This window comes from Streptomyces piniterrae, from assembly GCF_005048155.1.
Taxonomy (GTDB): Bacteria; Actinomycetota; Actinomycetes; order Streptomycetales; family Streptomycetaceae; genus Streptomyces; species Streptomyces piniterrae.
In genome coordinates, this window is record NZ_SUMB01000016.1 from 115019 (window position 1) to 167484 (window position 52466).

41 protein-coding genes and 1 tRNA gene (1 of these 42 cut by a window edge) are annotated in these 52466 nt (G+C 71.8%); 19 read left to right on the plus strand and 23 right to left on the minus strand.

Annotation, left to right across the window (positions count from 1 at the left end):
• From FCH28_RS34570 to FCH28_RS34590, 5 genes are all read right to left on the minus strand, one after another.
• Positions 1-265 carry the 5' end (the start) of a SurA N-terminal domain-containing protein gene (locus FCH28_RS34570; protein WP_136744224.1) on the minus strand. Its footprint begins 380 nt before the window's first position, so the window shows 265 of its 645 coding nt (coding positions 1-265); its start codon is at positions 263-265; the stop codon falls past the left edge of the window.
• Between the two features lie 421 nt (positions 266-686).
• Positions 687-908, minus strand: a complete 222-nt coding sequence (locus tag FCH28_RS34575; protein WP_136744227.1) for a hypothetical protein — start codon at positions 906-908, stop codon at positions 687-689.
• Positions 909-1115: 207 nt separating this feature from the next.
• Positions 1116-2933, minus strand: a complete 1818-nt coding sequence (locus tag FCH28_RS34580) for a serine/threonine-protein kinase (protein WP_136744230.1) — start codon at positions 2931-2933, stop codon at positions 1116-1118.
• Positions 2930-3634 carry a hypothetical protein gene (locus FCH28_RS38410; RefSeq protein ID WP_169314327.1) on the minus strand — a complete coding sequence of 235 codons (705 nt, stop codon included), beginning with the start codon at positions 3632-3634 and terminating at the stop codon, positions 2930-2932. The genes FCH28_RS34580 and FCH28_RS38410 overlap by 4 nt, the downstream gene beginning before the upstream one ends.
• A 307-nt stretch (positions 3635-3941) precedes the next feature.
• Positions 3942-6020: an N-6 DNA methylase gene (locus tag FCH28_RS34590; RefSeq protein ID WP_136744321.1), complete on the minus strand. Its 2079-nt coding sequence runs from the start codon at positions 6018-6020 to the stop codon at positions 3942-3944.
• A 488-nt stretch (positions 6021-6508) separates the two neighbouring features.
• On the opposite strand from FCH28_RS34590, the gene FCH28_RS34595 reads away from it, so the two are divergent.
• Positions 6509-7285 carry a DUF4190 domain-containing protein gene (locus FCH28_RS34595; protein WP_136744236.1) on the plus strand — a complete coding sequence of 259 codons (777 nt, stop codon included), beginning with the start codon at positions 6509-6511 and terminating at the stop codon, positions 7283-7285.
• 207 nt (positions 7286-7492) lie between these two features.
• Here the strand turns inward: FCH28_RS34595 and FCH28_RS34605 are convergent, their stop codons facing one another.
• Positions 7493-8260: an HNH endonuclease family protein gene (locus tag FCH28_RS34605; protein ID WP_246103461.1), complete on the minus strand. Its 768-nt coding sequence runs from the start codon at positions 8258-8260 to the stop codon at positions 7493-7495.
• A gap of 109 nt (positions 8261-8369) precedes the next feature.
• Between FCH28_RS34605 and FCH28_RS34610 the strand changes: the two genes are divergently transcribed.
• Complete coding sequence (locus FCH28_RS34610) at positions 8370-9836, plus strand: DUF2079 domain-containing protein (protein ID WP_136744241.1); 1467 nt, start codon at positions 8370-8372, stop codon at positions 9834-9836.
• Between the two features lie 25 nt (positions 9837-9861).
• Here the strand turns inward: FCH28_RS34610 and mfd are convergent, their stop codons facing one another.
• Entirely contained in the window at positions 9862-13413 is a 3552-nt protein-coding gene (gene mfd, locus FCH28_RS34615; protein ID WP_136744243.1) for a transcription-repair coupling factor, read from the minus strand.
• A gap of 400 nt (positions 13414-13813) precedes the next feature.
• Between mfd and FCH28_RS34620 the strand changes: the two genes are divergently transcribed.
• Positions 13814-15406, plus strand: a complete 1593-nt coding sequence (locus FCH28_RS34620; RefSeq protein WP_425472061.1) for an MFS transporter — start codon at positions 13814-13816, stop codon at positions 15404-15406.
• 188 nt (positions 15407-15594) lie between these two features.
• Here the strand turns inward: FCH28_RS34620 and FCH28_RS34625 are convergent, their stop codons facing one another.
• From FCH28_RS34625 to FCH28_RS34635, 3 genes are all read right to left on the minus strand, one after another.
• Positions 15595-16692 carry a cellulose-binding protein gene (locus FCH28_RS34625; RefSeq protein ID WP_246103462.1) on the minus strand — a complete coding sequence of 366 codons (1098 nt, stop codon included), beginning with the start codon at positions 16690-16692 and terminating at the stop codon, positions 15595-15597.
• Positions 16693-17279: 587 nt separating this feature from the next.
• Positions 17280-20330: an SUKH-4 family immunity protein gene (locus FCH28_RS34630; RefSeq protein WP_136744327.1), complete on the minus strand. Its 3051-nt coding sequence runs from the start codon at positions 20328-20330 to the stop codon at positions 17280-17282.
• 5 nt (positions 20331-20335) lie between these two features.
• Positions 20336-21313: an SMI1/KNR4 family protein gene (locus FCH28_RS34635; protein WP_136744244.1), complete on the minus strand. Its 978-nt coding sequence runs from the start codon at positions 21311-21313 to the stop codon at positions 20336-20338.
• Positions 21314-21632: 319 nt separating this feature from the next.
• On the opposite strand from FCH28_RS34635, the gene FCH28_RS34640 reads away from it, so the two are divergent.
• Positions 21633-22148, plus strand: coding sequence for a YwqJ-related putative deaminase (locus FCH28_RS34640; RefSeq protein ID WP_136744246.1), 516 nt, complete (start codon positions 21633-21635; stop codon positions 22146-22148).
• A gap of 8 nt (positions 22149-22156) precedes the next feature.
• Positions 22157-22690 carry an SUKH-3 domain-containing protein gene (locus tag FCH28_RS34645; RefSeq protein WP_136744248.1) on the plus strand — a complete coding sequence of 178 codons (534 nt, stop codon included), beginning with the start codon at positions 22157-22159 and terminating at the stop codon, positions 22688-22690.
• 65 nt (positions 22691-22755) lie between these two features.
• Here the strand turns inward: FCH28_RS34645 and FCH28_RS34650 are convergent, their stop codons facing one another.
• On the minus strand, positions 22756-24198 hold the full coding sequence (locus tag FCH28_RS34650; RefSeq protein WP_136744250.1) for a sensor histidine kinase: 1443 nt from the start codon (positions 24196-24198) through the stop codon (positions 22756-22758).
• 154 nt (positions 24199-24352) lie between these two features.
• Here FCH28_RS34650 and FCH28_RS34655 point away from each other — a divergent pair, with 154 nt between their 5' ends.
• From FCH28_RS34655 to FCH28_RS34685, 7 genes are all read left to right on the plus strand, one after another.
• On the plus strand, positions 24353-25210 hold the full coding sequence (locus FCH28_RS34655; protein WP_136744252.1) for a hypothetical protein: 858 nt from the start codon (positions 24353-24355) through the stop codon (positions 25208-25210).
• Positions 25211-25239: 29 nt separating this feature from the next.
• Positions 25240-25311, plus strand: a tRNA-Gln gene (locus FCH28_RS34660).
• A gap of 132 nt (positions 25312-25443) precedes the next feature.
• Positions 25444-26901 carry a bifunctional UDP-N-acetylglucosamine diphosphorylase/glucosamine-1-phosphate N-acetyltransferase GlmU gene (glmU, locus tag FCH28_RS34665; protein WP_136744254.1) on the plus strand — a complete coding sequence of 486 codons (1458 nt, stop codon included), beginning with the start codon at positions 25444-25446 and terminating at the stop codon, positions 26899-26901.
• A 72-nt stretch (positions 26902-26973) separates the two neighbouring features.
• Positions 26974-27948 carry a ribose-phosphate diphosphokinase gene (locus FCH28_RS34670; protein ID WP_136744256.1) on the plus strand — a complete coding sequence of 325 codons (975 nt, stop codon included), beginning with the start codon at positions 26974-26976 and terminating at the stop codon, positions 27946-27948.
• 202 nt (positions 27949-28150) lie between these two features.
• The gene (locus tag FCH28_RS34675) at positions 28151-28747 is read left to right on the plus strand and encodes a 50S ribosomal protein L25/general stress protein Ctc (protein ID WP_136744257.1); all 597 of its coding nucleotides are present in this window, start codon (positions 28151-28153) and stop codon (positions 28745-28747) included.
• Between the two features lie 111 nt (positions 28748-28858).
• Entirely contained in the window at positions 28859-29449 is a 591-nt protein-coding gene (pth, locus tag FCH28_RS34680; RefSeq protein WP_136744259.1) for an aminoacyl-tRNA hydrolase, read from the plus strand.
• Between the two features lie 78 nt (positions 29450-29527).
• Positions 29528-30055 carry a hypothetical protein gene (locus tag FCH28_RS34685; RefSeq protein ID WP_136744261.1) on the plus strand — a complete coding sequence of 176 codons (528 nt, stop codon included), beginning with the start codon at positions 29528-29530 and terminating at the stop codon, positions 30053-30055.
• Positions 30056-30161: 106 nt separating this feature from the next.
• Here the strand turns inward: FCH28_RS34685 and ppc are convergent, their stop codons facing one another.
• A complete protein-coding gene (ppc, locus tag FCH28_RS34690; protein WP_425472062.1) occupies positions 30162-32924 on the minus strand; it encodes a phosphoenolpyruvate carboxylase in 2763 nt (920 codons plus the stop codon).
• Positions 32925-33245: 321 nt separating this feature from the next.
• Between ppc and FCH28_RS34695 the strand changes: the two genes are divergently transcribed.
• On the plus strand, positions 33246-34280 hold the full coding sequence (locus FCH28_RS34695) for an acyl-CoA desaturase (protein ID WP_187363997.1): 1035 nt from the start codon (positions 33246-33248) through the stop codon (positions 34278-34280).
• A gap of 7 nt (positions 34281-34287) precedes the next feature.
• Positions 34288-34980, plus strand: coding sequence for a TetR/AcrR family transcriptional regulator (locus FCH28_RS34700; RefSeq protein ID WP_246103463.1), 693 nt, complete (start codon positions 34288-34290; stop codon positions 34978-34980).
• Between the two features lie 13 nt (positions 34981-34993).
• On the opposite strand, the gene FCH28_RS34705 is transcribed toward FCH28_RS34700, so the two are convergent.
• Both FCH28_RS34705 and FCH28_RS34710 read right to left on the minus strand, forming a co-directional pair.
• On the minus strand, positions 34994-35356 hold the full coding sequence (locus FCH28_RS34705) for a VOC family protein (RefSeq protein WP_136744265.1): 363 nt from the start codon (positions 35354-35356) through the stop codon (positions 34994-34996).
• 59 nt (positions 35357-35415) lie between these two features.
• Positions 35416-36240, minus strand: coding sequence for a trans-aconitate 2-methyltransferase (locus FCH28_RS34710; RefSeq protein WP_136744267.1), 825 nt, complete (start codon positions 36238-36240; stop codon positions 35416-35418).
• A gap of 197 nt (positions 36241-36437) precedes the next feature.
• On the opposite strand from FCH28_RS34710, the gene FCH28_RS34715 reads away from it, so the two are divergent.
• The 3 genes from FCH28_RS34715 (at position 36438) to FCH28_RS34725 (ending at position 40003) form a co-directional block, all read left to right on the plus strand.
• A complete protein-coding gene (locus tag FCH28_RS34715) occupies positions 36438-36935 on the plus strand; it encodes a MarR family winged helix-turn-helix transcriptional regulator (RefSeq protein WP_136744269.1) in 498 nt (165 codons plus the stop codon).
• Between the two features lie 123 nt (positions 36936-37058).
• Positions 37059-37898 (plus strand): SDR family NAD(P)-dependent oxidoreductase, encoded by an 840-nt coding sequence (locus tag FCH28_RS34720; protein WP_246103464.1) that lies wholly within the window; start codon positions 37059-37061, stop codon positions 37896-37898.
• A gap of 53 nt (positions 37899-37951) precedes the next feature.
• Positions 37952-40003, plus strand: coding sequence for a beta-galactosidase (locus FCH28_RS34725; protein ID WP_136744270.1), 2052 nt, complete (start codon positions 37952-37954; stop codon positions 40001-40003).
• Between the two features lie 144 nt (positions 40004-40147).
• Here the strand turns inward: FCH28_RS34725 and FCH28_RS34730 are convergent, their stop codons facing one another.
• From FCH28_RS34730 to galT, 4 genes are all read right to left on the minus strand, one after another.
• Complete coding sequence (locus tag FCH28_RS34730) at positions 40148-40918, minus strand: response regulator transcription factor (RefSeq protein WP_136744272.1); 771 nt, start codon at positions 40916-40918, stop codon at positions 40148-40150.
• A gap of 269 nt (positions 40919-41187) precedes the next feature.
• On the minus strand, positions 41188-42357 hold the full coding sequence (gene galK / locus FCH28_RS34735; RefSeq protein ID WP_136744274.1) for a galactokinase: 1170 nt from the start codon (positions 42355-42357) through the stop codon (positions 41188-41190).
• Positions 42354-43322: a UDP-glucose 4-epimerase GalE gene (gene galE, locus FCH28_RS34740; RefSeq protein ID WP_136744334.1), complete on the minus strand. Its 969-nt coding sequence runs from the start codon at positions 43320-43322 to the stop codon at positions 42354-42356. The genes galK and galE overlap by 4 nt, the downstream gene beginning before the upstream one ends.
• Positions 43323-43330: 8 nt before the next feature.
• A complete protein-coding gene (galT, locus tag FCH28_RS34745; RefSeq protein WP_136744276.1) occupies positions 43331-44410 on the minus strand; it encodes a galactose-1-phosphate uridylyltransferase in 1080 nt (359 codons plus the stop codon).
• A gap of 225 nt (positions 44411-44635) precedes the next feature.
• Between galT and FCH28_RS34750 the strand changes: the two genes are divergently transcribed.
• Both FCH28_RS34750 and FCH28_RS34755 read left to right on the plus strand, forming a co-directional pair.
• Positions 44636-46306 carry a sodium:solute symporter family protein gene (locus FCH28_RS34750; RefSeq protein ID WP_136744278.1) on the plus strand — a complete coding sequence of 557 codons (1671 nt, stop codon included), beginning with the start codon at positions 44636-44638 and terminating at the stop codon, positions 46304-46306.
• A 19-nt stretch (positions 46307-46325) separates the two neighbouring features.
• The gene (locus tag FCH28_RS34755; protein ID WP_136744280.1) at positions 46326-46628 is read left to right on the plus strand and encodes a hypothetical protein; all 303 of its coding nucleotides are present in this window, start codon (positions 46326-46328) and stop codon (positions 46626-46628) included.
• A 4-nt stretch (positions 46629-46632) separates the two neighbouring features.
• Here the strand turns inward: FCH28_RS34755 and FCH28_RS34760 are convergent, their stop codons facing one another.
• The 5 genes from FCH28_RS34760 to FCH28_RS34780 form a co-directional block, all read right to left on the minus strand.
• Positions 46633-47358 (minus strand): response regulator transcription factor, encoded by a 726-nt coding sequence (locus FCH28_RS34760; RefSeq protein WP_136744282.1) that lies wholly within the window; start codon positions 47356-47358, stop codon positions 46633-46635.
• Between the two features lie 203 nt (positions 47359-47561).
• Complete coding sequence (locus FCH28_RS34765) at positions 47562-49358, minus strand: ABC-F family ATP-binding cassette domain-containing protein (RefSeq protein WP_136744284.1); 1797 nt, start codon at positions 49356-49358, stop codon at positions 47562-47564.
• A gap of 112 nt (positions 49359-49470) precedes the next feature.
• Positions 49471-50400 carry a 4-(cytidine 5'-diphospho)-2-C-methyl-D-erythritol kinase gene (locus FCH28_RS34770; protein WP_136744286.1) on the minus strand — a complete coding sequence of 310 codons (930 nt, stop codon included), beginning with the start codon at positions 50398-50400 and terminating at the stop codon, positions 49471-49473.
• Positions 50397-51320, minus strand: coding sequence for a 16S rRNA (adenine(1518)-N(6)/adenine(1519)-N(6))-dimethyltransferase RsmA (rsmA, locus tag FCH28_RS34775; protein WP_136744288.1), 924 nt, complete (start codon positions 51318-51320; stop codon positions 50397-50399). Before rsmA ends, FCH28_RS34770 begins: the two co-directional genes overlap by 4 nt.
• A partial coding sequence (locus FCH28_RS34780; protein ID WP_136744290.1) for a resuscitation-promoting factor occupies positions 51317-52466 on the minus strand: 1150 nt, incomplete at its 5' end. The genes FCH28_RS34780 and rsmA, both read right to left, overlap by 4 nt.

The window sequence follows — 52466 nt, forward strand, 5'->3', positions numbered from 1 at the left end:
GCACCTCGTCGAAGATCATCGCGTTGAGGGTGGCCAGGCTCAGCCGGCCGGTGTTCATGATCAGTTGGCCGCCCTGCGGGGACTTGGCCTGGGCGTCGCGCACCTGCTTCACCCTCGCCTGCAACTGCGAGACGGTGATCCGCTTCCCTTCCACGACGGCCGCGGCGCCCGGGTGCGCGTCGCTGCCACAGGCGGCCAGCAGCGGCGTCGCGGCCAGCAGGGCGGCGGTGACGGATACGGAGAGCGCTGTCCTACGGCGGAACACTTGGCCTCCCGGCGGATCGGCGGAGCGTGCGACGGAGTCTCGACCTTGAGTGATCGATGCTATGGAGTCGGCGTGGCCCAGGCCACACCTTCGGCCAACGATCTACGCCGCGGAGGGTTTCTGGGCACTTGTCCCGTTGATCACTCCGCCACCGGGTGCGAATGAGGCACGGCATGCCGATTGCCCCCCACCCTGGTAAGAGTTGAGGGAGGCGGTCACGGGCTCAGGACCGCGCGGAGCGATGCGCCCCGGCATGAAGTCACCGCGTGGCACATACAGTCCCGCACGAACGGCCCATGGCGCGCGAACTCCGCCACGGCGACCGGCCGTTGCCTGAGGTCCGGAAACTGGGTCCCGGCGCCGAGCCTGCGACTCGGACGCCGGGACCCACTCGGTTTTCCACGGCCTACCAACCGCGATATCAGCAGGTCGAGCCCAAGTGGGTGACCTGAGCACCCGGAGAGCCCTCGCCGTTGAGCAAGTTGCCCAGCAGACCATTGAGGACTCCGACGTTGCCAAGGACGTCGACGTTCAGGTCGTGCGTCTTACACCCATGGCCACCTGCGGAGGCAGTGGGGGCTCCGAGGAAGCTGACGCTGCCGAGGATGGCGGCCACGACGGCAGCCTTGTGAAGCTTGCGCATTGCTCCTCCATTATGCAGACGGTTGCGATCTGTAACAGATCAACTTCGTACAGTGATTTGGAGGCTAATATGAAAAATCCAGCACCGCTCATCGGGGCTGGCATACGGGTCCTCGGGAGTCGGCCAATCTCCCCTTGATCATTGATCATTCGAGATGATCATGAGCGTTCCGGCGACCGCCCGAGGCGGTCGCCGACCCCTCTCCCCTTACCCCCGCACCTGCCCCAACCAGTACAACGTCCGCCGGACTTCCGCCGGAAACGCATGGTGCGGGCCCTGTAGGCGTTCCGCGTCGTAGAGGAGGCGGGACAGGGTTTCCTGGGCGGCGCCGTATTCGCCCTGGGCTATGAGCAGTTGACCTATGGAGCGGCGGATCTCCAGGGGGCGTACGGGGTCGTCATGATCGCGCTCGAAGTACGGCAGCAGGGCGCGGAACTCCTCCAGGGCCTGTGTGACCTCGCCGAGTTGTTCCAGGCACTGCGCGGCTTCGTAGTGGAACTGGAGTGACTGGCGAGTGGCGCCGGGGCCGGACTCCTTGCCGAACTCCTCGGCCAGACGCCGGAGTTCGGGCAGCGCCCGGCGGTACTGGCCGTCGTCCATGAGCGTGGCGGCGTACTGCTTGCGCAGCGAGCGGACCACGGGGGACTCCGCGCCGTGCCGTTCGGCGGCGGCCGGGAGGATGCCGCCGAGGATGTCCACGGCGCGGGTGATCCGTCCCTGGTCGAGGAGGTGCTTGACCTCGTCGACGGCGCCGGCGACGTCCGGGCCGGTGCCCGGCTGCGGCGCGGGCGTGGCAGACGGTGCGGGGCGTGCAGGCCGCGGGCGGGGGGTGGGGCCGCCCGGCGCGGGGGCGGAGATGCGGGGGTCGGGGGCCGAGCCTGAGGTCCTTGGGTCGGCGGACGGGTACCCGGAGCCGGGGCCGGATATCGCCGGTTCCGGGGTCGCCGAGGCGGCCATCGCCGGTTCCGGGGCGCTGGAGCCGGCGGCCGCGCGTTGGGCGGGTACGGAGCCGAGTACCGCCGGTTCGGCCGGTGCCGGGGCCGGCATCGGGGTCAGGGCCGGGGTCGGTGGTGGGTTCGGTGTCGCGGAGCGCACCGGCCAGGGGGCGTGCGGCCGGCGGAACGGGCGGGTGGGGTCCATCGGGGCGAGCGGGGGATGCGGGGGCTGTGCGGCGTGCGGGCCGGCGTCGGAGGCGGGGAGCAGCGGGGTCAGCGCCTGGTAGACCTGCTGCGCGTCGGCGGGGCGGGCCTGCGGGTCCTTGCGCAGCAGGCGCAGGACCAGCGCTTCGAGGGCCTCGGGGACGTCGGGTCGCAGCCGGCGCACCGGGACGGGCTCTTCGTGCAGATGGCGGTGGAGCACACCGAGCGCGGTGGAGGCGGCGAACGGGACGGTGCCGCTGAGGAGTTCGTGCAGCAGCACCCCGAGGGCGTAGAGGTCGGTGTGCGGGCCGACCGCGCCGCCCATGGCCTGTTCGGGGGCCATGTAGGCGGGGCTGCCGATGGGTGAGCCGGTGTGGGTGAGGCGGGTGGTGTCGGTGTCGAGGGCGGAGGCGATACCGAGGTCGAGGACGACCAGGGAACCGTCCGGCCGGATCATGACATTGCGGGGTTTGAGGTCGCGGTGGACGATCGGGACCGCGTGCACGGCCGCCAGCACGGCGCAGAGCTGGGCGGCGACCGAGACCGCCCACGGCCAGGGGTACGGCTCGTGCTCGGCGAGGTGGTCGGAGAGGTCGGCGCCCTCGACGTACTGCATGACCAGGTAGAGGTCTTCGTCGTCGCTGCCGGCGTCGTGGACGGTGACGAGGCCCGGGTGGTCGACCTGCGCCGTGACCCGGCATTCACGGACGAAGCGGCGGCGCATCTCCTCGCCGTCCGGTGTGCCCGCCACCCGGTCGGGGCGCAGCAGTTTGACGCCGACCCGGCGGTCCAGGCGGCGGTCGTAGCCGATCCAGACCTGGCCCATGCCGCCCTGGCCGAGCAGCGCGGAGAGTTCGTAGCGCTCTGCGATGACCCGCCCGTTCATCGGCCCTCCTCCTTGCGGAGGTAGTCGCTGAGCTCATCGAGCTCGGCCCGCACCCGGTCGATGCGCTGCGGCCGCTCCTGGGACGCGTGGGAGGGGTGGGGGCCGGAGTGGGGGGCGGGGCCGGCGTACGGCTGGGTCTCCTGCGCGTGTACGGGGGGCGGGGTGGGGGCGGGCCCCGGTGGCGGGCCGTACGGAGAGGGAGAGGGGGCGGTGGGATAGGCCGCCGGGGGGTAGCCGTATCCGCTGCCGTTTGCGTACCCGTTCCCGGTGCCGGGGCCGTTCGCAGGGCCGGGCCCGTACCCGCCTCCGTAGCCCGCCCCGCTTCCGTATCCGGCCTGCTGGAAGGCGCCGTACCGCGTGCCGTACCCGGGCATCCGCGGCCCCCGGGTGTCGGCGACCAGGTAGTAGGCGACGGCGCCCACCATCTGCAGCAGCAGCGCCCCCACCGCGGCGTCCGTGCGCCAGTCCGTCTCGGGGAAGACGCCGACCACCACGATGATGCCGACGAGCAGGGCCAGGTCGGCGCCGAACAGCCACCAGCCGAGCTGTCTGCGCTGCACGAGCGCGGCCCGCAGCAGCGCGATCCAGGCCAGGAGGCCGGCGCTGAGCACGGTGGCGGCCACGAAGAACACCCTCAGCGCCACGACCGTGCCCCGCGCCGGGGGTTGGTACGGCGGGTGGGCCGGGGCCGGGGCGTGCATGTACTGCTCCTGATCGATCGGCGGTGGCGGATGCGGCGGCATCGCCTCGCACACGCGGGGTGTTGGGCGCGCCTCGGCTCCGCGGGCACGGATACGTGATACGCGATGCGCGCACCGAACTGCGAGCGTATATATGACGGCGGCAGCGTGTGCGGGGTTGTAGGGAATGAGGCGGAGGGATCCGCCGTTCCGTGGGGCGGAGTCGCCCCGGCGCGGGGCCCGTTCGCCCCGCTCGCCCCCTTCGCCCCGTTCTCGCCCGCCGGCCGGACCCGCCGGCCATCGGAGCCCCGCCGTGGGACTCCGCCCGTCAGTCCGGCGCCACCGACCCGTCGGTCAGCCCGTCGTGCAGCCCCTGGACGAGCTGTTCGCCGAGCCGGGACGCCAGGCGCAGGGCCTCTTCGAAGTCGGCCAGGTCGCGGAAGCGCTGTCCGTAGCGCCGTTGTTCGGCGAGCGGCAGCCGGGGCAGCTGGAGGCGGCGGACGTCGAGCCGGGTGGCGGATGAGGCGTAGCTGCTGGCCTGGCGGTTGTTGGCGGTGCCGCGCAGGAATCCGGCGAGGAACCAGGGGTCGAGGGCGGCCGGATCGGGCCGCAGGACGGTGAGGTTGCGGCCGAGGGCGGCGCCCGCGGTGGCGTCGTCGATGACCCGGGCGATCGCGCCGCCGCCGAGGACCGGGACGACGACATCGCCGGTCAGGAGGAGGACGGGTTCCTCGGGGGGCCCGGAGGAGGGCGCTTCCGGGAGGGTGCCGGAGGGCGCGGTGGCGCCGATGACGTCGTGGTCGGTGAGGACGGGGGGCGCGCCGCTGGGGGACGGTGCGGTGCCGGCGCCGCCGGTGCGCAGGATCAGGGCGCCGGAGCGGGCGAGTTCGCCGAGGGTGGTGAGCGGCCAGCGGGCGGGGGCGGTGTCGGTGCCCGCGGGGCGCGGGGTGAGCTGTGTCGTACGGGCGAGGGTGTCGGTCAACCGGTCGCGTACGCGGGCGAGTTCGGCGGGGCCGCCGGCCGCGGAGGGCGGCGGCAGGTGCCGGGCGGGGGCGAGGTCGACATCGTCGTCGAGGAGGTCGATGGCGGCCAGCGAGCGTCGTACGCCGGGTTCCTCCTCGATGCCGCCGTCGCGGTCGAACGCCCGCCAGGCGTCCACGGCGGTGGCGCGGACGGTCTGCCAGTCGAGTTTGTCGCGGCCGCCGGCGGCGAGGGCCGCGGTGTCCACGACGAGGAGGTGCGGGGTGGGCGGGGTGCTGCCGCCGGGCTTGCGCAGCACCCAGAGGTGCAGCGGCACGCCGTTGGGCGGAGCGGCGCCCGCGGGCAGCGCGATGACGGCGCGCAGTGCGCCGCGGCGCAGCAGGTCGGCGCGGATCCGGCGGCCGGAGCGGCGGGAGGCGACGGCGGGCGGCATGAGGAGGACGGCGGTGCCGCCGGGGCGCAGCCGGGCCAGCGCGTGCTGGACCCAGGCGAGTTCGGATTCCGTACGGGCCGGGAAGCCGTACTCCCAGCGGGGGTCGTAGGCCAGTTCGTCGTGGCCCCAGTTGCGTTCGTTGAACGGCGGGTGGACGAGAACGGCGTCGGCGGCGAGGTCGGGGAAGGCGTCGGCGCGCAGGGTGTCGGCGGCGCGCACCCGGACCTGGGCGTCGGGGGCACTGAGGGCGAGGCGGAGCGCGGTGAGCGCGGCCAGGTCGGGGTCGGACTCCTGGCCGTGCAGCGCGAGGGGGGCGGCGCCGGCCTCGGCAGCGTCCGTCGCCCGCTCCTGGGCGGCGGTCAGCAGGCCGCCGACGCCGCAGGCCGGGTCGAGGACGATGTCCAACCGGCCTTCCGGCGCGGCCAGTTCGGCCATCAGCGCGGCCGGGCCCGGCGGGGTCAGGGTGTACTGCCGGGGGTTGGCGTCCAGGTGGCGGCCCAGCAGGAAGGCGTACGCCTGGGAGGCGCCGTCCGCGGCGGCGAGATCGGCGGCGGCGCGGACGAGCGCGGCGGACGGGGCGAGCGCTTCGCGGGTCAGACCGCGCACGGGGTGGTCGGCGCCGAGCCGGGCGGCGAGGACGGCCTCGAGCATGGCGGGCAGTACGCCGGTCAGCTCGGTGTCGTCGGCGGCGCCGCGCAGCTGCTTCCAGGCGGCCGGCCGGTCATGGGCGAGCAGCAGGACGGCGCCGGCCTGACGGAGCGCGACGGCGGCGCCGGCCGGGTGTCCGACGAGCTGCTGCCAGACCCGCTCGCGCAGCGGGACCTCGGCGAGTTTGCCCTGGTCGCGCAGCCATTGCTCGATCTCGCCGAGGGCGAAGGCGGGGCTGGTCTCGGTGCCGCCGACCGGCTTGGGGAAGTCGGCGTGCCGGCGCCGCCAGTTGCTGACCGCGGCCCGGCCGACGCCGGCGAGCCGGGCGATGCCGGCGGCGGTCACCTCGGTGGCGCGCTCGGCCGTGCCACTTGCGGCGTTGCCCGCGCCGACGACACCGACCGCGACTTCCGCGTGGGCGATGCCTGCGACGTCTGCGACGTCTGCGACGTCTGCGCGATGGGCGCCGCCCGCGTAACTCGCCGCCGGACCGCCGTCTGCCGCGATGTCGACCGTCGCGCTGTGCGGTGATGCGTTGTCCGGCACGTGGCTGGCTCCTTGTCCTCCCGATAACCCCGACCTGTGTGTCAACGAGCATACCCATTCGACGCGAACCAACCCCTTCACAGCGTGAACTTATTTCTTCTTCGATGACTCGTGTTGACTCGGTTCACAGGACCTGTTGTTATTGACCCATCGCTTCACGGCACGACGACGCGGCGGCGCTTCACACGGCGCTGCTCGGCGGCAGGACTTCACGGCGGCATGGCACGGCGCCGCTGCACAGCACCACTTCGGCAGGAATGATCAAGAGCCCGGAAGGGGCCCCTCGTATGTCTCAGCAGATGCAGTACCAGCCCACGCCGCAGGGGCCCGCCGGTGCACACAGCCACCAGGCGGCCCGTAACGGCCTCGGCGTCGCCGCCCTTGTCCTCGGCATCATCGGCGCGCTCAGCGGCATCCCGATGATCCTGTTCTGGCTGGCCGGACCGCTCGGCCTGCTGGCCCTGATCTTCGGCATCGTGGGAATGGGCCGCGTCAAGAAGGGTCAGGCCACCAACAAGGGCGTGGCGCTCACCGGCACGATCCTGGGCGCCCTCTCGCTCATCCTCGCGGTCGTCGGGGTCATCGTCACCGTGATGGCGGTCAACAAGGCCGTCGACGAGGTGAACGAGGAGTTCGACAAGCAGTCGGGCAGCAGCAGCAACATCAAGGACCTCGGCCCGGGTGAATCGGCGAAGTACAACAACGGTCTCCAGGTGACCGTCTCGAAGCCGACCCCGTTCACCGTCGACCCGAACACCCTGATCAGCGGCCACACCGAGGGCAACAAGTCGTACAAGGTCACCGTCACGCTCAAGAACACCGGCGACAAGGCGGCCACCAACCCGCTCATGTCGACCGACGCCGAGGCCGACGGCAAGAAGACCGAGGAGGTCGCCGACGACAAGCACGGCATCCTCCACCACGACTGGGAGAAGACGCTCGACCCCAACGAGTCCGACAGCGTGGAGATGGTCTTCGACGCTCCGCCGACCGCCAAGGAACTCTCCATCAAGATCACGCCGGACATCCTGCTCGACCCCGCGAACTGGAAGCTGACCCTCTGATCCGCTCCAGCTCCGTACGACACGCCGTCGGCCCGGAACCGCTCCCTCGCGGTTCCGGGCCGACGGCGTGCCGGCGCAACGGCCCCCCCCCGGCCCCCCCGCCCCCCCCCCCCCCCCCGCGGCCGCCCCCCCCCGCCCCCCGGGGGGGCCGGGCCCGACGGCGTGCCTGCGAAGCGGCCGCCCGGTTGTCCCCGGAGCGGCCGCCCGCTATTTCGCCGAGAACCGCGCCGGCGCCTCCGTAGGGCTGCCGCCGCTCGGCAGCCGCTGGGCCGGGCACGAGTTCAGCACCCGCACCATCGCGTCTCTCTCGCCCCGCGTCACCCACAGCCCGTACTTCTTCTTCACCGCCACCTGGCGCGCGACATAGGCGCAGCGGTAAGCCTTGTACGCGGGCAGCCAGGTCGCCGCGTCCCCGTCGCTCTTCCGCCGGTTCGCCGACGCGTCCACCGCGATCAGATTCAGCGGATCGTTGGCCAGCGCCACCCGCTTGCGGCCCGGCCAGGTCGCGGCGCCCTTCTGCCAGGCATCGGACAGCGCCACCACATGGTCGATGTCGACCTTGCTGCGGCCGCGCACATAGCGCACCGCCCTGCCCGTGTACGGATCCTTCGACAGCGTCCCGGACAACACCACGCAGTCCCCGCCGCGGAACGCCGTGCCCCGCAGATCGCGCTTGAGGATGTCGTCGCGGGTGCCGCATCCGTTGCCGTCGGTGTCCGCCCAGGCCGAGCCGAAGCGGTCGCGGGCGTAACCGGTCCTGGGGGCGCGGCCCTTGACATCCAGCGAGTCGGCGGCCGCCAGAGCGGTCCTCGGGTTCGCCCCTCCCGTGGGAACGGACGGGCTCTCCGTGACGTCTGAACCACTGCCGCCCCAGGTGTCGTCGGGGGCACAGCCGGTGAGGGTCAGCAGGCAGGCCAGCGCGGTGGCGGTGGCGGCGGTCACGGGAAGCGCGGTCCGTATCAAGGCGTCGTCCAATCCGGGAGCGTAGGGACGGATGGCGGGCGGGGTGACAAGGGACGGCAGGCGGTGCGGCACAGCCCGCCGCTTCGAGTATCTTTTCGGAAATCGAGAGCGAGGAACCCCCATGGACACGGCCGCAGCAACGGCGGCGACCACCGACGCAGCACCGGCCGTGCCAGTCTCGGAGTCCCATCCCCTACGACGCACTACCCGGCGGCTGCTCGATCGCGCAACCCCCTTGCGGGCTCCCCGCCTCGACCCGTACTGGACGGCCGCGTTCTTCTTCGTCGCGTACGCCCTGCTCGCGCTCTGCCGCTTCGGGTCGATGTCCATCTCGTCCTGGGACCTGGGCATCTTCGAGCAGGCGATACGCGGCTACGCCCACTTCCAGGCGCCGATCGTCGATCTCAAGGGCCCCGGCACCAACATCCTCGGCGACCACTTCAGCCCGGTGCTGGTCGTACTCGCCCCCCTCTACCGACTGTTCCCCTCCTCGCTGACCCTGCTGATCGCCCAGGCCGCGCTGTTCGCGCTGTCCGCGATACCGGTCACCCGCGCCGCCGCCCGCTACCTGGGCCGCGCCCGCGGCCTGGCCCTGGGCATCGCGTACGGCCTGTCCTGGGGCATGCAGAAGGCCGTTGACTTCGACTTCCACGAAATAGCCTTCGCGCTGCCGCTGATCGCGTTCGCCCTGGAAGCGGTGCTGCGCGGACGGTGGACCGCGGCGGTGTGCTGGGCCGCTCCGCTGCCGCTGGTCAAGGAGGACCTGGGGGTGACCGCCGCGGCCATCGGGGCGCTCGCCCTGATCCGCACCCGCCGGGCCTCCCCACTGGCCATCGGCCTGGTCGCCTGCGGCATCAGCGCCACCGCCGTCACCCTCGGCGTGATCATCCCCGGCTTCAACGGCTCCGGCTCGTACGACTACTGGAGCAAGCTCGGCGGCGACGGCGGCGGCACCGTCATCCCCCTCGGCACCGCCCTGCACACCACGCTGTGGGTCCTGCTCCCCACCACCGGACTGCTCGCACTGCGCTCCCCGCTGCTGCTGGTCGCGCTGCCCACCCTCGGCTGGCGGTTCCTCTCGCACGATCCGCACTACTGGGGCATCGACTGGCACTACAACGCCGTGCTGATGCCGGTCGTCTTCCTCGCCCTCGTCGACGCCCTGCCGCGCGCCCGGTTCTCGCAGCGGCGCTGGCTCCGCTCGTACGCGCACCATCTGCCGGCCGCCCTCGTGGCCACCGCGCTCGCACTGACCACCACGCTCCCGGTGGGCCGCCTCACCGATTCGGCCACCTACCGCATGCCGCCGGATGTCGCCGCCGCCGAGCGCCTGCTGGAGCGAATACCCGACGACGCCACGGTGGAGTCCGACGTCCGGCCGCTGAGCCGCCTCACCAACCGCACCCGGGTCTTCTGGACGGGCGACACCCGCGGCCTCGCGCCCGACTACATAGCCACGCAGCTACCCGACAACCGCACACCGGAACAAACCCTCAAGGACGCCGCGAAGCGCCACCTCGGATCCACCTACGTCATCCTGGGCACCGCCTCGGACATCGCCGTCTTCCGGCGGACGTCGGCGCACTGACCGCAGGGCGGCGGCGCCCCGCCCGTCACGACCCCAGGATCGTCGTCAGGAACTCCCCCACCCAGGCCAGCAGTTCCCGCCCGACCAGCGGCTTGCCGCCGATCTTTCCGGTGGTGGGGCGCGGCACCAGGACCTGTTTGGTGGCCGGCTTGAGGACCGTACGGGGGTAGAGGCGCTTGAGGCGGAGTTCCTGGGACTCGCGCAGTTCGACGGGGCCGAAGCGGATGTTGGAGCCCTGGAGTGTGATGTCCGCGACGCCGCAGGCGCGCGCCAGCATCCGCAGCCCGGCCACCAGCAGCAGGTTCTCCACCGGCTCCGGCAACTTGCCGTAACGGTCGGTGAGTTCCTCGCGGACGGCGGCGATGTCCTCCTCCGACGACGCGGAGGCGATGGACCGGTACGCCTGGAGGCGCAGCCGCTCGCCGGGCGCGTAGTCGTGCGGGACATGCGCGTCCACGGGGAGTTCGATCTTGACTTCGAGCGGGGGCTCCTCCTCCCCCTTTCCTGAGCCATCTTCCAGTGAGGCCCGGTAGTCCGCGACGGCCTCGCCGACCATGCGGACATAGAGGTCGAAGCCGACGCCGGCGATATGGCCCGACTGCTCGCCGCCGAGCAGATTTCCGGCGCCGCGGATCTCCAGGTCCTTCATCGCGACATACATACCGGCACCCATCTCGGTGTGCTGGGCGATGGTGGCGAGGCGTTCGTGGGCGGTCTCGGTGAGCGGCTTCTCCGGCGGGTAGAGGAAGTAGGCGTAGCCGCGCTCGCGGCCGCGGCCCACCCGGCCGCGCAGCTGATGGAGCTGGGAGAGGCCGAAGTTGTCGCCGCGCTCGACGATCAGGGTGTTGGCGTTGGAGATGTCGATACCGGACTCGACGATCGTCGTGGAGACCAGGACGTCGAACTTCTTCTCCCAGAAGTCGACGACGACCTGCTCCAGCCGCGACTCGCCCATCTGCCCGTGGGCGGTCTGGATTCGGGCCTCCGGGACGATCTCGCGGAGGCGGGCGGCGGCCCGGTCGATGGACTCCACCCGGTTGTGGATGTAGAAGACCTGGCCCTCGCGCAGGAGTTCACGCCGGATCGCGGCGCCGATCTGCTTCTGCTCGTACGGGCCGACGAAGGTGAGGACCGGGTGCCGCTCCTCCGGGGGCGTGGTGATCGTCGACATCTCGCGGATGCCCGTCACCGCCATTTCGAGCGTACGGGGAATCGGGGTGGCGGACATCGTCAGTACGTCGACGTTGGCGCGCAGCTTCTTCAGCTGCTCCTTGTGCTCGACGCCGAACCGCTGCTCCTCGTCGACGATGACCAGGCCCAGGTCCTTGAACTTGGTCTCGGACGAGAACAGCCGGTGGGTGCCGATGACGAGGTCGACGGAGCCCTCGCGCAGCCCGTCGAGGACGGCCTTGGCCTCGGTGTCGGTCTGGAAGCGGGACAGCGCCTTGACGTTGACCGGGAACTGACCGTACCGCTCGGTGAACGTGCCGTAGTGCTGCTGCACAAGGAGGGTGGTCGGAACGAGGACGGCGACCTGCTTGCCGTCCTGGACCGCCTTGAACGCCGCTCGCACAGCGATCTCGGTTTTGCCGTAGCCGACATCGCCGCAGATCAGACGGTCCATCGGGACCGACTTCTCCATGTCCTCCTTGACCTCGGCGATGGTGGTGAGCTGGTCCGGCGTCTCCGCGTACGCGAACGCGTCCTCCAGCTCGCGCTGCCAGGGGGTGTCCGGACCGAAGGTGTGGCCGGGGGCCGCCATCCGGGCGGAGTAGAGCTTGATCAGGTCGGCGGCGATCTCCTTGACCGCCTTCTTCGCGCGCGCCTTGGTCTTCGTCCAGTCGGCGCCGCCCAGACGGTGCAGCGTCGGGGCCTCTCCGCCGACGTACTTGGTGACCTGCTCCAGCTGGTCGGTGGGGATGTAGAGGCGGTCGCCGGGCTGGCCGCGCTTGGCGGGCGCGTACTCGACGAGGAGGTACTCGCGGGTGGCGCCCTGGACCGTGCGCTGCACCATCTCGATGTAGCGGCCGACGCCGTGCTGCTCGTGGACGATGAAGTCGCCGGCCTGGAGGGTGAGCGGGTCGATGGTCTTGCGGCGGCGGGCCGGCATCCGGGCCGCGTCCTTGCCGGCGGCCTTCTGGCCGGTGAGGTCGGTCTCCGTGAGGACGGCGAGCTTGAGCGACGGGTCGACGAAGCCGTTGTCGAGGGAGCCGCAGGCGACATGGACGACGGACGGGCTGATCGCGGCGAGGTCGCCGTCCAGGCGGGCGGCGATGCCCTCGCCGCCGAGCACCTCGACGGTGCGGGCAGCGGGGCCGTGCGCCTCGGTGACGAAGACCGTGCGCCAGCCGTCGGCCAGCCACTGCTTGGTGTCGGCGAGCGCCCGCTGGGTGTCGCCGCGGTAGGTCTCGGGGGCATGCATGCCGAGCTGGAGGGTGTCCTCGTCCGCACCCGCTTCGTCAGCGGCGAAGGGCGACACCGACCACCACATCATGCCCAGCTCGCGGGCCCGGTCCCGGACGTCCGCGATACCCCACAGGGAGGCCGCGCCCACGTCGATCGGGGCCGCCCCGCCCCCGGCGCTGGCCGCCCAGGACGCCTGGAGGAACTCCTGGCTCGTCGCCACCAGGTCGGCGGCCCGGGTGCGTACCCGCTCCGGGTCGCACACCACGGCCATCGAGCCCTCGGGCAGCACGTCCAGCAGCAGCTCCATCTCGTCGACCAGCACGGGAGCCAGGGACTCCATGCCCTCCACGGCGATGCCCTCGGCGATCTTGCCGAGCAGCTCGCCCAGCTCCGGGTGCTGCTCGGCGAGGGCGGCGGCGCGGGTGCGGACGTCGTCGGTCAGCAGCAGCTCCCGGCACGGCGGCGCCCACAGCCCGTGCTCGGCGACCTCCAGGGACCGCTGGTCGGCGACCTTGAAGTAGCGGATCTCCTCGACGTCGTCGCCCCAGAACTCGACCCGCAGCGGGTGCTCCTCCGTGGGCGGGAAGACGTCGAGGATGCCGCCTCGCACGGCGAACTCGCCACGCTTCTCGACCAGTTCGACGCGCGCGTAGGCGGCGGCCGCCAGCCCGTCGACGATCTCTTCGAGGTCGGCGCTGTCGCCCGTGCGCAGGCTGACGGGCTCCAGGTCGCCCAGGCCCTTGACCTGCGGCTGGAGCACGGAGCGGATCGGCGCGACGACGACCGAGACGGGGCCGGCGGTCGGGTCGTCCTTGCGCGGGTGGGCGAGCCGGCGCAGCACCGCGAGGCGGCGGCCGACGGTGTCCGAGCGCGGCGAGAGCCGCTCGTGCGGCAGCGTCTCCCAGGACGGGAACTCGACGACGGTGTGTTCCTCGCCGGCCGGCGTGAGCGTGCGCAGCGCGGCGGCGAGGTCCTCGGCCTCCCGGCCGGTGGCGGTGATCGCGAGGACCGGACGGCGGGACTCGCGGGCCAGGGCGGCCACCGCGAAGGGGCGGGCGGCGGGCGGGCCCACCAGGTCCACATGGGGCCGGTGCCCGTCGGCCGCGGCCTGCACCGCTTCGGCGAGCGCCGGGTCCCGTACGACGGCGTCGAGCAGACCAGTCAGGCTCATGAAAGGTTCCGTCCCAGCGAGGAGATCAACGAGGCGAACAACGCGAACAGCCCGACACGTGGAACGGGCCGGGGCTGCCCACCTTACGCCCGCCCGTCACCCGACCACCGCCCCTCAAGGAGCTCCGCGCCCCTCCCTCGCCGTCACCCGACCACCGCCCCTCAAGGAGCTCCGCGCCCCTCCCTCGCCGTCACCCGACCACCGCCCCTCAAGGAGCCTCGCGCCCCTCCCCCGCCCACAGCCGGCCGTCGAGCGCCTCGGGGGCGGACTCGGGCCCGAGGGCGCCCCCGTGCGCATCCCATCCTTCGAGAATTCCGTCCGCACTCTGACCCCGAACGGAATGGTGTGTGCTACACACATCATCTGGCAGGCAAGGGCGCGCGACGACGGAGGGGGCCCGGTGAGCCGCACCACGGAGGACCGCGACGGCGGCATAGCGGCGGGCGGCCGGCGCGGCCCCGTCGTCGCCGCCCTGATGCTCGGTATGGCGCTGGCCGCCCTCGACTCCACGATCATCGCCACCGCCGTCCCCCAGATCGTCGGCGACCTGGGCGGCTTCGCGGTCTTCTCCTGGCTCTTCTCCGGCTATCTGCTGGCCGTCACCGTCACCCTGCCCGTCTACGGCAAGCTCTCCGACACCTTCGGCCGCAAGCCCATCCTGATCACCGGCATCGTGCTCTTCCTCGCCGGGTCGCTGGCCTGCGCCGGCGCCTGGGACATGGCCTCCCTCATCGCCTTCCGGGTGCTCCAGGGCCTGGGCGGCGGCGCGCTCCAGGGCACCGTCCAGACCATCGCCGCCGACCTCTACCCGATGCGGGAACGCCCCAAGATCGCGGCGAAGCTCTCCTCCGTCTGGGCCGCGTCCGCGGTCGCCGGACCGGCGCTGGGCGGCCTGCTCGCCTCGTACGCCGACTGGCGCTGGATCTTCCTGATCAACCTGCCGGTCGGTGCGGTGGCCCTGTGGCTGATCAGCCGGCACTTCGCCGAGACCAGGCCACACCCCGCCGGTCCGCGACGCCCCCGCGTCGACTGGCCCGGCGCGCTCGCCATCTTCGCCTGCGGCGGCCTGCTGCTGACCGCCCTCGTCCAGGGCGGCGTCGCCTGGCCCTGGATCTCGGCGCCCTCCCTGCTGCTGTTCGCCGGCAGCGCGGTCTGCGGGGCGGTCACCGTCCTCATCGAACGCCGCGCCGCTGAGCCGATCATCCCGGGCTGGGTCTGGCGCCGCCGCACCATCGCGGCCGTCAACCTCGCCTTCGGCGCGCTGGGTCTGCTGATGGTCGCACCGACCGTGTTCCTGCCCACCTACGCCCAGGCGGTGCTGGGCCTGGGCCCGACTGCCGCCGGCTTCGTGCTGTCCGGGATGACCCTGAGCTGGCCGCTCTCGGCGGCCCTGAGCAGCCATGTCTACAACCGCGTCGGCATCCGCAACAGCGCCATGCTCGGCATCGGCACGGCCGCCCTGATCCTGCTCGCCTTCCCCCTGCTGCCCTACCCGGGCGCCGCCTGGCAGCCCGCCCTGATCATGCTGGCGCTGGGCGCGGCCCTCGGCCTCTTCCAGCTGCCGCTGCTCATCGGCGTCCAGTCCTCCGTCGGCTACGCGGAGCGCGGCACCGCCACCGCCTCGGTGTTCTTCAGCCGCCAGGTCGGCCAGTCCGTCGGCGCGGCCCTCTTCGGCGCCGTCGCCAACGCCACCCTCAACGACCGCCTCGCGCACGCCCCCGCGGACATCCGCCCCGGCCTGCCGCACGACCTGGACGCGGTGGCGCGCGCCCTGGAACACGCCGGTGCCCTCGGCGCCCACGCGACCGCCTATCTGCGCCGCGCCGTCGACACCACCGTCGACCATGTCTACCTGGGCGCCGCCGCGGCCGCCGCCCTCGCCCTGCTCGTCCTCGCCCTGCTGGCACCCCGGCACTTCCCGGTGCACGCGGACGCCCGCACAGGCGGGGACGACGCGGAACCGGCGGACCGGGCGGAGCCGGCGGACATCTGAGGCCGAGCCCGGGCGGGCGCGCGGGCGGCGGCGTGCCGATCACCCCGCGAACCGCGGGACCACGGGACCCCGGGAATTACCGCCCCGCACCCCCGCGTTGTGGCCCCGCAGGGGGGCCTCGCAACCCTTAGGGGATCTGTTCGAACTCCCCCTAAGGGTCCCGCGGCAGCCGGCCCGCGCCGCCCCGCTCAGCCGTCCAGGCGGGGCAGCTCCGTCTCCAACGTGTCCTCGTTGTCGGGGTCGACGGGAGCGCGGGTCTCGACCTGGCCGGGCTCGGGCCTGGCATCGGGCTGCGCCCCGGACGGCTCCGGCGCCGATTCGCTCCCCAGGTCGCCGCCCCGCTCCCCGCCGCAGTCCGCACTCGGCTCCCCGCCCGGCTCCCCGGCCAACTCGCCGTCCACGTCCTCCTCCGGCACCTTGCCCGTGAGCGCCGCCAGGCTGTTGCGTACGTGCGTCATATGGGCACGGACCTCCGCGCACTCCTCCTCGTGCTCGCGCAGGATGCGTTCCGTGGCGCGCTCGATGCGTTCCACCTGGACCCGGGCCTTGGCCAGCAGTTCGGCGCCGTGGTCCTCGGCTTCCTCCTGGCTGTGCCGGGCGGCCTCCTCGATCTCCGCCTGGAGGCGCCGGGTGTCGGCGAGCCGGGCCTCCCCCTGGGCCTCCAGGTCCGCGATGAGCCGCTCCAGCTCCTCCTCCCGGGCGGCGATGTCCCGTCCGGCGGCCTCCCACTCCTCGGCCTGCCGCTCCTCCTGCTCCTGCCAGATCTCCGCGGTGCGCCGGTGCGTGTCCTTGAGCTCGGCGGCCGCCTCGTTGCGCCACCGCTCGGCGTCCTGGCCCGCGGCGGCCGTCTCCGCCGCGGCCTCCGCCCACGCCTCCTCCTCGATGCGCCGCGCCTGCTCCTGGGCCTCGGCCCGCAGCGCCTTCGACTCCTTGTCCGCGGTGATCCGGATCTGCCGGGCGTACGCCTCGGCCTCGTCGCCCGCCTGCTCGGCCGCCGTCTCGGCCTCGGCCCGCAGCCGCACCGCCTCGGACTCCGCCGTGTTCAGGATCACCTGGGCCTGCTCACCGAGGGACGCGTACGTCTGCGGGGGCAGCTGCGCCACATGGGCCAGCAGGTTCTTCAGCTCCCCCTCCATCTCGTTGCACAGGACGGTCAGCCGCGCGGCGCGCTCCCAGCATGAGTCACGGTCTATTGACAGCCCCTCCACACGACGGTCCACGTCGTCCGGCCGGTAGCCGCGCCCTCGTACGGTCTCGAACCCGTGAGGCGAAACCGATGCACTCATCCCTCAAAGCCCCTCTCCGCCGCGCACAGCAGGCGCGGGCCCGCACACTTCGACGCAGTCCCGCGCACATCTTTCGCACATCTTTCTGGATAGGACCTAAGCGCCCCTATCGCGACACTCCGCCCATCTCATCCCCCCAGGATGCGTCAATTGGCAGCAGAAGTCGGAATCGGCTCGTCGATGCGCAGCGCCGGGAACGGCTGTCTCGCCCGTTTTCGTCCCACAGCAGTACACCTCCGGCGGCGCCCGGCCGCGCACCGGGGCCGGTTCCGGAGCCGGTGGGGACGGATCGGGGAACGCGCCGGGGCCGAGCGGCTCGTCGGCGCCGCGCCGATCAGCCGGCGCTGCCGCTTCACCCGTCCGAGGTCACCGAGCGCGGCCGCATGCCGCGCCGGACGTACGGCGGCGGGCCTGACGGCCGGTCACCTCCCGGCAGCCGGGCCCGTCCAGCACGTCGGTACACATGGGTCGGTACACATGGCTGTGGCGCCCGACCCGTTCCGCGGGTCGAGCGCCACGAGCGCCCTACGGCGTGAGGGAGCATGCGCGCACCCGGTAGGCGTGCGCGTGCTCCCGAAGGGGCTCCGCTAAAGAAGCCCGTCCCACATCTGCTCCAGCAGCACCGACCACCAGGTCTCCGGTGAGCCGAGCGCCGGCGGGTCCAGGGCGACCAGCTGCGCCTGGAAGTCGACGGTCCAGCGGCCCGCCTGCTCCGGCGTCAGCCCGAACCGCAGCCGCCACATCCGTCCCAGCATCGCCAGGCAGCGGATGAACTCCGGCAGCCCCGAGTTCACGAACTGCGGCGTCGCCGGCTGCCCGCTGTTCGCATGCGGACCTGCCTCCAGGGGCACCGCAACGATGTTCGCGGTCCCGTACTGCACGCACAGCTGACGGCCGAAGTCGTTGCCCATGACCAGATACGAGCCCGCGTCGGCGGCCGGCTGCACGCCCCGCTCCGCCGCCAGCTCCGCCAGCGTCGGCACCGGGCGGCCCGGCTGCGCCTGCGCCCAGAAGAACGGCCCGAAGTCGACCGGCAGCCCGGCCCACACCAGCATCTGCGCCACCACATCGGGCACGCCGTGCCGGGAGACCGCCCGCTGATCGAAGCGGAAGATCCCCTGCGGCCCGAACGCCTGCTCCAGCTCCTGCCCGATGGCCTGCGGCGGCACCGGCGGCACGGGCTGGACCTGCGACGGATGCGGCAACGGCACCCGCACCGGCGCCGGCCGCGCGGGACCGTCCGCGACCTGGTGCAACTCACCCTGATGCTCGACGAGATGACGCACACCCTGCTGCCGCGAGGCATGGTCCCTGCCGTACGCGGCGGTGTGGCTGATCCGCACCTGCGGCCAGTTGTCGCGGATCATCCGGGCGCAGTAACCACCCGGCAGATCGCAGCACTCCAGCTCGGTGTGCAGCTCCAGCACCTGCTGCGGCGGGATGTTCATGCCGCGCAGCTCGTGCAGCAGCTGCCACTCCGGATGCGGGGTGCCGGGCGCCGAACGCCGCACGATCTTCTGCTCGGAACCGTCCGGCGCGCGATAGCTCAGCACCGCCATGTAGCCGGGGCCGACGGTCGGCTGACCGCTGGGCGGCTGCGGATAGCCGTACGCGCCGGGGCCGCCGGGAACCGGCTGTCCCGGCGGCGGGCCGGGCTGTCCGGGGTGTCCCTGCGGGCCGGTCGGCACGCCCGGCGGCGGCATGGCGGGGCCGGCCGAAGGCGGCATCCCGTGAGCGCCGGGACCGCCCGGTACGCCGGGGCCACCGGGCACACCGGGACCGCCCAGCGCCGCGCCGCCGGCCAGCATCGTCGCCGCCGCGTGCACTCCACCGCCGGGAGCGCCGGTACCGCCACCGGTGGCGTTCGGCGGCGGCGGGGGCGGCGGCGGACCGCCCTGGCCACCGGCGGCACGGCCGCCCGAGGACGCACCGGGCACCCCCGGCGGCTTGGGCGCACCGGGCACACCGGGCGGCGCGGGCGGCGGCGGCACACCGGGACCGCCCTGCCCGGCCAGGCTGGCCTGCAGGGACGCACCGTCGGCGAGCATGGTCGCCGCGGCGTGCACTCCGCCACCGGGACCGCCCGTACCGCCGGAGCCCCCGGAGCCGTCCGAACCGCCGGACGTACCGCCGTCCCCGGGGCCGTCCACCGCGCTGAGGTCCAGATCCGCCGCGTCCAGCTGCGAGACCAGCTGTGTCGGTACATAGCCGCCGGCCGGCGCGCCGGGCGCACCGGGGCCGGAGGGCGCGGGACCGCCGGACGGCCGGGCCTCCGCCTTGCCGGTCTCGGCCTCCGCGAGACGCGCGGCATCCGGCCCCGTGGCACGGCCGGCGCCAGGGGTGCCGGGCGCGCCGGGCGGCGGCGGGGGCCCGCCGGACACACCGGGGCGGCCGGGCGCACGGGACGCGCCGGGCGTACCGGGCGCGGGCGGAGGAGGAGGCGGACCGCCGGCGCTACCGGAGCCGCCGGCATGACCGGCGTTCCCTGGCAGCGAGGAACCGTCGGCCAGCATCGTCGCCGCGGCATGCACACCACCGCCGGCGGGCGGGGCGGGCGGCGGCGGGGCCGCCGGGCCAGGAACCCCCGGAACCGCGCCGTCCGGCGGCGGCACATCGGTGACCGGCGCACCGGACGGCGGCGGCAGGTCGGGCAGCCCCTGGCCCGCGGACGCGGCGGGCGGCGCGGGCGGCATCGGCGGCGGCGCGGGCAGCGGCCCACCGGGACGGGCCTGCCCGGCCGCGGCGCCACTCCCCCCGAGGCCGTCGGACGCCGCACCGTCCGGCAGATCCAGCGCCGGCGCGACCTGCGTACGCGGCAACTGGCTGCCGCCGTGCAGCAGTTCGGTCTTGGCCTCGGGACGCGAGCGCGGCGTCTCCGGGGTGCCGTCCGGTTCGCCCTGCTCCTGGAATCCGGCGAGCGGCGGTGCGAAGACCGTGTCGGGCAGACCCACCGACCGGTCGTCGGCGCCGTCGTCCGCCGTCGTGTCGGCCTCGGCCCACGGTGTCCCGCCGGACGTACCGGACGCGGCGCCGGACCTGACGGGCGCCGAGCCCGTCACCGTCCCCGGCGCCTCGACCACCCCGCCGCCCGGTGCGGACGCACCGTCACCCGCGTTCACACTCACATCGGCCCAGGCGTCCGACACCGCCGGCGGGACCGCGGCGCCACCGGCCGACGGAGCCGCACCAGGAGCCCCGGCGCCGGCGGTCCCGGCGCCGGAAGTCCCCGCGCCGGAGCCCCGGTCCCCCCGCCGGTCCGGAATGCCCAGCGAATCCGCCGCCTCCTGCAACCACTCCGGCGGCGTCAGCAGAAACGACGTGGCCTCCAGATCGATCCGCTGCCGCGGCGGCTCGCCCGCGCCATAGCCGCCGTCCGCCACCGCGCCGTACTCCTCCTCGAACCGCCGGATCACCTCACCCACCGGCAACCCGGGCCACAGCGTCGTCTCGCCGCTGTCCCGCGCGATCACCAGCCGGCTGCGGCCACCGTCACTGCGGGGACCGCCCTCGCGGTCCTCCGCCCACACCACAAAGCCCAGGTCGAACTCCCGCACCCGCACCTCACGGTGCTGCGGCGCCGGCACCTCCCCGTTGACCCAGTTCTCCCCGCGCTCCTGCGCCTGCGCGAACGTCACCATCGCGCTCATCCCCCCACCGGAACAGCGTGCGCGAAGCCGCCGTCCACCATCAGGTTCGCCACGGTCTCCAGCTCCGGCGGATTGCCCGCCAGCCGCTGCAGGAAGTCATCGAAATCGGCGCCGCAGGGAAGCAGCAGCCGCTCCACCCGCTCGCCCACCGACCAGCCGTCCTGGTCCCGCGCATCGTCGTACGGGCAGAACCACACCGTGCCGAGCGCGTCGCCCCGCACCTTCACCGCGACCACGCCGCCCTGCACGAACGCCACGCCCAGATAGTCCTTGGTGAAGTGATCCCGCAGGCACTTGTTGACATAGACCAGATCATTCACCGCCGCGTCATCACGCACCGTGAAAAACGGCTGGTCCACCAGCAGACCCAGCTCCGCGTCGAGCGCCGCACCCACCGGCGCGCAGCCGCCCGCCGCCTTCAGGAACGAGCGGTACGCGCCCGGCAGCCGGTAGCCCAACGCCTCCTCGGCCTGCGCCAGCTGCTCCTCGCCCACCGCCATACCCCGCCGCGGCACCGCGAAGTGCGCCGGCCGAGTCTCCTGCAACGGCCGGGTGCCCCGCTTGTCATGCTCCACAGCCGCCGTCGCCAGCCCGCCGTGGTGCCGCAGCAGCGCCTTCACCTCGACCGGGATCAGTTCCATCCGCCGGGTGCCGGCCACGTGATGCCAGGTCCAGCCGTGCGGCGTCGCCACCGGCGGTACGTCTATCCACAGCTCATGGCCCTGCGCGTGCAGCGCGGCGTTCGCGGACACATAGTCCGTCAACCGCAGCTCGTCGACCCCGAAACCCTCCGGCGGCTCGGCGATCTCCGCCGCAGCCCGCGCGTACGGGGAGAACTCCGGGAACCCGTTCCCGTCCATCCGCACGCCCGCGGGGTACCGCGAAGCACGGACCGGGTCCGGGAAGTGCACGACCTGTCCGGCATAGGCCGTGTTCGGTGGCGCGGCGTGCTGCCCGAGCCGACCTGTCGTCATCGCGGTTGCCCCCTGGCTGAAGCTGGCGTTTGGGGCACAGCCTATGCCGTGCCGCAATACCGTCCCGCGCCCCCGCCCGGCCCGCGTCAGCCCACCGACACGCCGCTGTCACCCCCCGACCGGGCGACCGCGGTCACCCGTACACCACGCCGCCGACCAGCCTCGTTGCACCGCATCCGACGATCTGTCACCTACCAGTGACATCCCCGACAGCGCGGCCGACTACCGCAACACCCAGCACTTTTGGCAGGCTGACCCTCCCCGCCTTCGGCGGGGGGACCCCCGGCTACAAGGGGATCGCAGGGAGGGAAAGCACCACGTGAGCACCACCGCACACCACACCGCAGCCAAAGGCGACCCCCGCATCGGCTGGAGCGGCACCGCCGGCAGCGACCGCGCGCCCGCCCTCCGCCACCGCCGCGACGGCATCCTCCCCACCGTCGGCGCCGCCCTGTCCGTACGCGGCCAAACCCTCACCTGCACCGCCAGCAAGGCCGAACAGCCGCCACCCCACCACCCGCTCGTGCAGGACTTCCTCGACACCCTCACCACAGCACAACGCGAGCGCTTCACCGGGCGATGTCCGGAAGCCGTCCTCCTCTCCCGCCATCTCACGGCCGTCGAGGCGAACCGCAGCAAACGCGCCGCCCGCAAACCCCTCACCAACGGCGAGGCCCGCCGCTCCCTGAAACACTCCAAGATCACCGCACGTCATATCCGCGAGGACGGCGACCCCCGGCACGGCAGCTACGCCCCGCCCTGCCGCTCCTGCGACGCACTCCTCGCCCACTTCGGCGTCGTGCCCATCGGCGACACGACGCCCACAGGGAGCTGACCGCCACCATGCCGCCCGCCACCCGCGCCCACGCCGGATCCACCCGCTTCCCCCCGGCCGTCGACGTCGCCCTCCAGGAAGCCGGCTGGGAACCCGGACGCTGGGACATAAAGCAGGCAGAGCACTGGGCCGACACCCTCCGCGCCCACACCTCGCCCGCCGGCCACCGGCACACCGTCTTCCCCGCCGCCGTCGAAGCCTGGGCCGAATTCGGCGGACTCCACATCACAGGACCCGGGCCCGGCCGTCATATCGCCCCCACCCCGTTCGTCATCGACCCCCTGCACGGCCTCCACCTCGCCCGCACCCTGGCCGACCTCGGCCGCGCCCTGGACACCGGCGTCGCCCCCCTCGGCCAGGAGGAGGTCACCACCGGCAGCGGTACGGCCTTCGGCCAGGCCGCCCTCGCCATCGACACCGAGGGCCGCGTCTACAGCCTGGACCACACCGGCGACTGGTATCTCGGCGCGGACATCGACCATGCGCTCGGCACGCTGGTGCTGGGGGCGCAACCGAGCCGGCTGGTGCTGTCGGCGGGCTGACCACCTCCTACCTCCGGTAGGAGGTCAGGGCCACCGGCTACCTGGGCAGCCGACCGCCCGGCGCCTCACCGGGCGGGCACGACCGCCGACACCCGGAAACCGCCCGCCTCCGTCGGCCCCGACACGAACACACCGCCCAGCGCCGTCACCCGCTCGCGCATCCCCACCAGCCCGTTGCCGCCGCTCGGCAGCCCGACATCCGCCGCACCCCGCTCCGACGGGCCGTTCTCCACCTGAACCGCGACCTCACCGGCCCGGTGCGCCAACCGCACCCGCGCCCGCGCACCCGGCGCGTGCTTGTGCACATTGGTCAGCGCCTCCTGCACCACCCGGTACACCGTCTGCTCCACCCGCGGCGCATAGGAACACTCCGTAGCGCCGGCGGCATCTCCGTCCGGGCCCTCCACCGACAGCTCCACCACCATCCCGGCCGCCCGGGACTGCCCCACCAGCTCGCCGAGCTCCGCCAGGCTCGGCCCCTCGGCGTCCGACTCCGCCGCCGCCTGACCAGCCCCCGAAGCGGACCCCGGCCCGATCACCGACGCAGCAGGGGCATCGGACAGCTCCGCCGACCCCGCGCCCGCCCCGGCGGCCGCCTTGGCCTTCTCCGTCGCCACCACGGCCAGCCGCTCCGGCCCGTCCGGACCCACGGCACCGCGCACCGCCACGCCCTCGGCCGTCCGCAGCACCCCGAGCATCTCCCGCAGCTCGGTGAGCGCCTGCCGCCCCATGTCACCGACCAGCGCCGCGTTCTTCGACGCCTTCTCCGGGTCCTTCAGCGCCACCGCCTGCAAGGCCGCGGCGTGCACCACCATGAGACTCACCCGGTGCGCCACGACGTCGTGCATCTCCCGCGCTATCCGCGTCCGCTCCTCGTTGCGGGCCCACTCCGCCCGCTCCTCGGCCCGGTCCGCGAGCAGCGACAGCTCCCGCTCCAGACCGTCCGCCCGCTCCCGCAGGCTCTCCACGAGCCGCCGCCGGGCCCCTATGTACAGACCCCACAGCACCGGCGGGGCGGTCAGCACCAGGCCCAGGGCCAGCGCCATCAACGGCACGAACCACACCGGCGGATTGAAGTCCTCCTGCGACGCCACGTCCTGCCGCATGCTGAGGAACGTCGTGACCAACGTCCCGACGACCGTCATCCCGGCCAGCAGCGCGATGATCCGGCGCGGCACGTCCGACGCGGCGAGCGTGTAGAGCCCCACCACGCTCAGCAGCCCGCCCATTTCCGCCGGCGTCACCGCTATCGAGACCAACACCACCACGATCGGCCACCGCCGACGCACCAGCAGCACCGGTCCCACCACCAGGCCGAGCAGGATCCCGAGAAACTCCGGCAGCCCCGCCTGATCCGCGAAACGCGCGCCCTCCAGCACACACTCCACCGTCGAGGCGGCCGCCAGACACACATCCAGTACTGCACTGCGCCGCCGGGCCCACCACCACGGCCCGCTCACGGGCGCACCGCGCGCGCCCACACTTTCACTTGCCCCCGTTGCGGTCATACCGCCAGCCTACGGGCGCCCGCACCAGTTCCTCAGGCCCGTGCACGGCACATACCAGAGCCGTTACACGTGGTTACTCATCGCTATCCCTCGAACTGATGAATCGCTCAAATTTTCGCCACTTCCGGACGCACAACCGCCGCAACCTGTCCACATGACACACACAGGCCGGGAGCACCCCGACTACGAATCGTTACACCACCAAGCCGTCGCACTCCGCCGCGCGGGCCTCAGCAGGCGCCAGATCCGCGACCGGCTGCACATCCACAACAACGACATCCTCAACCGCCTCCTGGAAGGCGAACCGCCCCCGGAGTGGACCAAGCGCCCCAACGCCAAGGACGACCTCCGCGACAAGGCCCGCGAGCTGCGCAAGCAGGGCATGACCTACGACCAGATCCAGGTCGAGCTGGGCTGCTCGAAGAGCTCGATCTCACTGTGGGTGCGGGATCTGCCGAAGCCGGAGCGGAAACGCACCCGCGAGGAAGCCTCGGCCATCGCCCGACGCGGCTGGGAGGCAACGCTCCGCATCCGGGACGAGGAGCGGCGGCAGACCAAGGCCAATGCCGCGCGGGAGATCGGGACGCTCACAGACCGGGACCTGTTCACCGCGGGCGTCGCCCTCTACTGGGCAGAGGGCACCAAGGACAAGCCGCACGCCCGGCGAGAGGGCGTCATCTTCGTCAACAGCGACCCTGGCGTCATTCAGCTCTATCTGGCCTGGCTGAACCTGCTCGGTGTGGAGCCGGAGCGAGTGTGCTACCGGGTGATGATCCACGCGACGGCCGACGTGGCGGGCGCCGAGCTCTACTGGGCCGACCTCGTCGGCGTCGACGTCGCCACGTTTCAGAAGACCACGATCAAGAAGCACAATCCCAAGACCGTCCGCAAGAACACCGGGGAAGGCTACCGGGGCTGCCTGGTGATCCGGGTCCGCCAAAGCGCAGACCTATACCGTCGCATCGAAGGCTGGTGGTACGGCATAGTGTTGGGGGCCAAGCGGCCAGCCTGACACATTGTCCGGTTTAGCCGCCTATGCACTCCCCTGTGGTGTAATCGGCAACACGGGTCACTTTGGATGATTTGTTCCAGGTTCGAGTCCTGGCAGGGGAGCAACTGCTTCGACAAGCAAAGTTCGGGTCCTGACTACCAAGTCAGGACCCGCCGTCGTTTCGGCCGCAATACGCCCCGGTATCCTTCGGGTGTCCACCACCCGAAGTAGCCAAGAAGCCGAAGGGCATCCCCGTGAGCGCCAACCGCCCGGCCGCCGTCGTCGTTCTCGCAGCGGGGGAGGGGACCCGCATGAAGTCGGCGACCCCGAAGGTCCTGCATGCGATCTGCGGCCGTTCCCTCGTCGGACATGTCGTCGCCGCCTCCCGCGAACTGGACCCCGAGCACCTCGTGGTGGTCGTGGGCCACGCCCGTGACCAGGTCCGGGCACATCTCGCCGAGGTCGATCCGGCCGTCCGCACCGCCGTCCAGCACGAGCAGAACGGCACAGGGCACGCCGTACGCATCGCCCTTGAAGAGCTGACCGGCACGGGCACCACGCTGACCGGCACCGTCGTGGTCGTGTGCGGTGACACCCCGCTGCTCACCGGCGAGACGCTGAAGAAGCTCAGTGACACGCACGCCGCGGACGGAAACGCCGTCACCGTGCTGTCGGCCGAGGTGCCGGATTCGACGGGCTACGGCCGCATCGTCCGCGACGCGGACACCGGCGCGGTGACCGCGATCGTGGAGCACAAGGACGCGACCGACGCACAGCGCGCGATCCTGGAGATCAATTCCGGGGTTTTCGCTTTTGACGCGCAGTTGCTGACCGATGCGCTGGGCAAGGTGCGTACGGACAACAGCCAGGGCGAGGAGTACCTCACCGATGTGCTGGGAATTCTGCGCGAGGCCGGGCACCGGGTGGGCGCGGCCGTGGCTGCGGATCACCGGGAGATTCTGGGAATCAACAACCGTGTGCAGTTGGCGGAGGCGCGTCGGCTGCTGAACGAGCGGTTGCTTCGGGAGGCGATGTTGGCCGGCGTCACTGTGGTGGATCCGGCGACGACCTGGGTGGATGTCTCCGTGACGTTCGAGCCCGACGCAACGATTCTGCCGGGTTCCCAGCTGCTGGGTTCGACGCATGTGGCCGCGGGCGCCGAGGTGGGGCCGAATTCGCGGCTGACGGATACCGCGGTCGCGGAGGGCGCGGCGGTTTCCTTCACCGTGGCGGACGGCGCGAGGATCGGTCCGGGCGCGACCGTGGGTCCGTACGCGTATCTGCGTCCGGGGACGGATCTCGGCCCGAAGACCAAGGCCGGTGCCTATGTGGAAATGAAGAATGCTCGGCTCGGCGAGGGTACGAAGGTGCCGCATCTGTCGTATGTGGGTGATGCGACGATCGGTGAGTACTCCAACATCGGCGCGGCGAGCGTTTTTGTGAATTACGACGGTGAGGCCAAGCATCACACGACGGTTGGCTCGCATTGCCGGACCGGTTCGGACAATATGTTTGTGGCTCCTGTCACGATCGGGGATGGCGCGTACACCGCGGCCGGCTCGGTCATCACCAGGGATGTGCCCCCGGGTTCGCTGGCGGTCGCGCGTGGCCAGCAGCGGAATATCGAGGGCTGGGTCGCTCGTAAGCGGCCCGGAAGCGCCGCCGCGCAGGCCGCTTCGGCCGCTCGCCAGGAGTCCGAAGGCGAGCGGTGACCGTGCACGGGGTGCGTCGTGCGGGGCGTACCGTGATGAGCGCACGCAAACAGGGATTCGAGGAGATTTGCTGTGACCGGGATCAAGACGACCGGCGAGAAGAAGCTGATGCTCTTCTCCGGCCGCGCCCACCCCGAGCTGGCCGAGGAGGTCGCTCACCAGCTCGGTGTCGGCCTGGTCCCGACGAAGGCTTTCGACTTCGCCAACGGTGAGATCTATGTCCGCTACCAGGAGTCGGCGCGTGGCGCGGACTGCTTCTTGATGCAGAGCCACACGGCTCCCATCAACAAGTGGATCATGGAGCAGTTGATCATGCTCGATGCCCTGAAGCGGGCCTCCGCGCGGAGCATCACCGTGGTCATCCCGTCGTACGGCTATGCCCGTCAGGACAAGAAGCACCGTGGTCGCGAGCCGATTTCGGCCCGGCTGATCGCGGACCTGCTCAAGACCGCCGGTGCGGACCGTATCGTCACGGTCGATCTGCACACGGACCAGATCCAGGGCTTCTTCGACGGGCCGGTGGATCACCTGTTCGCGCTGCCGGTCCTCGCGGACTACGTGGGCGCGAAGGTGGACCGCGACAAGCTGACGGTGGTCTCCCCGGACGCGGGCCGGGTGCGGGTCGCCGACCGCTGGTGCGACCGTCTGGACGCGCCGCTCGCCATCGTGCACAAGCGGCGCGACAAGGACGTGGCGAACCAGGTCACCGTCCATGAGGTTGTCGGCGATGTGAAGGACCGGGTTTGTGTCCTGGTCGACGACATGATCGACACCGGTGGCACGATCTGCGCCGCGGCGGACGCGCTGTTCGCGAACGGTGCCGCCGATGTGATCGTGACGGCCACGCACGGCATTCTGTCCGGCCCGGCCGCGGACCGGCTGAAGAACTCGAAGGTGAGCGAGTTCGTCTTCACGAACACGCTGCCGACGCCTTCGGAGCTGGAGCTGGACAAGATCACGGTGCTGTCGATGGCGCCGACCATCGCGCGGGCGATCCGTGAGGTGTTCGAGGACGGTTCGGTGACGAGCCTCTTCGAGGAGCAGTAGGAGCGGTGGATCGTCCGCGTCCCTAGGGCGCCGTAGATCGACTTTGGTGCGGCCTTCCGGCCGGGTAGACTCAGTGAGTTGCTCGGCGAGGGAGGCCGCACTGTTGTGTGCGGCGGTCCGTTATCGACGCGCTCTTCGTAGCAGGTCTGTCGTGGGCCGGGTAACGCCCACCGGATTTTTCTGAACTACGAGGAGTGCAGCCATGGCTGAGGTCAAGCTCGCCGCCGACGTCCGTACCGTTTTCGGTAAGGGCGCCGCCCGCCAGACCCGCCGCGAGAACAAGGTTCCCGCCGTCATTTACGGTCACGGCGCGGACCCGCAGCACGTCGCGATCGACAGCCACGCGCTGATGATGGCCCTGAAGACCCCGAACGTGCTGATCCGTCTGGACCTGGACGGCAAGAGCGAGCTGGTCATCCCCAAGGCCGTGCAGCGTGAGGCCATCCGTGGCTTCCTCGTCCACGTGGACTTCCTGGCCGTCAAGAAGGGCGAGAAGGTCACCGTCGAGATCCCGGTGCAGACCGAGGGCGACCTGGCCCCGGGCGGCAACCTGCTCGAGTACGTGCTGAACACCCTGCCGGTCGAGGCCGAGGCCACCCACATCCCGGAGTCGGTCACCGTCTCCATCGCGGGTCTGGACGCCGGTCACTCGGTCCTCGCCAAGGACATCGCCCTGCCGGCCGGTTCGACGCTGGCCGTCGAGGACGACGCGGTCGTCCTGCAGGTCGTCGCGGCGCAGGCCGAGGCTCCGGCCGAGGAAGGCGCCGAGGGCGAGGGCGAAGAGGGCGGCCAGGCCTGATCCCTTCCGGGCGGGCGTCGGCTGCCGGCGTGCCCCGGGGCATTATCTTTGCGACCGTCATTCCGCGCCGTCGGCGCGGGGTGGCGGTCGCGTCGTTGAAGGAGCGTGCAGATGACGGATGCTGACAGCCCCTGGCTGATTGTGGGTCTCGGTAATCCGGGTCCTGAATACGCCGCCAACCGGCACAACGTCGGTTTCATGGTGGCGGATCTTCTCGCCGAGCGTATGGGTGGCCGTTTCAAGGCGCACAAGGCGCGGGCGCAGGTGGTCGAGGGACGTATTGGTCCGCCGGGTCCTTCGAGTCGCCGGGTGGTGGTGGCGAAGCCGTTGTCTTTCATGAATCTGTCGGGTGGCCCGACGACGGCGTTGCGGGATTTCTACAAGATTCCGGTGGCCAACATCATTGCTGTGCATGATGAGTTGGATATCGATTACGGTGCGTTGCGCCTGAAGCTGGGTGGCGGTGACAACGGTCACAACGGTCTGAAGTCGATCACGAAGTCGCTGGGCGCGGATTACCACCGGGTGCGGTTCGGCATCGGGCGCCCGCCGGGTCGTGTGCCGGTGGCGGACTTTGTGCTCAAGGACTTTTCGTCGGCGGAGCGCAAGGAACTGGATTACTTCGTGGACCGCGCGACGGACGCCGTGGAGGCGTTGGTCCTGGAGGGTTTGGAAAGGGCGCAGAGCACGTACAACACGTGAATGGGGCAGCGTGGGTCAGGGCTGACGAACTCTGTCCCAGGTTGACCGGGCGCTGTTCGATGGCCAAGGATCGCGGCCATGGCCAGTAGCAGTACGCGCACTCGTCCGGTCAAACGCAGTCGGGTCCGGCGGGTTGGTGAGAGCGCCTTCGGGGCGCTGCTTGTCGTCCGGCTCGTGGTGATGGGTCTGCTGGCGCTGCTTTTGCTGGCCGGTGGCGTCTGGACGTCGTGGAACACGGCTCAGTACGCGATGCTCGCGAAGGTGCATGAGCGCGGCACGATGACGGTGGTGGCGTGTGGTGAGGAACGGTGTACCGGTCCTTATGTGCCGACCGCGGGGGACGGGAAGCGGCGGGCGAAGGTGTCGCTCGTGGAGTCGGTGGCGCCGGCCAAGGGCGGGAAGGTCGAGGTGACCGTGAAGCCGGGTACGACGCAGGCGGTGCGTACCGGGCCCGCCGGGATTCTGCACGCGTGTGTGCCGTTCGCGGGCGCGCTGCTGCTGGCGGCGCTGGTGGTGGCCGGCGGGATGCGGTTCCGGCGTACCGCGTGGGTGATGGGTCTGTTGGGCGCGGCGTTGCTGGGCGCGGCGTTCACCGCGACGTTGTAGCGCCTTTCCGCCCCTGGCCCTTCGGTCGGGCCCTGGGGTTTCTCGGTACGGCGACGGCCCGCCTCTTCTTGTGAAGGGGCGGGCCGTCGTCGTGTTCCGGGGCGGGTCAGCCGGTGTTGCGGAGGCCGGCCGCCACACCGTTGACGGTCAGGAGCAGGGCGCGGGCCAGCACCGGGTCCGATTCCTCGCCGCGTTCGGCGGCGGTGCGCTGGCGGTCCAGCAGGGAGACCTGGAGGTAGGAGATCGGGTCGAGGTAGGCGTCGCGGATGTGGAAGGTCTGCTTGAGCGCCGGGTTGGAGTCGAGGAGTTCGGTTTCCCCGGTGATGCGCAGGACCTCGGCGACGGTGAGCTCGTGCTCGGCCTTGATGACGTCGAAGACGTGCTTGAGGTCGTCGGGGACGAGGGTGTCGACGTAGTGCTGGGCGATCCGCAGGTCGGTCTTGGCCAGTGTCATTTCGACGTTGGACAGGAAGTTGCGGAAGAAGTGCCAGTGCTCGTGCATCTCGTCGAGCACGGAGTCGAGGCCGGCCTCGCGGGCGGCCTTCAGTCCGGTGCCGACGCCGAACCAGCCGGGGACGATCTGGCGGGACTGGGTCCAGCCGAAGACCCAGGGGATGGCGCGGAGTCCGTCGAGCGAGACGCCCGAGCCGGGGCGGCGGGAGGGCCGCGAGCCCAGGTGCAGGTCGGCGAGCTGGTCGACCGGGGTGGAGGCGAGGAAGTACGTCGGCAGGTCGGGGTCTTCGACGAGACGGCGGTAGGCGCCGTGGGCGGCCTCGGAGACGGTTTCCATGGCCGCGTCCCAGCGGGCCAGTGCCTCGTCGGACTGACGGGGCGCGGTGTGCAGGGCGGACGCCTGGAGGGTGGCGGCGACCGTGAGCTCCAGGTTCTCCCGGGCCAGGGACGGCACCAGGTACTTGTCGGAGATGACCTCGCCCTGCTCGGTGACCTTGATCTCGCCCTCCAGCGTCCCGTAGGGCTGGGCGAGGATCGCGTCGTGGGAGGGGCCGCCGCCGCGGCCGACGGTGCCGCCGCGGCCGTGGAAGAGGCGCAGCCGTACGCCGTGCCGGTGGGCGACGTCGCGCAGCAGGCGCTGGGCGCGGTGGATCTCCCATTGGGAGGTGGTGATGCCGCCGAACTTGGAGGAGTCCGAGTAGCCGAGCATGACCTCCTGGACGTCGCCGCGCAGGGCGACCAGGCGCCGGTAGGAGGGGTCGGCGAGCATCTCGTCGAGAAGCTGGTCGGCGATCTTGAGTTCGTCGGTGGTTTCCAGCAGCGGCACGATGCCGATCTTGGCCCAGCCGGCGTGCAGGTCGATCAGCCCGGCCTCGCGGGCGAGGACCGCGGCGGCGAAGACGTCGTCCGAGCCCTGGCACATGGAGATGATGTAGGACTCGATGACCTCGGGGCCGAAGGTCTCCTTGGCCTTGAGGATGGTGCGGAAGACGCCCAGCGTCTTGGCGCCGGCCTCGTCGAGGGGCGCGGGGGTGGGCGCGAGGGGACGCCGGGAGCGGAGTTCCTTGGCGAGGAGCTTGCGGCGGTAGTCGCGCGGCATGTCCACGTAGCGCCAGGACTCCTCGCCGAGGCGGTCGAAGAGCTGGCCGAGGGCGTGGTGGTGGGCGTCGGCGTGCTCGCGGACGTCCATGGTGGCGAGCTGGAGGCCGAAGGCGGCGATCGTACGGAGGGTGCGCTCCAGGCGGCCGTCGGCGACCAGGCCGCCGCGGTGTGCGCGCAGCGAGGTCTGGATGAGGGCGAGGTCGTCGAGGAGTTCCGCGGTGCCGAGGTAGTCGCGGCCGGGGACGTGGGGGGTGTCGGCGGCGAGGCGGTCGCGGGTGTTGACGAGCTTCTGGCGGACGCAGGTGGCCTTGAGGCGGTAGGGCTCCTCGGAGTTCAGGCGCTTGTAGCGGGGGCTGATCTCGGGGAGGAGCTCCAGGTCGTGCTGGAGGGATGCCAGCAGCTCGTCGGTGGCGCCGCAGTTGCGGATCGAGTTGGACAGGGCGCCGCGCAGCTCGTCGACGTGCTCCAGGGCGTCGGTGATGCCGTGCTCGTGCTGGAGGATCAGTACGTCCCAGGTGACCTGGGGGGTGACGTTGGGGTTGCCGTCGCGGTCGCCGCCGATCCAGGTGCCGAAGGTCAGCGGGCGGGTGCCGGGGGGCAGCTCGGTGCCGGCCCGCTCCAGCTCGGCGGCGAGGTCCTCCAGGACGTCGCCGACCGCGCCGCGGCCCAGTTCGTCCAGGTAGTAGATGGCGTTGCGGGCCTCGTCGGTCGGCTCGGGCCGGGCCACCCGCAGCTCGTCCGTCTGCCAGATGAGGTCGATGTTCTCGGCGAGGCGCAGGTCGGCGCGGCGGCGCTCGGTGCTGTCGGTGCGGTCCAGGAGTTCGGCGACCTTGCGGAGCTTGGTGAGGACGGAGCGGCGGGCGGCCTCGGTGGGGTGCGCGGTGAAGACGGGGCGTACGCCGAGGTTGCGGGCGGTCTCCCGCAGATGCTCGGGGTCGGCGTCCTTGAGCATGTCGGCGGTGCGGGCGAGGATGCCGCCCTCGGCGGCGCGCCTGGCGCGCAGCTCGCGGCCGCGGTGGACCTGCTCGGTGACGTTGGCGAGGTGGAAGTACGTGGAGAAGGCGCGCACCAGTTTGGCGGCGGTGGGCAGGTCCGTGTCGCCGAGGAGCCGGGCGGCGGCCTCGCCGTCGGACCGGGTCAGCGCGCGGACCCGCTCGACGAGGTCGAGGAGCTCCTTGCCTTCCTGCCGGACGAGGGTCTCGCCGAGGAGGTCGCCGAGGCGGCGGATGTCGGCGCGCAGGGCGACGTTGTCCTCGGCGCCTTCGGTCTTCTCGGTCGGCTCGGTCTCGGCGGGGGTGATGTCGGCACTGCTCACAGGTGCGGCTCCTTGCAGTGATGTCACAGCGTCACGGCGCGGCGACCCGATCGAGGGTGCCGGCGGGCGACGGGTGGGCTCGTCTGGATTGGCGGGCGGGATTGCGGACCGCGCTGTCCGACGTCCCCAGGATAGGTCTCTCCTCCGATCGGCAGTTCACACCGTCCGCTGTGTGGGCAGCCGGGTCGCGGGTGGCTCGGCGGGGCCTGTCACGGCCTTGCTCGTGGCGGTGTCACTGCCATACTTACGTGACCGTAGGTTACGGTCCCGTAGGACGTAGCCGATCCCCTGAGCTCTCGAACCCCCGACGAGGGACGTCACATGACCGCTGGTCCAGAAGCCGTCGAAGAATCACCGATTCCTGTCGATTCGCCCCCCGAATCCCCCGTGAAGAACGCGTCCGCCCCCTCCTCTCTGCCGTCCGCGACGCTGGGCGGCGACAGCAAGCGTTCGGTGGAGCAGATCACCCTGCTGCTGTTCATCACCGTGCCGTTCGTGGCGCTGCTGGCAGCCGTGCCGCTGGCCTGGGGATGGGGGGTGAGCTGGCTGGATCTGGGGCTGATGGTGGCGATGTACTACATCGGCTGCCATGGCATCACCATCGGATTCCACCGCTATTTCACCCATGGCGCCTTCAAGGCGAAACGTCCGCTGCGTATCGCTTTGGCCGTGATGGGGTCACTGGCGGTGGAGGGGCCGCTGGTGCGCTGGGTGGCGGATCACCGCAAGCACCACAAGTTCTCGGACGCGGAGGGCGACCCGCATTCGCCCTGGCGGTTCGGTGAGACGGTGCCGGCCCTGCTCAAGGGACTGTGGTGGGCGCATGTGGGCTGGATGTTCGACGAGGAGCAGACGCCGCAGCACAAGTACGCGCCGGACCTGATCAAGGACTCGGCGATTCGTACCATCTCGCGCCAGTTCGTGCTGTGGACGACGGTGTCGCTGCTGATCCCGCCGCTGGTGGGCGGGCTGGCGACCTGGTCCTGGCAGGGCGCGCTGAGCGCGTTCTTCTGGGGCTCGCTGGTCCGTGTCGCGCTGCTCCATCACGTCACATGGTCGATCAACTCCATCTGCCACGCGGTCGGCAAGCGGCCGTTCAAATCGCGCGACCGCTCCGGAAACGTGTGGTGGCTGGCCGTCCTCTCGTGCGGCGAGTCCTGGCACAACCTGCACCACGCGGACCCGACGTGCGCCCGGCACGGTGTGATGCGCGGGCAGCTGGACTCCAGCGCCCGGCTGATCCGCTGGTTCGAGAAGGCGGGCTGGGCGTACGACGTGCGCTGGCCGGACGCCTCGCGCATCGACGCCCGGCGAGTGGACGCCCCGCGCAAGGAGAAGGCGGCTCAGGCGGCATGATTGACGGGTGGCGATCGACGGCAGCAGCGTGAACAACGGCAACAGCGGTAAGGCGTCCTCCGGCGGGGGGACCCGGCGGACGACCCGCCGGGTCCGGATGACCGGCGCGGAGCGCCGTGAACAGCTGCTGGACATCGGTCGCACGCTCTTCGCCGAGCGGGGGTTCGAGGGCACGTCGGTGGAGGAGATCGCGGCGAAGGCCGGGGTGTCCAAGCCGGTGGTCTACGAGCACTTCGGCGGCAAGGAGGGCCTGTACGCGGTGGTCGTGGACCGCGAGATGCGGCAGCTGCTGGACATGGTGACCGGTGCACTGACCGCCGGCCACCCGCGCGAACTCCTGGAGCAGGCGGCCTTCGCGCTGCTCGACTACATCGAGACGTTCACGGACGGTTTCCGCATCCTGGTCCGCGATTCGCCCGTCGCCCAGTCGACGGGCACCTTCGCCTCGCTGATCAGCGATATCGCCACGCAGGTGGAGGACATCCTGGGCCTGGAGTTCAAGGCCCGCGGCTTCGACCCGAAGCTGGCGCCGCTGTACGCGCAGGCGCTGGTCGGGATGGTCGCGCTCACCGGCCAGTGGTGGCTGGACGTCCGCAAGCCGAAGAAGGCGGAGGTCGCGGCGCACCTGGTCAACCTGGCCTGGCACGGCCTGGACGGCCTGGAGGCCAAACCGCGGCTGATAGGGCACCGGAAGAACTGACGGGGGCCCTACGTCAGCTCACCGGCTCCAGGAATTCCAGCCGGTTGCCCACCGGATCGGCGGAGTAGAACCGCCGGTGTCCCGGGAGGTTGTCGTCCCAGGCGACGGGGGCGCCGCCGGCCGCGAGCCGGGCGGCGAGGGCGTCGATGCCGGTGACCCGGAGGCCGGGGTGGGCCTTCTTGGCGGGCCGGTGGCCGGCCTCGATGCCGAGGTGCAGGCGGGCCGTGCCGGCCTCGAACCAGCATCCGCCGCGGGCCGCGAGCGCCGGCGGCTTGGGAATCTCCGTCATCCCGAGCAGGTCCCCGTAGTAGGCCCGTAGTGCGTCCTCACTACCGGAGGGCGCGGCGAGCTGGATGTGGTCAAGGCCGGTGATCACGGCGTCATCTCCTCATGTGGTCAGCATGGGGGGCGGGAAGTGACGGGCGGGCAGGAGAGTCAGGCGGCCTCCGGCTTGCGCGCCACGGCGAAGATGCGGCGGAACGGGAAGACCGTGCCGTGCCGCCCGGAGGGGTAGGCCTTGCGCAGCAGGTCGCGGAATTCTTCGAGGAACGCTTCGCGGGCGCCCGTGTCGTCCTCCAGGACGGTCAGGACGGGGCGCAGGGCGGTGCCCTTGACCCAGTCCAGTACCGGGTCGTCGCCCTGGAGGAGCTGGACGTAGGTGGTCTCCCAGACGTCCGTCTCGCAGCCCAGGTCGGCGAGGCGTTCCAGATAGTCGGCGGGCTGGAGGATATGGACGAAGCGGCGGCCGTGGCTGTCGAGGCGGTCGCGCCATTGGGGGGCGTCGCACAGTTCCCCGAGGAGTGCGTGGCTGGGCGAGGTGAAATTGCCGGGCACTTGGAAGGCGAAGGTGCCGCCGGGTTTGACGGCGTCGAGCCAGCGCTTGAAGGAGTCGGCATGGTGGGGGACCCATTGCAGCGCGGCGTTGGAGACGATCAGGTCGTACGACTCGTCCGGGGCCCAGTCGGCGGCGTCGGCGGTGGTGAAGTCGAGGTGGCCGCCGCCTTTGGTGGGGCCGGCGTAGAACTCGGCTTCTTTGAGCATCTCCGGGGAGTTGTCGTAGCCGGTGATGTGCGCGTCGGGCCAGCGTTCGGCGAGCAGGGCGGTGACATTGCCGGGGCCGCAACCGAGGTCGGCGATGCGGGCGGGGGTTTGATGCCGCGGGAGTTCGGCAATACGGGCGAGCAGGTCGTGGAAGGGGCGGGTCCGATGTCCGGCGTGGCGTAGGTACTGCTGCGGATCCCAGGTTGGTGCGTCGTGCATGTTCGAAAACCCCTCTGCTGGTGCAGGGCTGACTCTGGGCGTTCAGCGGCCTGGTTCAGGCCAATCCGGTGAAAACAGAGCTGCCCGCCGACGATGCCCAATAGTCCAGAGAAGTATATCTTGATGTCAAGAAGTTTGACATCAAGAGAATCTATGTCAAGAGACTTCATGTCGACAGACCCTCTACACTGATCGACATGGAGGACGAGGTCGACCGACTGGTCGCAGCATGGCGCCGGGAGCGCCCGGACCTGGACGTGGAACCGCTTGAGGTCCTCAGCCGCGTCTCCAGGCTTGCCAGACACCTCGACCGGGCCCGTCGTATCGCCTTCGCCGAGGTCGGCCTGGAACCCTGGGAGTTCGACGTACTGACGGCGCTGCGCCGCGCCGGGGCCCCCTATCAACTCTCCCCCGGCCAACTGCTGACGCAGACACTGGTCACCTCCGGGACGATGACCAACCGCATCGACCGGCTCGCCAAGAAGGACCTCGTCGAGCGGCTGCCCGACCCCAGCGACCGGCGCGGTGTGCTGGTCAGGCTGACCGCCGAGGGCCGCGACAAGGCCGACCAGTCGCTGGCCGGCCTGCTGGCGCAGGAGCGCGCCATCCTCGCCGAGCTGTCCCGTCAGCAGCGCGCCGAATTGGCCGGTCTGCTGCGCAGGCTGACAGGTCCTTTCGACAACATTCCGGGCTGACCACCCGTCAGTTCCTCCCGGGCGAACGGGGGCACCTCCCCTGCCGTTAAGGCTTTGGGGTGAGGTGCGGCCGCCGCTTGACGTCCTCTTGCCCGCCGCCTCGTGGTGGGCTTTGATCGCGCCATGAGCCAGCAGCAGCCGTTCCCCGGACAGCAGCCCGGCGGCCAACCGGCACCAGGCGGCACGCGACCGGCGCCCGGTCGTCCGTACGGCAGGCGGTTCCGCGGACGTACGGTCCTGGTGACCGGCGCCGCCGCCGGGATCGGAGCGGCGACCGCCGACCGGCTGGCGGCCGAGGGCGCCGGTGTGCTGCTGCTGGACATCGACGACGCGCGCGGCGAGCACACCGCGCGCCGCATCCGGGCGGCCGGCGGCCGGGCCTCGTACGAGCACTGCGATGTGGCCCGCGAGGACCACTGGCAGCGGGCCGTCGAGGCGGCGCGGCAGCGCTACGGGCCGGTGGACGGGCTGGTCAGCAACGCCTACCTGCCCTATGTCGCGGCCGCCGACCGCACCCCGCTCGGGGACTGGGAGCGGCAGCTCGCGGTCAATCTCACCGGCTCCTTCCTCGGCGTCCGCACCGCCCTGGAGGATCTGCGGGAGCGGCACGGCTCGGTGGTGCTGACCTCGTCCGTGCATGCGCTGATCGGGCTGCCCGGCCGGCCCGCGTACGCGGCGTCCAAGGCCGGGCTGACCGGGCTCGGGCGTCAACTCGCCGTCGAGTACGGACCCGAGGTACGGGTGAACTGCGTGCTGCCGGGCCCGGTGCTCACCGCCGCCTGGGACGGGATCGGCGAGGAGGAGCGGCGGGCCAGCGCCGAGGAGACCGCGGCGCGCCGGCTGGGCCGGCCCGAAGAGGTCGCCGCCGCCACCGCCTTCCTGCTCTCCCCCGAGGCGTCTTTCGTCACCGGCGCGAGCCTCGTCGTGGACGGCGGCTGGAGCGTGTACAAGAACTCTTCGTAACCGCTTGCGGCGGGGCGGCGCGCCTCGCCCCGCATCTCGACCCAGGGGGTCCGATGGGCATCCGATTCGGCGGCGACTACAACCCCGAGCAGTGGCCCGAGGAGGTGTGGGCCGAGGATCTGAAGCTGATGAAGGCGGCCCATGTCACCATGGTCACCGCCGGGATCTTCTCCTGGGCGAAGGTCGAACCCCGGCCCGGGGAATGGGACTTCGGCTGGTTCGACCGGGTGCTGGACGGCCTGGCGGGCGCCGGTATCGCGGTCTGCCTGGCGACGATGACCGCCTCGCCGCCGCCCTGGCTCTCCCGGCTGCACCCCGAGATCCTGCCCGAGGGGCCCGACGGGCAGCGCCGCTGGCCCGGAGGGCGGCAGCACTACTGCCCCTCCAGCCCCGTCTACCGCAGCCACGCCGTACGCCTCGTCGAACAGCTCGCCACCCGTTACGCGGGCCATCCGGCGCTGTCGCTGTGGCATGTGGGAAACGAGTACGGGTGCCACACCCGGCAGTGCTTCTGCGATGTCTCGGCCGCCGACTTCCGCCGCTGGCTCCGCGAGCGCTACGAGACCGTCGGCGCGCTCAACGACGCCTGGTCGACGGCGTTCTGGTCGCAGGCGTACGGCGACTTCGACGAGGTGCTGCCGCCGCGCACCGCGCCCACCTTCCCCAATCCCGCCCAGCAGCTGGACTATCTGCGGTTCGGTGACGACGCGCTGCGCGCCTGCTATCTCGCCGAGAAGGCGGTGCTGGAGCGCGTCACCCCCGGCGTGCCCGTCACCACCAATCTGATGCCGCAGCACAAGCCGGTCGACGCGTTCGCCTGGGCTCCGCACATGGACGCGATGGCGCTGGACTTCTACCAGGACCCGTACGTGCCCGACGACCACATCCGGGCCGGCTATGTCTTCGACCTGATGCGTTCGGCGCGCTCGGGGCAGCCCTGGCTGCTGCTGGAGCAGGCGCCGAGCGCCGTCAACTGGCGGCCCCGCAACGGCCCCAAGCCGCCGGGCGCGATGCGGCTGTGGAGCTGGCAGGCGGTCGCCCAGGGGGCGGACGCGGTGCTGTATTTCCAGTGGCGGCAGTCGCTGGGCGGGGCGGAGAAATTCCACTCGGCGATGCTGCCGCACGGCGGCACCAACACCCGTACATTCCGCGAAGTCACGGCACTGGGGCGGGAGTTCGCGTCGCTGCCGGACATCGCCGGGAGCCGGTCGCGGGCCGATGTGGCGCTGCTGGCGGACTGGCACAGCTGGTGGGCGCTGGAGCTGGACTCCAGGCCGTCGACCGCGCTGGACCACTCGCGCATCGCGCTGGACCACTACCGGCCGCTCTTCGAGGCGGGCGTGCCCTGCGCCGTGGTGCCGCCGCAACGCGAACTGTCCGGCTACCGCCTGGTCGTCGTCCCGAATCTCTATCTGCTCACCGCGCGCGACGCGACGCGTCTGGCGGCCTACGTACGGGGCGGCGGGCGGCTGGTGGTGTCGTTCTTCTCGGGCATCGTCGACGAGCACGACAGGGTGCATCCGGGCGGCTATCCGGCGCCGCTGCGCGAGCTGCTGGGGCTGCGGGTGGAGGAGTTCTGGCCGCTGGACGCGGGCCGGTCGGTGGCGGTCGACGGGAACTACACCGGGCGTGCGGACCTGTGGTCGGAGGCCATCGACCTCGAGGGGGCCGAGGCGCTGGCGCACTTCACCGATGGCGACCTCGCGGGCCGGCCCGCCGTGACCCGGCACGCCTACGGCAAGGGGACGGTCTGGTACGTCGGGACCCGGCTCGAACCGGCCCTGATGCGGGCCCTGCTGGATGACGTACGGGAGGCGGCCGGGGTGGCGCCGGTCCTGCCGGGGCTGCCGGCCGGCGTCCAGGCCACCGTCCGCGAGAGCGCCACGGGACGGTTCGTCTTCCTGCTCAACCACGGGTCGGAGCCCGTCGAGGTGCGGCTGCCGACACCGATGACGGACGCGCTCGCGGCGACCGCACCGCGTACGGAGGACGGGACGCGCGTTGACCACGGGGCGGGCGCGGGGGACGGGGCGGCGCCCACGGACCGGATCACCCTGGCGGCACGGGGCGTCGCCGTCCTCACCGAACCGGGACGGGTCCCCTAGGGGACGTTCGAACAGATCCCCTAGGGGATGCGAGGGCCCCCTGCGGGGCCACAACGCGGCGGCGGGGGGCGGTATTCCCGTGGGGCGGCCCCGGAATCCCGTGGGGCGGCCCCGGATCGCCGTGGGGCGCCCCGGCGCGGGGCGTCACGGGACCGGTATCGAGGCCGCCGCTGCCGCCGTCTCGATCTCGACCGGGCCCACTCCGGCCCGGCGGGCCAGTGCCACCGCGGCGAGCGTGGAGTGCACGCCCAGTTTGCCGAGCACGTTCTGCATATGCGTACGGACGGTGTGCGGGGAGAGGAACAGCCGCTCGGCGACGGCCTTGCGGCCCAGCCCCGCCACCATGCAGCGCAGCACCTCGCGCTCACGGGGCGTCAGCGATTCCACCAGCCGCTCGCTCTCCGTACGGTGCTTGCGCGCTGCCGTCAGCTCCCGCAGCACGCCGGTGAGCAGCGCCGGCGGCAGATGCGTTTCGTCACGCAGCACACCGCGGATGACGGCGAGCAGCCGGGAGAGCGAGCAGTCCTTGGCGACCCAGCCCGAGGCGCCGGCCTGGAGCGCGGCGGCGGCGCGGCGCGGTTCGTCGCGCTCCGCGAGGACGACGGTGCGCAGATACGGATGCCCGGAGCGCAGGGCGGAGACCAGCGCGATGCCGTCGGGCGGGCCGCCGCGGGAGGCGGCCTCCCGGGAGGACGGCTGCGCGGGCACCGCGGTCAGCGGGGCGGCGAGGTCGGCGTCGGCCAGCAGTACGTCGAAGCGGCGGCCGTCGGCGGCCGCCCGTTCCAGATTGCGCAGTGCCGCGGCGGCGCTGCCCGCGGCCGCCACGTCCACGTCCTGTTCCGCGGCGAGCGCGGCTGCCAGGGATTCGGCGAAGATGCGGTGGTCGTCGACCACCAGAACCCGGATGCGTTGCACAGAGACCCCCTGTCTCGGTGAACGGACCATAGCGGGCGCGACGCCCGGATTGAAGATCGCCTCTGCCGCACGGCCGCCGCCGTGCCGTCTGGCTCCCCCCACCCCGGGCGCCGCACCCGTCGGTCTCGCCCCCTGATCAGCACCGGCCCCCACCGGTGCTGATCTCAGCGTACGGACGGGGTGCGGCGAGGGGAGGCGATTGGCGAAACTGCCCCGTCGCACCGGGCCGTTTTGCGACGCGTCGGTGGCCGTGCGCCGTCGATCACGCCCTACCGCACGCGGCGTGCTCCCGCACTGGGGACGGCGGTGAAGATCCGCGGGGCGGGGTGTCCGGCGGCCGCGAAGGCCTCCATGACGGCCTTGCGGACGGTCTGTGCGTCGGCTTCCTCGACGAGTACGATCGCGGAGCCGCCGAAGCCGCCGCCGGTCATCCGGGCTCCCACGGCGCCCGCCGCGTTGGCCGCGTCGACGGCGAGATCGAGTTCGGCGCAGGAGATCTTGAAGTCGTCGCGGAGCGAGGCGTGTCCGGCGGTCAGCAGCGGGCCGATGGCACGGGTCCGGCCCGCGTCGAGGCAGGCGACGACCTCTTCGACGCGGTGGTTCTCGGTGACGATGTGACGTACGAGGCCCTGGACGACGGGCTCCCCCGAGAGTCTGTCCAATGACTCGGGCAGTTGCACGAGAGAAACGTCGCGCAGGGCGCGTACCCCGAGCGCCCGCGCGCCACGCTCACACCCGGCGCGCCGCTCCGCATACGCGCCGTCCCCGAGTTCATGCCTCACACGCGTGTCGACAACGAGGAGCCGCAGCCCTTCGCCCGCCAAATCGAACGGAACTTGACGCTGGGACAGGTCCCGGGTGTCCAGAAACAGCGCATGGCCCTCGGTGCAGCAGGCGGCCGCGGTCTGGTCCATGATCCCGACGGGCACACCGACGAACGCGTTCTCCGCGCGCTGGGCGAGCCGGGCGAGTTCACGCGGTGCGAGGCCGAGCGCGTAGAGGTCGTTGAGGGCGAGTGCGGTGGCGACCTCCAGGGCGGCGGAGGAGGACAGTCCGGCGCCGGTGGGCACCGTGCTGTCGTAGTGCAGATCCGCGCCGCCCACCGGCAGGCCGGCCTCCCGCATCGCCCAGACGACGCCCGCCGGGTAGGCGGCCCAGCCCCCGCCGGCGGCGGGCCGCAGCTCGTCGGTGCGCAGTTCGACGATGCCGCCCTCGGCGCCGCCCGAGTGCAGGCGCAGTACGCCGTCGGTGCGCGGCGAGGCGGCGGCGAGGGTGGTGTGCGGGAGGGCCAGCGGCATCACGAAGCCGTCGTTGTAGTCGGTGTGTTCACCGATCAGGTTGACGCGGCCCGGCGCGGCCCAGATGCCGTGGGGCTCCGCCCCGTACACCTCGTAGAAGGCCGCGGCTGTCCGGGGTGCGCCGTGCTCCGTGTCCGTCACGGGGACTCCTTCGTCTGCTGGGCGAACGCCCACGCGTCGGCCACGATTCCCGCGAGGTCGGCGCGTGCCGGCCGCCAGCCGAGGCGGTCGATCGCGGTCTGCGCGGAGGCCACCAGGACGGCCGGGTCGCCGCCGCGGCGCGGGGCGATGACCTCGGGGATCGGGTGCCCGGTGACCTGGCGGACGGTCTCGATGACCTCGCGGACGGAGAAGCCGTTGCCGTTGCCGAGGTTGCAGATCAGGTGTTCGCCGGGGGCCGCAGCGCCGAGGGCGAGGAGGTGGGCCTCGGCGAGGTCGGCGACATGGATGTAGTCGCGTACACAGGTGCCGTCGGGTGTGGGGTAGTCGTCGCCGAAGACGGAGATCGCCTCGCGCCTGCCCTGGGCGACCTGGAGGACGAGCGGGATGAGGTGCGACTCGGGGTCGTGGCGCTCGCCGCAGCTGCCGTAGGCGCCGGCGACGTTGAAGTAGCGCAGCGATACGGCGGCCAGCCCGTGGGCGGTGGCCTCGCCGCCGATCATGTGGTCGACGGCGAGCTTGCTGGCGCCGTACGGCGAGGTGGGCGCGGTCGGGTCGGTCTCGGTGATCGGGGTGCCGACCGGCTCGCCGTAGGTCGCGGCGGTGGACGAGAAGACGAGCTTGCGCACGCCCGCCGCGCGCATCGCCGCGAGCAGCGCCATGGTGCCGCCGACGTTGTTGTCCCAGTACTTCTCAGGCTTGACGACGGACTCGCCGACCTGCGAGAACGCGGCGAAGTGCAGCACCGCGTCGTACGAGTCGTCCAGCCACTTGGAGGCGTCGCGGATGTCGCCCTCGATGAACTCGGCGCCGGCGGGGACGCCCGCCCGGAAGCCGGTCGACAGGTTGTCGAGGACGGTGACCGTGTGCCCGGCCTCCAGCAGGTGCTGGGCCACCACGCTTCCGACGTATCCGGCTCCGCCCGTCACCAGGTACTTGGCCGACACAGACTCGCTCATGACTCGCTCGCTACCTCTCGCAGTCGTTCGGCCGCGGCCTCCGGCGGCACATCGTTGATGAACACATTCATGCCGGATTCCGAACCCGCGAGGAACTTCAGCTTGCCGGGAGTCCGTCGAATGGTGAAAAGCTCGAGGTGGAGCGCGAACTCGGCGCGGTCGGCGGCGTGCACCGGCGCCTGGTGCCAGGCGGCGATATACGGCGTCGGCGCCGCGCCCGTGCCCTCGGCGCCCCCCTTCCCGCCACCCCTCCCAACGAAAATCCGGTCGAACCGGCGCAAGACTTCCAGATAGATCTGTGGGAATTCTGTGCGCGCCTCGTCGTCGAGGGCGAGCAGGTCGGGGACCCGGCGCTTCGGGTAGAGGTGCACTTCGTAGGGCCAGTGGGCGGCGTACGGCACGAAGGCCGTCCAGTGGTCGCCGTCCAGGATGATCCGGCGGCCGTCGGCGCGCTCCTCGGCGAGGAGTTCGTCGAAGAGGTTGCCGCCGGTGCGCTGGCGGTGTGCGGCGAGGGTGTCGAGCATCCTCTGGGTGCGCGGGGTGGTGAAGGGATAGGCGTAGATCTGGCCGTGCGGATGGCCGAGGGTGACGCCGATCTCGGCGCCGCGGTTCTCGAAGCAGAAGACCTGCTGCACGCCGGGGAGTTGGGACAGTTCGGCGGTGCGGTCGGTCCAGGCTTCCAGGACCAGGGCGGCGTGTCCGTCGGTGAGGTCGGCGAACGACGCGTCATGGTCGGAGGTGAAGCAGACGACCTCGCAGCGGCCGCTGTCGCCGGCGAGGGAGGGGAAGCGGTTCTCGAAGACGACGACGTCGTAGTCGGCGGCCGGGATCTCGGACAGCCGGCCGTCGCGGGACGGGCACAGCGGGCATTCGTCGGCCGGCGGGTGGTAGGTGCGGCCCTGTCGGTGCGAGGCGATGGCGACGGAGTCGCCGAGGAGGCGGTCGTGGCGGATCTCGGCGGCGGTGGCGACGGGCTCGAGGGGGCGGCGGTCGACGGCGTCGCGTACGGCATCGTCGCGCGCGTCGTAGTAGATCAGCTCCCGTCCGTCCGCGAGCCGTGTCGTCGTCTTCTTCACTGGAGCTCCTCACCCCCCGACCAAACACAAACAAACACAATGAAGCACAAGCGAACAGCAACGTCAACGCCGGGTCCGGGTGGGGGCATATCCCTCCACACTGCCCTCATCGATCACGATCCAACAAACTGAACCAACAAAAGTGTTCAGTTTCTGAAGGTCGGAGCGTAGCTTTCTGTGCGTTCCGATCGCACAGTGCTGTGCCCCCCTCGAAATGAGGCACCCATGATCACCCTGGCCGAAGGCCTCCGACTCCCCACCAACGGGCTCGACTACACCATCCTGGCCATCTACTTCATCGTCGTTCTCGGCATCGGGTTCGCGGCCAGGCGGAGCGTGCGGACGAGCCTGGACTTCTTCCTCTCCGGCCGGTCACTGCCCGCCTGGGTCACCGGTCTCGCATTCGTCGCCGCCAACCTCGGCGCCACCGAGATCCTCGGGATGGCCGCCAACGGCGCGCAGTACGGGGCGTACACCGTCCACTGGTACTGGATCGGCGCCATCCCGGCGATGGTCTTCCTCGGCCTGGTGATGATGCCGTTCTACTACGGCTCCAAGGTCCGCTCGGTGCCCGAATTCCTGCTGCACCGCTTCGGGCCCTCCTCGCATCTGCTCTCGTCGGTGATCTTCGCCGTCTCGTCGGTGCTGATCGCGGGCGTGAACCTGTACGCGATGGCGATCGTGCTCCAGGCGCTGCTGGGCTGGCCGCAGTGGGTGGCGATCGTCATCGCCGGCTTCTTCGTCCTGGTGTACATCACCATCGGCGGCCTCTCCTCGGCGATCTACAACGAGGTGCTCCAGTTCTTCGTCATCCTGGCCGCGCTGATCCCGCTGACGGTCGTCGGCCTCAAGCGCGTCGGCGGCTGGGACGGGCTGACCGACTCGCTGACCTCCTCGCACGGCGACGCGTTCCTGACCGCCTGGAAGGGCACCGGCATCGGTGAGGGCAACCCGCTCGGCGCGAACTGGCTGACCATCGTCCTCGGCCTCGGCTTCGTGATGAGCTTCGGCTACTGGACGACGAACTTCGCCGAGGTGCAGCGCGCGCTGTCCGCGAAGAACCTCTCCGCCGCCAAGCGCACCCCGCTGATCGCCGCCTTCCCCAAGATCTTCATCCCGATGGTCGTGGTCGTCCCGGGTCTGATCGCGCTGGTCATGGAACCGACGCTGGGCAAGGACAAGGACGGGCTCCAGTACAACGACGCCATTCCGGTGCTGATGCGGGACCTGCTGCCGAACGGTGTGCTGGGCATCGCGGTGACCGGGCTGCTGGCCGCGTTCATGGCCGGAATGGCCGCCAATGTGTCGTCGTTCAACACGGTCTTCACCAACGACATCTGGGCGGCGTATCTGAAGAAGGGCCGGCCGGACAGCCACTACCTCAAGACCGGGCGGGTGGTCACCGCCGTCGGCGTGCTGATCGGCATGGGCACGGCCTTCATCGCCTCGTCCTTCAGCAACATCATGAACTACCTCCAGACGCTGTTCTCCTTCTTCAACGTCCCGCTGTTCGTGGTGTTCATCATCGGGATGTTCTGGAAGCGGACCAGCGCGGCCGCCGGCTTCTGGGGCCTGCTGTCCGGCACCGTCGCCGCGATGATCAACTACTTCGGGCTCTACAAGCAGGGCGTCATCTCCATCCCCTCCGAGCAGGGCGCCAACTTCGTCTCGTCGATCGTGGCGTTCGTCGTCGGCGCGCTGGTGATGCTGGTCGTCACCCTGTTCACCAAGCCCAAGCCGGCCGAATCGCTGGCCGGCCTGGTCTACGGCACCCGCTCCCCCGGCATGGAGGAGCCGCCCGCCGAGGGCGACGACGCGTGGTACCGCAAGCCGGCCCTGCTGGGCTGGGGCGCCATCGTCCTCGCCGTCATCTGCTACGTCCCCTTCTCCTTCTGAGACCGCCGAGGAACGCACCATGAGCGACTACCAGCACGAAGTAGAGGAACTGGAACGCGAGTCCGCGACCGCCGCGCGGCTCTTCGACGTACGGCGCATCATCGGCGGCCTGTTCGCCGTCTACGGCGTGATCGTCACCATCGCCGGCATCATGGCCTCCGAAGCCGACCTCAAGAAGGCCCAGGACATCAACATCAACCTCTGGACGGGCCTGGGCATGCTCGCCCTCGGACTGTTCTTCCTGGCCTGGATGCAGCTGCGCCCCGCCATCCCGCCGACGGTGGACGAACTCACCGGCGAGCCCGGCCCGCCGGCGAGCTGAACCGCTACGGGTGCGGCGGGGCCGGTGCGTCCGGTCCCGCCGGCTCGCGCGCCGACCCGCCGCGGCCGCCGGCCGCCCGGTCCAGCAGTCCGGTGCGGGCAGCCAGCGCGGCGGCCTCCAGCCGGGAGCCCACCTCCAGCTTCATCAGCACCCGCTGGACATGCGTCCGTGCCGTGCTCGGCGCGATATCCATCCCGGCCGCGATCAGCCGAGTGTCCTCGCCGTCCGCGACCCGCATCAGCACCTCGACCTCGCGCGGGGTGAGCAGGTCCAGCAGCCGCGCGCCCTCGTCGTCCGGCTTGGCGGCCGGGTGCAGCAGTTCCTCGAAGGCGCCCCGCAGCAGCTGCGGCGAGACGGCCGCCTCGCCCGCCCTGGCCTTCATCATGGCGCGTTCCACGCCCTCGATCCGCTCGTCGTTGCGGACGTAGCCGGAGGCCCCGGCGGCGAAGGCGGCGGCGATACCGCGCGGACTGGGGACCGGGCCCAGCACCACCACGGCGACCTGCGGCCGTTCCTTCTTGATCCGTACGACCGGGTCGAAGGTGCCCGGCTCGGCGGGCGCCGCCGTCCCCAGCAGACACACCTCGGGCGCCCGGCTCACCACCAGATCCGCGGCGCCGGCGCTCGGTGCGGCCGCCGCCAGCACACGATGCCCCCGCAGCTTCAGGGCCGAGGCGAGCGCCTCGGCGAGCAGACGGTGATCGTCGACCACCATGAGCCGCACGCCCATCGAGCCACCCCTTCACTCCCCGGCGGGCCCCGCCCCCGGCCCCCGCCGGGCCCCTTTGTCCCCGGGAAGCTACACGCTCGGCCGGTCGAGCGCGCCCCCTACCGGGGAGAAGCCCCCCGGAATGCTGGAATCCCGGCCATTCGGGGCCGGTTGCCGCCCCCGGGGCAATACGGGTGCCCGTCCCGAGGGCGGACGCCTCCCGCTCACGCGTCCTCGGCCAGCTCCAGCCAGCGCATCTCCAGCTCGTCCCGCTCACCGGCCAGCTCGCGCAGCTGGGCGTCGAGTCCTGCGACCTTTTCGAAGTCGGTGGCGTGCTCGGCGATCTGGGCGTGCAGCTTGGCCTCCTTGTCGCCGATCTTGTCCAACTGCCGCTCGATCTTCTGGAGTTCCTTCTGCGCCGCGCGGTTGACGGCCGCCGCCTTCTTGGGTGCCGCGGTCTGCGCGGGCGCCGGCGCCGCGGCCTCGATGACCTTCTGGCGGCGCTCCAGGTACTCGTCGAGACCGCGCGGCAGCATCCGCAGCGTGGCGTCGCCGAGCAGCGCGAACACCCGGTCGGTGGTCCGCTCGACGAAGTACCGGTCGTGGCTGATCACGATCAGCGAGCCGGGCCAGCCGTCGAGCAGGTCCTCCAGCTGGGTCAGCGTCTCGATGTCGAGGTCGTTGGTCGGCTCGTCGAGGAACAGGACGTTGGGCTCGTCCATCAGCAGCCGCAGGATCTGCAGGCGGCGCCGCTCGCCACCGGAGAGATCACCGACCGGCGTCCACTGCTTCTCCTTGGTGAAGCCGAACTTCTCGCAGAGCTGGCCGGCGGTCATCTCCCGGCCCTTGCCCAGGTCGACCCGCTCGCGCACCTCTTGGACGGCCTCCAGCACCCGCAGCGTGGGGTCGAGTTCGCCGACCTCCTGGGAGAGATAGGCCAGTTTCACGGTCCTGCCGACGACGATCCGGCCGGCCGCGGGCTGCGCCTCGCCCTCCGTACGGGCCGCCTCGGACAGGGCGCGCAGCAGCGAGGTCTTGCCCGCGCCGTTCACACCCACCAGGCCGACCCGGTCGCCGGGGCCGAGCTGCCAGGTCAGGTGCTTGAGCAGCAGCTTGGGGCCGGCCTGGACGGTGACGTCCGCCAGCTCGAAGACGGTCTTGCCGAGGCGGGAGCTGGCGAACTTCATCAGCTCGGCGCTGTCCCGCGGCGGCGGTACGTCCGCGATCAGTTCGTTGGCGGCCTCGATACGGAACCGCGGCTTGCTGGTACGGGCCGGGGCACCGCGCCGCAGCCATGCCAGCTCCTTGCGCATCAGGTTCTGCCGCTTGGCCTCTTCGGTGGCCGCGATCCGCTCCCGCTCGGCCCGCGCGAAGACGTAGTCGCTGTAGCCGCCCTCGTATTCGTGCACGTCACCGCGCTGCACATCCCACATGCGGGTACAGACCTGGTCCAGGAACCACCGGTCGTGGGTGACCACGACCAGCGCGGAACGGCGGCTCTGCAGATGCCGGGCCAGCCAGGAGATGCCCTCCACGTCGAGGTGGTTGGTGGGCTCGTCGAGCACGATCAGGTCCTGCTCGGCGATGAGGAGTTTGGCGAGCGCGATACGGCGCCGCTCACCGCCGGACAGCGGCCCGATGACGGTGTCCAGGCCCTGCCCGAAGCCGGGCAGGTCGAGGCCGCCGAACAGCCCGGTGAGCACGTCCCTGATCTTGGCGTTGCCGGCCCACTCGTGGTCGGCGAGGTCGCCGATCACCTCGTGCCGGATGGTGGCGGCCGGGTCGAGGGAGTCGTGCTGGGTCAGCACGCCCAGCCGCAGGCCGCCGGAGTGGGTGACCCGGCCGTCGTCCGCGCCCTCCAGCTTGGCGAGGATCCGGATCAGGGTGGTCTTGCCGTCTCCGTTACGCCCGACGACGCCGATCCGGTCCCCTTCGTTGACACCGAGGGAGACACCGTCGAGCAGGGCACGGGTTCCGTACACCTTGCCGACGGCTTCCAGATTGACGAGGTTGGTGGCCATCTCACTCCTGCGCTTCGGGTAGGTCGATCTCCCAGCGTACGTTGCGGGTCCGACCTGCCGCCCCCCGCCGCTGGAACTCCCCGCCGCGCGGGGCGGGCGGCGCCCGGCCCCCTCAGCGCAGCGGTGTCGCGCCCGGCGCCGGGGAGTCCGCCACCCGTACCGCGCGGCAGGTGCCCGAGGTCAGCAGGGCCCGTGCCACCGACTCGGCCGCCTCGGCGTCCTTCACCAGGAACGCGGTGGTCGGTCCTGAGCCGGAGACCAGCGCGGCCAGGGCGCCGGCCGCGGTGCCGGCGGCCAGGGTGGCGGTCAGGTCGGGGCGCAGGGAGAGCGCCGCGGCCTGGAGATCGTTGCTGAGCGCCGCGGCGAGCGCGGTGGCGTCCCCGGACTCCAGCGCGGCCAGAAGTTCGGGCGCCGCCTCCGGCTCGGGTACGTCGGTGCCCTCCGTCAGCCGGTCGAACTCCCGGTAGACGGCCGGCGTCGACAGCCCGCCGTCGGCGACCGCGAAGACCCAGTGGAAGGTGCCGCCGACGGTCAGCGGCGTCAGCAGCTCACCTCGGCCGCGGCCCAGCGCCGCCCCGCCGACCAGACTGAACGGCACATCACTGCCCAACTCGGCGCAGATGTCGAGGAGTTCGTCGCGGGAGGCGCCGGTCGACCAGAGGGTGTCGCAGGCCAGCAGGGCACCGGCGGCGTCCGCGCTGCCGCCGGCCATGCCGCCCGCCACGGGGATGTCCTTGGTGATGTGGAGGTGGACGTTCGGCTCGATGCCGTGGCGGGCGGCGAGCAGTTCGGCGGCGCGGGCGGCCAGGTTGGTGCGGTCCAGCGGGATCTGGTCGACGTCATGGCCCTCGGCGGTGATCCGCAGCGTGTCCGCGGGGGTGGCGGTGACCTCGTCGTAGAGGCCGACGGCGAGGAAGACGTTGGCCAGGTCGTGGAAGCCGTCGGCGCGGGCGGCGCCGACGGCCAGCTGGACATTGACCTTGGCCGGCACCCGGACGGTGACCGGGGCGCCGGTCACCGGGCCGTTCGTCGAGGTGGTCATGCGGCGTCTCCCCCTGCCTGTGCCTGGCGGATGCCCGGGGTTCCGCCGGGTCCCTTGTGTTCCGCGATCCGTGCGAACTCCTCCACGGTCAGCGACTCGCCGCGGGCCTGCGGCGAGATGCCCGCCGCGACCAGCGCGGCCTCCGCCGCGGCGGCCGATCCGGCCCAGCCCGCCAGCGCGGCCCGCAGTGTCTTGCGGCGCTGGGCGAACGCGGCGTCGACGACCGCGAAGACCTCGGCGCGGCTCGCCGTGGTCGTCGGCGGCTTGTCGCGGCGTACCAGCGAGACCAGCCCGGAGTCGACGTTCGGCGCCGGCCAGAAGACGTTGCGGCCGATCGCCCCGGCCCGCTTGACCTCGGCGTACCAGTTCGCCTTGACGGACGGCACGCCGTAGACCTTGTTGCCGGGCCGGGCGGCCAGCCGGTCGGCTACCTCGGCCTGCACCATCACCAGGGTGCGGTCGATGGTGGGGAAGGTCGCGAGCATGTGGAGAAGGACCGGGACCGCGACGTTGTAGGGCAGGTTGGCGACCAGCGCGGTGGGCGCCGGGCCCGGCAGTTCGCCGACGTGCATCGCGTCGCTGTGGACCAGCGCGAAGCGGTCGGCGCGGTCCGGCATCCGGGCCGCGATGGTGGCGGGCAGCGCGGCCGCGAGCACCTCGTCGATCTCGATGGCGGTGACCCGGTCGGCGGCCTCCAGGAGGCCCAGCGTCAGCGAGCCGAGGCCGGGGCCGATCTCCACGACGACATCGTCCGGCCGTACGTCGGCGGTCCGCACGATCCGGCGGACGGTGTTGGCGTCGATGACGAAGTTCTGGCCGCGCTGCTTGGTGGGACGTACACCCAGCGCGGTGGCCAGCTCACGGACGTCGGCGGGGCCGAGGAGGGGACCGGAATCATCAGGGCTGCTGCTGTTGCTCACTGGTGAAGCTTACGGCCGCACGCCGGCCAGGGGCTCGCCCCCTGGGTGATGTAGAGCTTCTTGGCGCGGTAGGTCTGCTCGTCGGCGGGGGCGTCCTGCGGGCGGCCGCTGCCGCCGAGCCGGTGCCAGGTGTTGACGTCGAACTGGTAGAGGCCGCCGTAGGTGCCCGACGCGTCGACGGCGTTCGGCCGGCCGCCCGCCTCGCACCGGGCCAGCGCGTGCCAGGCGAGGTGATCGGCGCCCTGTACGGAGGTCGGCAGTTCCTTGGTGCCGATGTGCACGATCTGCGGCCGGGGCCGGCGGACCACATGCGTGTCGACCCGCTGCGGTTTCTGCTTGACCCCGTTGACGGTGCGCAGCCGGTAGGTGACCCGCCGCACGCCGGGGCGCCCCTGCTGGACCACCGCCTCCGTGCCGCGGGTGAGCCAGGGGTCGCTCTTCTTGACCGTGCGGAACGGGATGGTCTCCTCGCGGACCTTCTTGGAGCCGGTGATCCGCAGGACGGAGACGGTCTGGCCCTCGCGCGGGAAGCTGTCCGGCGGCACCGAGGTGGTGTCCTCGTCGCGCAGCGCGAGGCCGGCCTGGGCGAGGGCCTCGCGGACCGTCGCGGCGTTGGTGCGGACGCGGTGTTCGCGGCCGTCGGCGACGAAGACCACCGAGCGTTCGGTGCGTACCGCCAGCTCCAGGCCGTGCCGGCCGATGCGCCGGTCGCGGGAGCTGGAGAGATAGGCGCCCTCGGCGCGCACGCCGAGCTGGCGCAGCGCGCCGTCGACGGTCTCGGCCGTGGTCCACACCTGGCGGCGCTCTCCGTCGAGGTCGAGGACGACCGGCCGGCCGTGCCGGAGGGCGATGTCGTCGCCGCTGGTGAGCGCGGTGCCGGGGGCGGGCGCGACGATGTCGTGGCGGCCGGTGTCCAGGTGCTCGTCGTCGAGCAGGTCGTCGACGTCGTCGGCGAAGGTGTGCAGGGTGCGCGGTTTGCCGTCGACGGTGAGCCGGACCGCCTTGTCGTGGGCGATGAAGGCGGTGGTGCCGCCGGCCAGGAAGGCGACGACCAGGGCCCGGGGCAGCAGCCGGCGCAGGGCTTCGGGGCGCTCGGCCGGGCGTCGGCGGCGGCCGGTCGCGCCGGCGGCCCGGCGGGCGGCGGCC

What these genes read in the sequence shown, in the direction of transcription:
- FCH28_RS34750 (WP_136744278.1), top strand. Translation starts at nt 44,636, where the DNA reads ATGATCACCCTGGCCGAAGGCCTCCGACTCCCCACCAACGGGCTCGAC.
- FCH28_RS38410 (WP_169314327.1), bottom strand. Translation starts at nt 3,634, where the DNA reads ATGCACGCCCCGGCCCCGGCCCACCCGCCGTACCAACCCCCGGCGCGG.
- pth (WP_136744259.1), top strand. Translation starts at nt 28,859, where the DNA reads ATGACGGATGCTGACAGCCCCTGGCTGATTGTGGGTCTCGGTAATCCG.
- FCH28_RS34645 (WP_136744248.1), top strand. Translation starts at nt 22,157, where the DNA reads ATGCCGCCCGCCACCCGCGCCCACGCCGGATCCACCCGCTTCCCCCCG.
- FCH28_RS34580 (WP_136744230.1), bottom strand. Translation starts at nt 2,933, where the DNA reads ATGAACGGGCGGGTCATCGCAGAGCGCTACGAACTCTCCGCGCTGCTC.
- FCH28_RS34760 (WP_136744282.1), bottom strand. Translation starts at nt 47,358, where the DNA reads ATGGGCGTGCGGCTCATGGTGGTCGACGATCACCGTCTGCTCGCCGAG.
- FCH28_RS34650 (WP_136744250.1), bottom strand. Translation starts at nt 24,198, where the DNA reads ATGACCGCAACGGGGGCAAGTGAAAGTGTGGGCGCGCGCGGTGCGCCC.
- FCH28_RS34755 (WP_136744280.1), top strand. Translation starts at nt 46,326, where the DNA reads ATGAGCGACTACCAGCACGAAGTAGAGGAACTGGAACGCGAGTCCGCG.
- FCH28_RS34610 (WP_136744241.1), top strand. Translation starts at nt 8,370, where the DNA reads ATGGACACGGCCGCAGCAACGGCGGCGACCACCGACGCAGCACCGGCC.
- FCH28_RS34695 (WP_187363997.1), top strand. Translation starts at nt 33,246, where the DNA reads ATGACCGCTGGTCCAGAAGCCGTCGAAGAATCACCGATTCCTGTCGAT.
- FCH28_RS34575 (WP_136744227.1), bottom strand. Translation starts at nt 908, where the DNA reads ATGCGCAAGCTTCACAAGGCTGCCGTCGTGGCCGCCATCCTCGGCAGC.
- FCH28_RS34725 (WP_136744270.1), top strand. Translation starts at nt 37,952, where the DNA reads ATGGGCATCCGATTCGGCGGCGACTACAACCCCGAGCAGTGGCCCGAG.
- FCH28_RS34765 (WP_136744284.1), bottom strand. Translation starts at nt 49,358, where the DNA reads ATGGCCACCAACCTCGTCAATCTGGAAGCCGTCGGCAAGGTGTACGGA.
- mfd (WP_136744243.1), bottom strand. Translation starts at nt 13,413, where the DNA reads ATGAGCCTGACTGGTCTGCTCGACGCCGTCGTACGGGACCCGGCGCTC.
- FCH28_RS34675 (WP_136744257.1), top strand. Translation starts at nt 28,151, where the DNA reads ATGGCTGAGGTCAAGCTCGCCGCCGACGTCCGTACCGTTTTCGGTAAG.
- FCH28_RS34710 (WP_136744267.1), bottom strand. Translation starts at nt 36,240, where the DNA reads ATGCACGACGCACCAACCTGGGATCCGCAGCAGTACCTACGCCACGCC.
- FCH28_RS34715 (WP_136744269.1), top strand. Translation starts at nt 36,438, where the DNA reads ATGGAGGACGAGGTCGACCGACTGGTCGCAGCATGGCGCCGGGAGCGC.
- FCH28_RS34685 (WP_136744261.1), top strand. Translation starts at nt 29,528, where the DNA reads ATGGCCAGTAGCAGTACGCGCACTCGTCCGGTCAAACGCAGTCGGGTC.
- FCH28_RS34720 (WP_246103464.1), top strand. Translation starts at nt 37,059, where the DNA reads ATGAGCCAGCAGCAGCCGTTCCCCGGACAGCAGCCCGGCGGCCAACCG.
- FCH28_RS34630 (WP_136744327.1), bottom strand. Translation starts at nt 20,330, where the DNA reads ATGGTGACGTTCGCGCAGGCGCAGGAGCGCGGGGAGAACTGGGTCAAC.
- FCH28_RS34625 (WP_246103462.1), bottom strand. Translation starts at nt 16,692, where the DNA reads ATGAGTGCATCGGTTTCGCCTCACGGGTTCGAGACCGTACGAGGGCGC.
- FCH28_RS34655 (WP_136744252.1), top strand. Translation starts at nt 24,353, where the DNA reads ATGACACACACAGGCCGGGAGCACCCCGACTACGAATCGTTACACCAC.
- FCH28_RS34635 (WP_136744244.1), bottom strand. Translation starts at nt 21,313, where the DNA reads ATGACGACAGGTCGGCTCGGGCAGCACGCCGCGCCACCGAACACGGCC.
- FCH28_RS34595 (WP_136744236.1), top strand. Translation starts at nt 6,509, where the DNA reads ATGTCTCAGCAGATGCAGTACCAGCCCACGCCGCAGGGGCCCGCCGGT.
- FCH28_RS34770 (WP_136744286.1), bottom strand. Translation starts at nt 50,400, where the DNA reads ATGACCACCTCGACGAACGGCCCGGTGACCGGCGCCCCGGTCACCGTC.